This window comes from Acinetobacter courvalinii, assembly GCF_014635545.1.
In the GTDB taxonomy this organism is placed as follows: domain Bacteria; phylum Pseudomonadota; class Gammaproteobacteria; order Pseudomonadales; family Moraxellaceae; genus Acinetobacter; species Acinetobacter courvalinii.
This window is the reverse complement of the sequence record NZ_BMDA01000001.1, coordinates 779,454-837,124: the sequence shown is the minus strand read 5'-3', so window position 1 is coordinate 837,124 and position 57,671 is coordinate 779,454. Positions and strand designations below refer to the sequence as shown.

The 57,671-nt window shown below is 43.0% G+C and carries 51 protein-coding genes (2 of these 51 cut by a window edge); 14 read left to right on the top strand and 37 right to left on the bottom strand.

The features are described 5' to 3' along the window. The 8 genes from IEV39_RS03640 to IEV39_RS03605 all read right to left on the bottom strand — a co-directional run. On the bottom strand, nt 1-798 hold the beginning of the coding sequence (locus IEV39_RS03640; protein ID WP_005286592.1) for a type VI secretion system Vgr family protein. 1,968 nt of this gene lie to the left of the window's left edge; only the first 798 of its 2,766 coding nucleotides appear in the window; its start codon is at nt 796-798; the stop codon falls past the left edge of the window. An 87-nt stretch (nt 799-885) separates the two neighbouring features. Next, entirely contained in the window at nt 886-1,659 is a 774-nt protein-coding gene (locus IEV39_RS03635; protein WP_005286595.1) for a Rossmann-like and DUF2520 domain-containing protein, read from the bottom strand. An 81-nt stretch (nt 1,660-1,740) separates the two neighbouring features. Then, the gene (locus tag IEV39_RS03630) at nt 1,741-2,790 is read right to left on the bottom strand and encodes a hypothetical protein (RefSeq protein WP_005286598.1); all 1,050 of its coding nucleotides are present in this window, start codon (nt 2,788-2,790) and stop codon (nt 1,741-1,743) included. Between the two features lie 184 nt (nt 2,791-2,974). Further along, a complete protein-coding gene (locus IEV39_RS03625; RefSeq protein WP_005286601.1) occupies nt 2,975-4,390 on the bottom strand; it encodes an OmpA family protein in 1,416 nt (471 codons plus the stop codon). Nucleotides 4,391-4,694: 304 nt separating this feature from the next. Then, complete coding sequence (locus tag IEV39_RS03620) at nt 4,695-5,264, bottom strand: hypothetical protein (RefSeq protein ID WP_005286604.1); 570 nt, start codon at nt 5,262-5,264, stop codon at nt 4,695-4,697. A 204-nt stretch (nt 5,265-5,468) separates the two neighbouring features. Further along, the gene (locus tag IEV39_RS03615) at nt 5,469-6,701 is read right to left on the bottom strand and encodes a dihydroorotase (RefSeq protein ID WP_005286607.1); all 1,233 of its coding nucleotides are present in this window, start codon (nt 6,699-6,701) and stop codon (nt 5,469-5,471) included. Between the two features lie 12 nt (nt 6,702-6,713). Then, complete coding sequence (locus tag IEV39_RS03610; protein ID WP_005286615.1) at nt 6,714-7,730, bottom strand: aspartate carbamoyltransferase catalytic subunit; 1,017 nt, start codon at nt 7,728-7,730, stop codon at nt 6,714-6,716. A gap of 141 nt (nt 7,731-7,871) precedes the next feature. After that, nucleotides 7,872-8,240, bottom strand: a complete 369-nt coding sequence (locus IEV39_RS03605) for a hypothetical protein (protein WP_005286620.1) — start codon at nt 8,238-8,240, stop codon at nt 7,872-7,874. A 287-nt stretch (nt 8,241-8,527) separates the two neighbouring features. On the opposite strand from IEV39_RS03605, the gene rlmKL reads away from it, so the two are divergent. Then, nucleotides 8,528-10,732 carry a bifunctional 23S rRNA (guanine(2069)-N(7))-methyltransferase RlmK/23S rRNA (guanine(2445)-N(2))-methyltransferase RlmL gene (gene rlmKL, locus IEV39_RS03600; protein WP_005286623.1) on the top strand — a complete coding sequence of 735 codons (2,205 nt, stop codon included), beginning with the start codon at nt 8,528-8,530 and terminating at the stop codon, nt 10,730-10,732. A 13-nt stretch (nt 10,733-10,745) separates the two neighbouring features. On the opposite strand, the gene IEV39_RS03595 is transcribed toward rlmKL, so the two are convergent. Together IEV39_RS03595 and clpB are read right to left on the bottom strand one after the other, a co-directional pair. Then, nucleotides 10,746-11,165 (bottom strand): hypothetical protein, encoded by a 420-nt coding sequence (locus IEV39_RS03595; protein WP_005286631.1) that lies wholly within the window; start codon nt 11,163-11,165, stop codon nt 10,746-10,748. A 165-nt stretch (nt 11,166-11,330) separates the two neighbouring features. After that, on the bottom strand, nt 11,331-13,910 hold the full coding sequence (gene clpB, locus IEV39_RS03590) for an ATP-dependent chaperone ClpB (protein ID WP_005286635.1): 2,580 nt from the start codon (nt 13,908-13,910) through the stop codon (nt 11,331-11,333). Between the two features lie 263 nt (nt 13,911-14,173). Between clpB and IEV39_RS03585 the strand changes: the two genes are divergently transcribed. Beyond that, nucleotides 14,174-14,974: a M23 family metallopeptidase gene (locus IEV39_RS03585; protein WP_005286637.1), complete on the top strand. Its 801-nt coding sequence runs from the start codon at nt 14,174-14,176 to the stop codon at nt 14,972-14,974. 70 nt (nt 14,975-15,044) lie between these two features. Here the strand turns inward: IEV39_RS03585 and IEV39_RS03580 are convergent, their stop codons facing one another. Continuing rightward, complete coding sequence (locus IEV39_RS03580) at nt 15,045-15,467, bottom strand: OsmC family protein (protein WP_005231034.1); 423 nt, start codon at nt 15,465-15,467, stop codon at nt 15,045-15,047. Nucleotides 15,468-15,615: 148 nt separating this feature from the next. On the opposite strand from IEV39_RS03580, the gene crp reads away from it, so the two are divergent. Then, the gene (gene crp, locus IEV39_RS03575) at nt 15,616-16,323 is read left to right on the top strand and encodes a cAMP-activated global transcriptional regulator CRP (protein WP_004772727.1); all 708 of its coding nucleotides are present in this window, start codon (nt 15,616-15,618) and stop codon (nt 16,321-16,323) included. Between the two features lie 204 nt (nt 16,324-16,527). After that, nucleotides 16,528-17,304: a M48 family metallopeptidase gene (locus tag IEV39_RS03570; RefSeq protein ID WP_005231035.1), complete on the top strand. Its 777-nt coding sequence runs from the start codon at nt 16,528-16,530 to the stop codon at nt 17,302-17,304. Nucleotides 17,305-17,376: 72 nt separating this feature from the next. Here IEV39_RS03570 and IEV39_RS03565 read toward each other — a convergent pair whose 3' ends face one another. From IEV39_RS03565 to IEV39_RS03545, 5 genes are all read right to left on the bottom strand, one after another. Beyond that, nucleotides 17,377-18,255, bottom strand: a complete 879-nt coding sequence (locus IEV39_RS03565; RefSeq protein WP_005286641.1) for a class I SAM-dependent methyltransferase — start codon at nt 18,253-18,255, stop codon at nt 17,377-17,379. Between the two features lie 95 nt (nt 18,256-18,350). Next, nucleotides 18,351-19,871 carry a flavin-containing monooxygenase gene (locus IEV39_RS03560; RefSeq protein WP_005286643.1) on the bottom strand — a complete coding sequence of 507 codons (1,521 nt, stop codon included), beginning with the start codon at nt 19,869-19,871 and terminating at the stop codon, nt 18,351-18,353. Nucleotides 19,872-19,962: 91 nt separating this feature from the next. Beyond that, the gene (locus tag IEV39_RS03555; protein ID WP_032867146.1) at nt 19,963-20,787 is read right to left on the bottom strand and encodes an SDR family NAD(P)-dependent oxidoreductase; all 825 of its coding nucleotides are present in this window, start codon (nt 20,785-20,787) and stop codon (nt 19,963-19,965) included. Nucleotides 20,788-20,826: 39 nt separating this feature from the next. After that, a complete protein-coding gene (locus IEV39_RS03550; RefSeq protein WP_005286646.1) occupies nt 20,827-21,801 on the bottom strand; it encodes a metal-dependent hydrolase in 975 nt (324 codons plus the stop codon). A 204-nt stretch (nt 21,802-22,005) separates the two neighbouring features. Then, entirely contained in the window at nt 22,006-22,965 is a 960-nt protein-coding gene (locus tag IEV39_RS03545; protein WP_005286651.1) for a metal-dependent hydrolase, read from the bottom strand. Between the two features lie 488 nt (nt 22,966-23,453). On the opposite strand from IEV39_RS03545, the gene IEV39_RS03540 reads away from it, so the two are divergent. Further along, nucleotides 23,454-24,071 (top strand): TetR/AcrR family transcriptional regulator, encoded by a 618-nt coding sequence (locus IEV39_RS03540; protein WP_005286654.1) that lies wholly within the window; start codon nt 23,454-23,456, stop codon nt 24,069-24,071. Nucleotides 24,072-24,100: 29 nt separating this feature from the next. On the opposite strand, the gene IEV39_RS03535 is transcribed toward IEV39_RS03540, so the two are convergent. The 16 genes from IEV39_RS03535 to adeS all read right to left on the bottom strand — a co-directional run bounded on the left by IEV39_RS03535 (nt 24,101) and on the right by adeS (nt 41,467). After that, complete coding sequence (locus tag IEV39_RS03535) at nt 24,101-25,033, bottom strand: TauD/TfdA dioxygenase family protein (protein WP_005286657.1); 933 nt, start codon at nt 25,031-25,033, stop codon at nt 24,101-24,103. 175 nt (nt 25,034-25,208) lie between these two features. Then, nucleotides 25,209-26,033, bottom strand: a complete 825-nt coding sequence (locus IEV39_RS03530) for an ABC transporter ATP-binding protein (RefSeq protein WP_005286659.1) — start codon at nt 26,031-26,033, stop codon at nt 25,209-25,211. A gap of 69 nt (nt 26,034-26,102) precedes the next feature. Then, nucleotides 26,103-26,318 carry a TOBE domain-containing protein gene (locus IEV39_RS03525; RefSeq protein ID WP_004654121.1) on the bottom strand — a complete coding sequence of 72 codons (216 nt, stop codon included), beginning with the start codon at nt 26,316-26,318 and terminating at the stop codon, nt 26,103-26,105. A gap of 197 nt (nt 26,319-26,515) precedes the next feature. After that, complete coding sequence (locus tag IEV39_RS03520) at nt 26,516-27,643, bottom strand: sigma-54 interaction domain-containing protein (protein ID WP_005187522.1); 1,128 nt, start codon at nt 27,641-27,643, stop codon at nt 26,516-26,518. 138 nt (nt 27,644-27,781) lie between these two features. Next, nucleotides 27,782-28,804 carry an ABC transporter substrate-binding protein gene (locus IEV39_RS03515; RefSeq protein ID WP_005286664.1) on the bottom strand — a complete coding sequence of 341 codons (1,023 nt, stop codon included), beginning with the start codon at nt 28,802-28,804 and terminating at the stop codon, nt 27,782-27,784. Nucleotides 28,805-28,820: 16 nt separating this feature from the next. Further along, entirely contained in the window at nt 28,821-29,678 is an 858-nt protein-coding gene (locus tag IEV39_RS03510) for an ABC transporter permease (protein ID WP_005286667.1), read from the bottom strand. Between the two features lie 41 nt (nt 29,679-29,719). Next, nucleotides 29,720-30,550, bottom strand: a complete 831-nt coding sequence (locus IEV39_RS03505; protein ID WP_005286670.1) for an ABC transporter ATP-binding protein — start codon at nt 30,548-30,550, stop codon at nt 29,720-29,722. Next, nucleotides 30,547-31,632 carry an ABC transporter substrate-binding protein gene (locus IEV39_RS03500; protein WP_005286673.1) on the bottom strand — a complete coding sequence of 362 codons (1,086 nt, stop codon included), beginning with the start codon at nt 31,630-31,632 and terminating at the stop codon, nt 30,547-30,549. The genes IEV39_RS03505 and IEV39_RS03500 overlap by 4 nt, the downstream gene beginning before the upstream one ends. Nucleotides 31,633-31,644: 12 nt before the next feature. Beyond that, nucleotides 31,645-32,433: an ABC transporter permease gene (locus IEV39_RS03495; protein ID WP_005286676.1), complete on the bottom strand. Its 789-nt coding sequence runs from the start codon at nt 32,431-32,433 to the stop codon at nt 31,645-31,647. A 13-nt stretch (nt 32,434-32,446) separates the two neighbouring features. Continuing rightward, the gene (locus IEV39_RS03490) at nt 32,447-33,286 is read right to left on the bottom strand and encodes an ABC transporter permease (protein ID WP_005286678.1); all 840 of its coding nucleotides are present in this window, start codon (nt 33,284-33,286) and stop codon (nt 32,447-32,449) included. 1 nt (nt 33,287) lies between these two features. Next, nucleotides 33,288-34,541, bottom strand: coding sequence for an MFS transporter (locus tag IEV39_RS03485; protein ID WP_005286681.1), 1,254 nt, complete (start codon nt 34,539-34,541; stop codon nt 33,288-33,290). A gap of 77 nt (nt 34,542-34,618) precedes the next feature. Further along, entirely contained in the window at nt 34,619-35,686 is a 1,068-nt protein-coding gene (locus IEV39_RS03480) for an ABC transporter substrate-binding protein (protein WP_005286685.1), read from the bottom strand. A 24-nt stretch (nt 35,687-35,710) separates the two neighbouring features. Continuing rightward, a complete protein-coding gene (locus tag IEV39_RS03475; protein WP_005286688.1) occupies nt 35,711-37,234 on the bottom strand; it encodes a putative porin in 1,524 nt (507 codons plus the stop codon). A 431-nt stretch (nt 37,235-37,665) separates the two neighbouring features. Beyond that, entirely contained in the window at nt 37,666-38,715 is a 1,050-nt protein-coding gene (locus IEV39_RS03470) for an NADP(H)-dependent aldo-keto reductase (RefSeq protein WP_005286698.1), read from the bottom strand. Nucleotides 38,716-38,804: 89 nt separating this feature from the next. Continuing rightward, entirely contained in the window at nt 38,805-40,160 is a 1,356-nt protein-coding gene (locus IEV39_RS03465; RefSeq protein WP_005286701.1) for an LLM class flavin-dependent oxidoreductase, read from the bottom strand. Nucleotides 40,161-40,396: 236 nt separating this feature from the next. Beyond that, the gene (gene adeS / locus IEV39_RS03460; protein ID WP_005286704.1) at nt 40,397-41,467 is read right to left on the bottom strand and encodes a two-component sensor histidine kinase AdeS; all 1,071 of its coding nucleotides are present in this window, start codon (nt 41,465-41,467) and stop codon (nt 40,397-40,399) included. A 147-nt stretch (nt 41,468-41,614) separates the two neighbouring features. Here adeS and IEV39_RS03455 point away from each other — a divergent pair, with 147 nt between their 5' ends. Further along, nucleotides 41,615-41,887, top strand: a complete 273-nt coding sequence (locus tag IEV39_RS03455) for a transporter suffix domain-containing protein (RefSeq protein WP_005286707.1) — start codon at nt 41,615-41,617, stop codon at nt 41,885-41,887. A gap of 26 nt (nt 41,888-41,913) precedes the next feature. Here the strand turns inward: IEV39_RS03455 and adeR are convergent, their stop codons facing one another. Further along, nucleotides 41,914-42,642 (bottom strand): efflux system response regulator transcription factor AdeR, encoded by a 729-nt coding sequence (gene adeR / locus IEV39_RS03450; protein WP_005231047.1) that lies wholly within the window; start codon nt 42,640-42,642, stop codon nt 41,914-41,916. Nucleotides 42,643-42,788: 146 nt separating this feature from the next. Here adeR and IEV39_RS03445 point away from each other — a divergent pair, with 146 nt between their 5' ends. The 3 genes from IEV39_RS03445 to adeC all read left to right on the top strand — a co-directional run bounded on the left by IEV39_RS03445 (nt 42,789) and on the right by adeC (nt 48,527). Beyond that, nucleotides 42,789-43,934, top strand: a complete 1,146-nt coding sequence (locus IEV39_RS03445; protein WP_005286715.1) for an efflux RND transporter periplasmic adaptor subunit — start codon at nt 42,789-42,791, stop codon at nt 43,932-43,934. Then, nucleotides 43,934-47,044, top strand: a complete 3,111-nt coding sequence (locus IEV39_RS03440) for an AdeB/AdeJ family multidrug efflux RND transporter permease subunit (protein ID WP_005286718.1) — start codon at nt 43,934-43,936, stop codon at nt 47,042-47,044. Before IEV39_RS03445 ends, IEV39_RS03440 begins: the two co-directional genes overlap by 1 nt. Before the next feature lie 79 nt (nt 47,045-47,123). Further along, the gene (gene adeC, locus IEV39_RS03435; protein WP_005286721.1) at nt 47,124-48,527 is read left to right on the top strand and encodes an AdeC/AdeK/OprM family multidrug efflux complex outer membrane factor; all 1,404 of its coding nucleotides are present in this window, start codon (nt 47,124-47,126) and stop codon (nt 48,525-48,527) included. A 73-nt stretch (nt 48,528-48,600) separates the two neighbouring features. Here adeC and IEV39_RS03430 read toward each other — a convergent pair whose 3' ends face one another. Beyond that, nucleotides 48,601-49,623 carry an AraC family transcriptional regulator gene (locus tag IEV39_RS03430; RefSeq protein WP_005286724.1) on the bottom strand — a complete coding sequence of 341 codons (1,023 nt, stop codon included), beginning with the start codon at nt 49,621-49,623 and terminating at the stop codon, nt 48,601-48,603. Between the two features lie 165 nt (nt 49,624-49,788). On the opposite strand from IEV39_RS03430, the gene IEV39_RS03425 reads away from it, so the two are divergent. From IEV39_RS03425 to IEV39_RS03405, 5 genes are all read left to right on the top strand, one after another. After that, nucleotides 49,789-50,829 carry an NAD-dependent epimerase/dehydratase family protein gene (locus IEV39_RS03425; RefSeq protein ID WP_005286732.1) on the top strand — a complete coding sequence of 347 codons (1,041 nt, stop codon included), beginning with the start codon at nt 49,789-49,791 and terminating at the stop codon, nt 50,827-50,829. Between the two features lie 23 nt (nt 50,830-50,852). Beyond that, nucleotides 50,853-51,800, top strand: coding sequence for a metal-dependent hydrolase (locus tag IEV39_RS03420; RefSeq protein WP_005286735.1), 948 nt, complete (start codon nt 50,853-50,855; stop codon nt 51,798-51,800). A gap of 7 nt (nt 51,801-51,807) precedes the next feature. Next, on the top strand, nt 51,808-52,704 hold the full coding sequence (locus IEV39_RS03415; RefSeq protein ID WP_005286738.1) for an alpha/beta fold hydrolase: 897 nt from the start codon (nt 51,808-51,810) through the stop codon (nt 52,702-52,704). Between the two features lie 57 nt (nt 52,705-52,761). Then, nucleotides 52,762-54,267 (top strand): flavin-containing monooxygenase, encoded by a 1,506-nt coding sequence (locus IEV39_RS03410; RefSeq protein ID WP_005286741.1) that lies wholly within the window; start codon nt 52,762-52,764, stop codon nt 54,265-54,267. Nucleotides 54,268-54,345: 78 nt separating this feature from the next. Then, complete coding sequence (locus IEV39_RS03405; protein WP_005286749.1) at nt 54,346-54,741, top strand: acyl-CoA thioesterase; 396 nt, start codon at nt 54,346-54,348, stop codon at nt 54,739-54,741. Between the two features lie 44 nt (nt 54,742-54,785). On the opposite strand, the gene IEV39_RS03400 is transcribed toward IEV39_RS03405, so the two are convergent. The 3 genes in view from IEV39_RS03400 to IEV39_RS03390 are tightly spaced (at most 53 nt apart) and all read right to left on the bottom strand, a layout consistent with a single transcriptional unit that may run on beyond the window. After that, nucleotides 54,786-55,727 (bottom strand): Dyp-type peroxidase, encoded by a 942-nt coding sequence (locus IEV39_RS03400; protein ID WP_005286751.1) that lies wholly within the window; start codon nt 55,725-55,727, stop codon nt 54,786-54,788. Between the two features lie 53 nt (nt 55,728-55,780). Then, complete coding sequence (gene fdhD, locus IEV39_RS03395) at nt 55,781-56,569, bottom strand: formate dehydrogenase accessory sulfurtransferase FdhD (RefSeq protein WP_005286753.1); 789 nt, start codon at nt 56,567-56,569, stop codon at nt 55,781-55,783. Nucleotides 56,570-56,594: 25 nt separating this feature from the next. After that, nucleotides 56,595-57,671, bottom strand: partial view of an FdhF/YdeP family oxidoreductase gene (locus tag IEV39_RS03390; protein ID WP_005286756.1) — the final stretch only. The gene runs 1,332 nt beyond the window's last position; only the last 1,077 of its 2,409 coding nucleotides appear in the window; the start codon falls outside the window, past its right edge; it ends in the stop codon at nt 56,595-56,597.

Genomic DNA, 57,671 nt, shown 5'->3' with positions numbered 1-57,671 from the left:
TGCATCAGCCTGCCAGCGTTGCACATGTACGCTGCTCGGTTGTAGAGAACGCTGTCCGACCAGACTGGTCATGCTGTCGTATTGTTCGGTAGCACTGCTGCGGTGATAACGGATCTGGCGACGTTCTAAGGCCTGATACTGGCTATTGTCATCAATCAGACGCAGTTTTTGCGGCTGAATCGCAGCACTACTTTGTGGAACGGTTATTTCTGCTTCATCCACCAGCCAGTTGATGCCTTCGCTACGTAGCAAACGGGTGAGAAAGTCATAGTCACTTTCATTGGACTGCATTATGAATGGGCGGACATCGTAATCCTGACTGAGTCCACTGAGGTCCAACGTTAGGCTGGAGGCAAATAAGGGGCTTTTTTGCTGCCATTCTTTAAAGACAACTTCCACCACATCACGTACGCTTTTATTCATAAACACGCGGCTGTTACGGCGTTGTTTCCACAGAGCCGTTGGATCTTCGAGCGTGAGTTTATAGAGGGTTAAACTACCGTCCGACTGGCCTTGCAAGGCTTGCGTAATAATGCCCGTGACACGGCTGAGTTGTCCCTGATCGGTGACGGTATCAATGGCGGCCTGGCTGCCGATGAACTGTTTCAGGGGAATGCTGGCATTGGTCGACAGGCAGATCAGCTCAGCCTTAAAACCGGCATTCAGCGCATGCTGACCATCTATGCGTTGCAGGAAAACTTGGGTATTTAAATTTTGATTCGAAAACTGAATATGAATGGCACGTTTTTGTGCTGTAAGGCCCAGACTCTCTAAAGCTTGAAATATATTAGCCAACATCTTTTTATAAAATATAAAATAAAATTTTATTAATATTATACAAAACAGACTGATTTGTCTATTTTGTATACTTATTGTTAAAAGATGCTATTGATGCCGTTTTAATATAGCTTCACTCATTAAAGCATAGATATTCTGCAAGTCAAAACGACTAGAATTTCCCAATAACTGCTGATGCATATTTAATATATTATGATCTCCTCGCATTGCGGGGCCAGTCTGCATATCCTTGGGATGATTGGCTGTGGCTTTATTTGCGGTCTCTAAAATCAGTGGATGGAGTAAGCTAAAATCTACCTGCTCGGCATCGACAATCTGCTTTGCCATGTCATAACAGTAATTACTGAAATTGCAAGCAAATACTGCTGCCAAGTGTAAAGTTTGACGTTGCGTAGAGCTATATTGATAGACACGATGGCTTAAACTGTTTGCTAATTCCGTTAAAAAAGTTAAATCCTGTGGCTCAACAGCTTCAACAAACACCGGCGTTACTGCCCAGTTTACTTCCCTGTCAAAACTAAAGGTTTGCAAGGGATAAAACACACCTGCCCGATGATGAGTATTTTGCAGAACCGACACACTGGTACTTCCCGAGGTATGCACAATCAGGTTGTCTGGTAAATAAGGTGCAATCGACTCAATTACACTGGAAATTGCCTGATCACTGACCGCAATAATCACCAAATCTGTTTGCGGATTAAGCTGCCTCACATCATCAATTGCCTGAGCACTAACAAGATTGGCCAGGGTCTGGGCACGCTGTAAGTCTCGACTAAAGATCTGAACAATCTGGTGCTGTAACTGTAAGACTTTAGCTAAATGTGTGGCAACACGCCCTGCACCGATCAATGTAATTTTCATAAACTTTATCTAAACACGTGATTTGCTTAAGCATGCCAATAAAAAAAGGACGAATCAATTCGTCCTTTTTTGCTTGTTCACTTAATTGACATTATTTAAGTAAACAACGCGTTCAATCGTGCGCTGAATAAAGCATTTGGTATATTGCATGTCCTGATCTTGCTTATGCATCGCGTCGTTCCAGTAACCCGCCTGCTTCTGATAGGTTTCACGGTCTTTCTCAGGCGTATCATAGACACTTTTCTGTGAGAGTACTTTACAATCCACATCGCGTTTCTCAAACCAGTCTGACTGGTCCTGCTGCAATTGTGCCTTCTGCTCGGCACTGAACTTGTCCCAGGTCTGGTTCAAACGTTCAACCTGCTTGCTCTTTTCCGCATCCAGCTCTTTTTTACGGATATCCATTGCTTTTTGCGCCAGATCCATCTGAGCAGATGAATTTGCATCATACTCCTGCTGAGCCTTTTCGCTATTCTGTTCAATCAGGCGGTTTTCTTTAAGGTAGGCCATGTAATGCACTGCTTTGGTTGCCATAAACACCACCCCGTCAATCACGGCATTTTGATCCGGAATATTCAATACCACACCATCTTTATCCGTTTTGGTCAGGTTATAGGTAAAGTCACCACGCAACTGGTCATCTTCAAGCTTTAATGGATAGTCGCTATCTGAGAAATAATCACCCAAGGTATAGGTTGACTGCCCTTCATCCTCACCATCTCTTTGATATTTCTGCTCTTCGAGATAAGCATTTTCAGCACGTTTCTGTAAGCCTTTAGGGAATGAAATCACCAGCTGACTATCACAATCTAATAATGTTTTTGAAGCTTGCTCAGTGTCCGTATTATCTAAAGTACGCACATTTTTGATTTCAAATTTCAGACCTTTGTTAATCTTGTCCAGCACATCATAATCTGCCTGATATTCACTTTCACGCAAGCTACGATCAATCTGCTTTAAATATGCCTTTTTTAATGCAGCCTGAATATTATTCAGGTTATCCTGATTGGTACAGCTCCATTCGGACACTGCGGCTTCAACATTTTCAACTTTATCTTTAGGTTTGAATTTATCGCATCCTGTCAATAAAACTGCTGCGGTTAAAGAGGTGAATATAAAAAACTTATTCATATTAATTACCCTGTTATCTTGTTTTTTTCGGGCGTATTCTACTCAATTTAACTCGACTTATTCGAGTCTTTTCTTATATTTGATTTAAATAAATTTAGTGATCGGATTTTTAATCCATTTATTAGATAAAATTAAAGGAGCTATCAACTGAATAGCTCCTTTATATTATGTTTTAACGCTGATTTTATGGCGTAACTGAGAACTCAATACGACGGTTTTTAAAACGCCCTTCTTCAGTGGTATTATCTGCTACCGGATTATCTGCGCCATGACCTACCGCTGTAAGCTGATCAGCAGCGACACCCTGACTGACCAAATAATCCACCACGGCTTGAGCACGTTTTTGCGATAGGGTTTTATTGCTATTGGCATTACCGGTTGAGTCTGTATAGCCCGCTACCGTTAATTTTGCATCTTTGGTATTTTTCATTAAAGCTGCAGCTTTATCTAGAATGGCTTTATTTTCATCTGGAATCTGGTTTGATGCAGTTGCAAAATTGATAATCTGTAAATTTAAAGCCTTGATCACATCATTTATATCAACCTGACTGGCATCAATATTTGCCAAAGCATCCTGTGCGGCATTTAAACTATGGCTCACAGAGTCTGCCGCAGTCATAGGTGCTTCAACCACCACTTCGGTATTAGGTACGAGCCCTTTAATTTTCCCAAGTAGATCGTTCAGTTGATTCGCATCTCCACCTTTCAGGGTGATCTTGTCACCAATCCAGTCCAGAGAAACATTCGGTACCCCTTTAAGCAGACCTAAAACACCGGCAAGGCCCGCCTGATCCATAAATGTTCCAGCATGCTTGGTTGTTGTATCAACGCTACATTGCTGATTTGCAGAAAATACTTCTTTCACTTTGGCCTGTATGGTTGCCAAAAACCCTTGATCCCCCACGCCCACCTGACATTGCGCCAAGTTACCTGAAGCATCTGTGGTTAAGGATAAGCTTGCTGGCGCCGCATCTGTCGCCACTTGTGAAGCTGAATTCGCCTCATCATTTACCGGAGCAGTGGTTTGTTTATGCTGGCATGACTTCCACAACCAGGCCACCAGTAAACCGAGAATGATAATGGCTACAATCGGCAACCAGGCACGTGATTTGGTCGCTGGTGCTGCAGAGCCTTGGGCAAAATTTGATGTTGATGCAGAGGCGCTGGAGACCAGACCCAAAGGTGCTAACAGACCGACCGCCCATGCGGGTAACAGAGCGCGAATCGAATCCATATGCTGTTTTAAATAATTTACAATACTTTGTGTATCATTTCCCGCTTCATTGGTTAAAGCGGCCAGACTTTTTGGAATCGCCTGATTCAACGTCTGTTCTGTTTCAGCACTGGAAAGCTGCCCGTTACTTAAATTGGTCAGAAGCGCGTTCTTGACTTGTTCATTATGGCCTAATAAATCTGATAATGACGGTGAAATCGAATCTTTTAATTTCTGAATAAGTTCAGGCCTTGCCGCCAAGATAGAAAGTAAAATGGGATAAAACCTGGATAAAAGAGCACTTTTTTCGTTTGCCAGACCGTCTTGATCATTTACGATCAACGAAGTCACTTTCTGCTTTAACAGTTCCATTGGGTTTATTGACATTGTTATTCACTCCAACACATTAAATTTATAATATTCAGAACACTCAAGAAATGCTAAAAAATTAAGCTCAAGTGAACTGCTGCTTTTTCATTCTAATCTTTTGTATTTTTTTTATTCGTTTTGATATCATTTAAATACAATACTTACATCACAATTTACAAATAAAAATATGAAATCTGCATGTTTATTTAACAGTTCAGGCCCTCGCGTTAGTATCACCAAGCATATCCAAAAGTACTTAATTTCTTTATTTTTACCTTAAAAATCAAAATAATATAAAAACTGATATTAATCGCATCCGACCTCATTTACTGAGCTGGTATAAAAAGATCAGGGAAAAACCAAAAAGCAGCGTAAGAAATGGAAAAATCTTGTTGTTTTTTTTCGCATCGGGAACACTCGGAATCGCAGGAATGACATCGAGCACTTGCTCTTGTAAAGCACTTTCATTTAATTGTGACAAGACTTCAGTGGTCCAGCACGGTAATAAAGAATAAATAGAGGCCTTATGATCTCTTAAATAATAAATGATCCTGATCGCATCATTACCCACTTCATTGGAAAGAACCGCCAAACTTTTAGGGATAGCACGATTTAACGTAATTTCCACTTCAGCCACAGACACTTTTCCAGCGGCCAGTCTTAACAGTAATGCATTTTTGACCCGTTCATTGTCTTCCAGCAGGTCTGAAATTGAAGGAGTTAATTTCTCTCTTAATTTATCAACCAGTTCCGGCTTTTCCAGAAAACGATATAATAAGACAGGGTAAAATCTTGATAAAACATCATTTTTTTCGTTCACAAGACTGGTTTGATCATTCACAATCACAGATGAAACTTTTTGTTTAAGCAACTCCATCGGATGTATAGACATTGTTTAAGCTCCAATTATTAGAATGGATTATTTCTCTTTTTTATAATTTTATGTAAGACATCTCTCATTTATATCATCACTTTAAGCTGTTTTTCTTGTTTTTCATCAAATCTATAAAATTTAAATACAATATCTACATCACAGTTTACAAAGCGGAACAAGACTTAGCTCCTGTTCCGCTTGATATAAAAAAGACTTAATCTGTTATGCGAAGGTCTTCATAACCTTGCCGGTCAATTGCTGACCGATAAGCGGAGTATTCTTACCTTGTGAAAGGATGGTCTCTTTAGATACCGTCCATTGCAGTTCCGGATCAATCAGCACCCAGCCTGCTTCCTGCATCCAGCGTTCTGTCATATTGGCAACTTGTGCTGGCGTCGAGGTTACTTTTGCGACCCATTCCAACGGCTCGAACAGTCCTTCCTGAATCAGTTGTATGCCTAAAGCGACATAGGTATCGAATGCCGTAATCCCCGGTTGGGTTTCTGCAAACGGTGCCATTTTCGCCGAGCTGCTCAAAGGTTCATGATGGGTACAGATGGCATCAATGACACCTTCTTTTACACCTTGACGTAATAATTGCTTATCCTGTTCCGAACGTAATGGTGGACGTACATGAGCAAGCGCGTTAAAGCCGTCAGTCAATTGCTCGGTAAGATGCAACTGATGCATAGCTACATCTGCGGTTACCGGTAAGCCTTTGGCCTTTGCTGCACGGATTAAATCAACCGATGCACCGCAAGACAATAAACCAAAGTGTGCTCTTACCCCAGTTGCTTCAATCATCAGAAGGTATTTGGCAATCGCAACGGTTTCTGCAATCGCAGGAATCATCGGTAAACCTTGGCGAGAGGCAATAAAACCTTCATGCGCACAACCGTCTTTGGCAATTTGTGGTTCTTCGGCATAGAACACTACGGTTAAACCCAAGCCAGCGGCATATTCAAGGGTACGGATCACCACATCATCATTTTCAAATGCCGCATTGGCATTTGAAACCGCGGTACAACCACCCTTCTTTAAACTGGCCATATTGGCAGGTTGCTTGCCATTTAAACCTTGGGTTTGTGCGCCAATGATATGCAAGTAGATGCCGCCGTCCAGTTGCGCTTTTTCAATCAGTCCATGGATCAGGGCACCATTGTCCTGCACAATTGGTTTTGAGTCTGGCGGTGTGATGACATGCAAAATACCGTTGGCACGTGCAGCCTTTCCTTCCGATTTCAAGGTGCCATGCTGTTGCTGGCCTGGTTCACGTAAACGTGCACACAAATCCACCATGGTCGGCATTAACCATTTGCCTTGACCATTGAGTGTTTCATCAACCTGGTCAACGGCATCAATGCGCTTACCATTTTCAATATAAACCGTTTGCACCTGATCAGTCTGTTGAATCGGATCGAGCACACGGACATTTTCAATTTTTACAATACTCATGTGATCTATCCCTTACAGTGCAATCGCTTCAATTAAACCTTGTTCTTGTAACTGCCCTTGCATCGCAAGTGCCAGTACTGCCATACGAACGGCAATACCGTTGGTGACCTGTTTTAAAATCACCGACTGATCACCATCTGCCACGCTCGAGTCAATTTCCACACCACGGTTCATTGGTCCAGGATGCATCACGATACAATCCGGCTTCGCCAGTGCCAGACGCTCTTTGTTTAAGCCGTACATTTTGTAGAATTCAGCCTGTGATGATAAGGCTGGTGAGTCGATCCGTTCATTTTGAATACGTAAGGCAATAATCACATCACAATCTTTCACACCTTCATCCATTTTATTAAACAGGCGAACATGCTCACCATATTCATTAAAGCCGACGGGCAATAAGGTATTTGGTGCAATCACACGGATATCTTTACAACCCAATGTTTGCAATGCAGCGACATTCGAACGTGCCACACGTGAATGCTTGATGTCCCCAATAATGGCAACCGTCAGTTCTTCAAAGGGTTTCTTGGTTTCACGGCGAATGGTCAGCATATCCAGCATGGCTTGGGTTGGATGCGCGTGACGACCATCTCCTGCATTGATAATCGCGACCTTTGGACAGACATCTTTGGCAATAAAATGTGCTGCCCCTGATGAGGAGTGACGTACCACGAAAATATCTGCCGCCATGGCTTCCAGATTCCACAAGGTATCACGTAGCGTTTCACCTTTTGAGGTACTTGAACGCGCAATATCGATATTCAAGACGTTGGCAGACAGACGTTTTGCTGCCGCTTCAAAGGTGGTACGGGTACGGGTGGAGTTTTCAAAGAACAGATTCATGACCGTCAGTCCTTCAAGTAACGGACGGTTGATCAAATTATTATTTTCATCTAAAAAGCTTTGCGCTGTATCTAAAATCTTGGTCAAGGTTTCTTTAGAAAGACCCTCAATTGTTAAAAAGTGTTTTAGATTTCCTTGTTGGTTGAGCTGGATCTGACTCAAAGTATGCAATGCCGCCAAGTGCATAAGAGATTCCTAACACGTTAAGTTAAGGCATTATACAGACTTTAGTTTTGCTGCGTCGTTGAAGTTTTCAGCACTTAAGTAAAAAAGGATGTACTTCCCCTTACATCCTTTTTATTTTCTCTATTTTAAATGACTTATAACTTAGCGTAATGCACCAATATAGTGATGATGCACCTGAGCCTGATAAATTTCTTCCTCGGTCACTTCCATTGAATAAGAATCTGAAACCACATCTTTTTCAACATTCAATTTATGCTCCAGTACATGTGAAGAACAAGCTTCAGGATATAACGCAATCAATGGACTCAGGCGTGCCACAAAGCGCTGCAACTCTGGATCTTGCGTATCGAGAGCAATGTCCAGTACATGTTTGGCATACTCCTGATTATTGACCAGATACATCACATCGATGACACGTCCACAAACACGTCTTAAGCGCACATACATTTGAGTTGCAATCGTAAAAGCTTCGGCATTGACCAGTACTTCATTGTTCATGCTTTCTTTCATAACATCCCCCACAACCTAAAATTAAAATTCTTAATTTTCATCAGCTTTAAGTAAAATTGCTCACTGATGTAGTACTGATTTAGAAAGCAAAACATGTACCAACTTTTTAACAAGTCAATTCTCAGCACGACATCAACTAACATTAAAAAAGTTGAGGCCGACAACATTTCGTCAAAAAAGTAGGATGAATTGCTGATAAAGCTAACAATCACACAAATATGCACCGACAGAACAAACAAAAATCAGTTAAAATAGCCGATTGCTGAACTGCTTTTTTGGAAATGTGCATGAATTCTACACAACGTCTGACAAACTATTGGGTGACCTGTGCGGATGGACTTGAAACCTTATTACAACAAGAACTCGAACAGTTAGGGATTCAGAACATTCAACGCTTCGCTGGACGTTTGGTTTTTAAAGGCACACTCGAAAATGCATATCGCATTTGTATGTGGTCGCGTCTTGCCTCTCGCGTACTGTTACCGATTCATACCCATGAACTTGAACATACCCATGACGCACGTGATGTTGCTGAAGAACTCTATGAAGGTGCGATCAGCTTTGACTGGTCTTTGATTTTTGCACCGCAAAGTACTTTTGCCATTCGTTTGCATGTTGAACGTGAAATTAAGGTCAATACCCAGTTTGCGACACTTCGTGTTAAAGATGGTGTAGTCGACTCCTTTATGGAAGCTGTGGGCAAACGTCCAAGTATTGATATCAAGCAACCGGAAATTACACTCTATGTATTGGCGGGTAAGACCGAACATACCTATTGCCTGGACTTATCTGGTGATTCTTTACATAAACGTGGCTATCGCCGTTTTATGACCGATGCCCCAATTAAAGAAAATCTGGCTGCGGCGATTTTACAGAAAGCACAACTGGCCCAATATCAACCCGATATTATCCTCGATCCAATGTGTGGTTCGGGCACCTTTATTATTGAATCACTCTTGATTCTGACGGACCGCGCACCTGGTCTGGTTCGCCGTTTTGGTTTTAATGGCTGGCATGGGCATGACCATGAATTATGGATGTCGCTCAAAGCCGAAGCTGCCGAGCGTCATGAAAACGCCTTACGGCAACCTTTACCTCAATTTTATGCCTATGATGCCGACTGGGAAGCAGTAAAAGCGACGCGTCAGAACATCATCGCTGCTGGTTTTGAAAAATTACTGGATCAAATCCAGATTGAAGAACGTACTTTGGCCGACTGGGATGATTTCCATGCTGAAGGTAAAAAAGCCTTTATTGTCACCAACCCACCGTATGGCGAACGTTTAGGTGATAAAGCATCGAATCGTTCTTTATATCTCGGTTTATCTGTTTTACTGCAAAAGAATTTCCCAAATCAGCGCGCAGCCATCATCGCCGCTCAAATTGAGCAGGCAGACGTACTGGCATTTAACGACCCACAAACCTTGCGTTTGATGAACGGTAAATTACCGATCTATACCCGTTTTGGTACAGTCAAACCTGCGACCGTAACCCAGCCCTTCCTGGCCAATTGGCAACCACAACAATTTGAACCGATTGAAGGTGCCGAAGACTTTACCAACCGTTTGCAAAAGAATATGCAAACTTTAAAAAAGTGGGCAGTGAAAGAAAATATCTATTGCTTACGTTTATATGATGCTGATTTACCAGACTTTAATATTGCAGTTGATTTGTATGGTGACAAATTGCATGTACAAGAATATGCACCACCAAAGAAAATTGACCCAGAGAAAGCCAAAAAACGTTTTAACCTTGGTCTGGCAGCGATCCGAGCGGTCACAGGACTCAATCGTGATGCCATCTTTATTAAAACCCGTGCTCGCCAAGCTGGAACAAATCAGTACACCAAACAGAGTACGGCTTCTAAACGTTTTATCGTTCAGGAAGGCAATGCGCGTATTCTGGTGAATCTGACCGATTATCTGGATACGGGTCTGTTCCTGGATCACCGCCAGATGCGTTTGCGTATTGCCAAAGAAGCACGCGGCAAGCATTTCCTGAATCTGTATAGCTACACGTCTACGGCCAGCTTACATGCTGCTTTAGGTGGCGCAGCCAGTACCACCAGTGTCGATTTATCTAATACTTATTTAAGCTGGTCGAAAGAGAACTTTGTTCTGAATGGTTTAACCGTAGATCATGCTGATGAACAACATATGTTCTTCGCCAGCGACTGCTTTGAGTGGCTTAAAGAAGGTCATGAGCAATATGATCTGATCTTCATTGATCCACCAACCTTCTCTAACTCGAAGAAATTCTATGGTACCTTTGACGTACAGCGTGACCATGTTTCATTGCTTAAACGTGCCATGAACCGCCTAACCAGTGACGGTACGCTCTACTTCTCAAATAACTATCGTGGTTTTGAGCTAGATGAAGAGATTGAGGCCATGTATCAGGTCGAAGAAATCACTTCTGAAACCATTGGTCTGGATTTTAAACGCAATCAGAAAATCCATCGTGCCTGGAAAATTCAGCACCCAAGTATTTAAGTGTTTAGAATACTCATCGAAAAGTAATTTTACTTTTCTTGATATTCGGTGAGTCAAACTCATAAATCATAAAGCGATCAGGAGCCTCTGCATGAGGCTTTATGGTCGCTTTTCTTTTCTCACGAACATCCATCACCGTGGTTTTTTTCTGCTCTTCGTAAGCTGAAAAACCTCCTTCAGCAAGCATGCTGACACGAATTTCACGCAAATTCCTGTCACTTAGTACACGCTGTGAACGCCAGCGTTCTTCCGCAGGCTTTAATGCATCCTGTTGAGCTTTGATAATGATATTTGGCAAGGCATTATTTAGCGCCCCTGTTTGCAAAGATAAGGTTCCCTCCGGCAATGGCTGTGCAGCATGTCCGATAGAAGATAAAGCACTGAACAACAAAATTACACACGTGCCTGTGTAATGATGTCTATTTTTTTGCATTTTAATTCATCCTGAATCTTGTTCTTATTTATTTTGAAGCTATCAAGTTTTTATAGCAGTGGCAATGTCATTGGTAATATTCCTGTAAAAATCTGACCAGATGCACCAATACAAAAAAAGATGGTGATTTTCATCACCATCTTTGGGTCATACTCTCAGCTAGGATTAGCTCAGTTTTAACTTATCAAACACCAGATGACCACTGTCGCCTTTGATCAGGATATTATCGCCAGGCTGGAACTCACCAGACAGGATTTTCTGAGCCAGACTGTTTTCCACCTGTTGCTGAATCGCCCGTTTCAATGGACGCGCACCATAGACAGGATCAAAACCAGCATCAATCAATAAATCAAAAGCAGTATCATCCACCGTTAAGCCCATATCACGTTCACTCAAACGTGTACGTAAACGATCTAACTGAATATCTGCAATACCACGAATCTGTGCTTTTTGCAGCGAATGGAAGATGACCAGCTCATCAATACGGTTGATAAACTCTGGGCGGAAATGTTGCGTAACCGCACTCATCACCACGGCCCGTACTTCATCATCGGTTGCACCTTCTCCAAGTTCACGTACATCTTGCGAACCCAGGTTAGAGGTCATTACGATCACCGTATTCTTAAAGTCAACCACACGACCTTGAGAATCGGTTAGGCGTCCATCATCCAGGACTTGCAACAAGATATTGAAGACATCTGGATGCGCTTTTTCCACTTCATCGAATAACACCACACTATATGGCTTACGACGCACAGCTTCAGTTAAGACACCGCCTTCTTCATAACCGACATAGCCCGGAGGTGCACCGACCAAACGGCTCACGGAATGTTTTTCCATAAATTCGGACATATCAATACGAATCATGGCATCATCGCTATCAAACAGGAAGTTAGCCAATGCTTTGGTTAACTCGGTTTTACCTACCCCAGTCGGACCAAGGAACAGGAATGAGCCACTTGGACGATTCGGATCGGATAAGCCTGCACGTGAACGACGTACTGCATTGGAAACCGCAACCACAGCTTCATCCTGCCCAACCACACGGTTATGCAAAAACTCTTCCATATTGAGAAGTTTTTCACGTTCACCTTGAAGCATTTTCGCCACAGGAATTCCTGTTGCCGCACTCACGACTTCAGCAATTTCGTTTTCAGTGACTTTGGTACGAATCAGCTTCGGCTCTTCATTTTCCTCAGCAACTTCAGCTTGCTCCAGACGTTTTTGCAACTCTGGAATGACACCATATTGCAAGCGTGCAGCTTCAGCCAGATCACCTTCACGTTTGGCTTTTTCCAAAGCGCTACGTGCCTGATCAAGTTCAACCTGTGCCTTTTTATCACCTTCAACCAAGGTTTTTTCAGCTTTCCAGATCTCTTCCAGATCGTTGTACTCTTTTTGCTTTTCAGCGATCTGCTGCTCAAGATGATTCACTTCGGCTTTACTACCCGCGTCTTCATCTTTTTTCACCGCTTCCAATTGCATTTTCAACTGGATTAAGCGGCGATCAAGTTTGTCCAGCGCTTCTGGCTTGGAATCGATTTCCATTTTGATGCGCGACGCAGCCTCATCAATCAGGTCAATCGCCTTATCGGGTAACTGGCGATCCGTGATATAACGATGCGACATCTTCGCCGCAGCGATAATGGCTGAATCCAGAATCTGCACACCGTGATGGGTTGCATATTTCTCTTTAAGACCACGCAAAATCGCAATGGTATCTTCGACACTCGGCTCATCCACCAACACTTTCTGGAAACGACGCTCAAGCGCAGCATCTTTCTCGATATATTGACGGTACTCATCTAAAGTGGTCGCACCCACACAACGCAATTCACCACGTGCCAAAGCAGGTTTTAACATATTACCTGCATCCATCGCGCCATCACCTTTACCTGCGCCAACCAGCGTATGCAACTCGTCGATAAACAGGATGATTTCACCTTCGTGCTTGGCAAGGTCTTTGAGGACTGCTTTTAAACGCTCCTCAAACTCACCACGATATTTTGCACCCGCAAGCAATGAACCCAAATCGAGAGAAAGTACACGTTTGTTTTTGAGGCTTTCAGGCACTTCGCCATTAACAATCCGTTGTGCCAAACCTTCTACAATCGCAGTTTTACCTACCCCCGGCTCCCCAATCAGCACCGGGTTATTTTTGGTACGGCGTGATAATACCTGAATGGTACGGCGAATCTCGTCATCACGACCAATTACGGGATCCAGCTTACCCGCTAAGGCACGTTCAGTTAAATCAATGGTATATTTATTCAGTGAGTCACGTTGATCTTCATGATTATTGCTCATGACTTTGTCATTTCCTCGAATATTTTCAATTACTTTACGTAAACTTTCAGGTGTAACCCCGACACTATTTAAAATGGTTTTGGTTTCACCGGTTTCTGCCAGACCAAGTAATACCCAATCGGTTGATAAAAACTCATCGCCTGCTTTCTGTGCATAACGGTCAGCTAAATTCAGCGCCTTTACCGCTTCAGGATTGAGATTGATATCACCGGTAGGATTTGCCAATGTTGGCGCATTTTGCACGGCTTGTTCCAGCTTCTGCTTTAACTCTGGTAAACGCGCGCCCGCTTGTTGCAACAAACTCAAATTGGCAGGTTCTTCCAATAAAGTAGCAAGAATATGAATACCTGCAATCGAGGTATGGTCTTTACCCATTGCCAATGATTGTGCATCTGAGAGTGCTTGCTGTAAGCGGTTTGTAAATTTTTCAAAACGCATTCTTGTTATTCCTCACAACAAATTTCTAACTTATCACTTAGATGGGAACACTTTTTTAAATTTCAAATAAAAATTTATATATTTTTCAATATTTTATAAAACAAAAAATGAATAAAACTCAGTAATAATATGGGTATATAAACATTCTATTTCAAGTATATTTTGTATAATTTTTCTGTCTGTTCCGTTCTAAACACAATTATGATTGTGATTTTTCACCGAACGATTTAGCCTAACCCCTTACTTGATTCAAAATGACACTCATGTACTTAAAAAAATTTTTATTGGGGGCAGCTTGCCTACTGCCTCTTCATTCGGTATTTGCCCAACTTCCCCAAGATTCACGTCGCGCTGGTGGGATTGCTGTCATTCCCTTAAACACAAATACCACTCAGGTCTTTTATGAGCAAAAGCCCGTACTCATTACTCAGGAAGGCACACAGCGATATGCCGTGTTTGGTATTCCACTTTCTGCGCCATTAGGCAGTTTGAGCTTAACTACCAATACCACGCCGATTCAGATCGAAGTAACGCCATACCAATATGCTGAGCAGCGTTTAAACGTCAAAAATCAGGACTATGTCAATCCGAATCAGGACCAGCTTGATCGCTATGCACGTGAAGCAAAAGAGCAAAATGATATTTATAATTCATTTACGCCAAGCAGCTGGCACAGCTTTCCTGCTTTCATTCGCCCTACCGCTGGTAAATTTAGCAACTCTTTTGGCAGAAAACGCTTTTTCAATGGTGAAGAACGCGCTCCGCATTCTGGCCTCGATATTCCCGCGCCAGTGGGACAAAAAGTCGTTGCGCCTGCAGAGGGTGTGGTTGTCGGGACAGGCAACTATTTCTTTAATGGCAATACGGTACTGATTGATCATGGGCAAGGACTGATCAGTATGTTCTGCCATCTCAGCAAAATTAATGTAGAAAAAGGTCAACACATCCAGCAAGGCGAAGTGCTCGGACTGGTCGGTAAGACAGGACGCGTCACAGGGCCACATTTACATTGGGGAATGAGCCTGAATAATGCCCGGGTAGATCCACAGTTATTTTTAAAATAAACAGTGCAACAAATAAAAAGTGATCGGCGCAAAACCGATCACTTTTTAGCAAAACTTAATAGTTTAAGCCTTAAGCCGCTTCAATAATTTCGAAGTCGTGGGTAATTTCTACGCCACCATCAGACAGCATTTTGCTGGCTGAACAATATTTCTCGGCAGACAATTCGACTGCCTTTTCCACCTGTTTTGATTTTACCGCCTTACCGGTGACGATGAAGTGCAAATGAATTTTGGTAAACACCGCTGGAATGCTATCCGCTCTTTCCGCTTTAAGCTGACATACGACATCGGTCACATCTTGACGAGATTTCTTTAAAATGGTCACAATATCAAACGAAGCACACCCACCAAGTCCCATTAAAATCAATTCCATAGGACGTGGACCACGGTTTTCACCGCCATATTCGGCAGAACCATCCATCACCACACTGTGGCCACTTTCTGATTTTGCTTCAAAAGCAACATTCTCTAACCAATGTACACTTGTTTGCATTGCAACTACCCGAAAAACGTTATAAATTTACTCTGTTCTTGTACACTAACATAAAATGAGTTGATAAGGAATTTCATCTCTTCTGTGTAGAAAAGGCTCTTCCAAGGGTCTGTGCGATCGGTTTTATCCAAATTCGGAAATTTTAAGCATGACTTCAAATTTTTCACAACTTAGCACTGATGCTTTATCACCAGGTCAACTCCCTGAATCAGTTAAAGCGCTGCTAAAACGTGCTCATATTAATAGATATCCTAAACGCACCACGATTGTTGACGCTGGAACGGAATCAAAATCACTGTATTTAATATTAAAAGGTTCAGTGTCAATTATCTTACGTGAAGATGACGAACGAGAAATCGTAGTTGCCTATCTAAACCCGGGCGACTTCTTTGGCGAAATGGGGCTTTTTGAAAAGAACCCTCAGCGTACCGCAGAAGTACGTACACGCGATGTCTGCGAAATCGCAGAAATCACTTACGACAATTTCCACGAGTTAAGCAAGCAATATCCAGATTTAAGCTATGCTGTGTTTGCTCAACTGGTTCGCCGTCTTAAAAATACCACGCGTAAAGTAACCGATCTGGCATTTATTGATGTGTCTGGTCGTATTGCGCGTTGTTTAATTGACTTATCTGCTCAACCAGAGGCAATGATTTTACCGAATGGCCGTCAGATTCGTATTACCCGTCAAGAGATTGGCCGTATTGTCGGTTGTTCTCGTGAAATGGTTGGCCGTGTCCTCAAGACACTTGAAGATCAGGGCATGATTCAAACTGATGGTAAGGCCATCTTAATCTTTGATGCTTCTTTAGAAGAAAATGCCTTCCCTGAAGATGAATATGATGACGAAGATTAATTTAATGCTCAATTAAATTGATCTATTTTAAAGCCAGTGCAATGCCACTGGCTTTTATTTGCTTAAATATAAATTATAAGCAATGCCGATTACATAATTACAATGATTATAGAGCTATTCAGAATGTTAACTGCTGTAAACATTTTTTATAATCCACCGTGATCATGACTATATTCATAAGATACTGATTTGGAGAGAATAAGTATGAAGAAATTAGCTTTAAGCCTATGTGCTGTAACTGTGATGACCATTTCTGGCTGTGCTTCGTTCGCAGATATGGCGGGTGCGGACAGCGCGACATTAAATGCGCAATCAGCACAAAGTTTCTCAAAAATGACGCAGGAAGCACGTGCTAAAAACCAGCTGGATAGCAGCTCAAGTACTTATCAACGTATTAATACCGTGTTTAACCGCTTAAAGCCTTATGCGGATCAAATGAACCAGACTGGTCAACGTTTTGACTGGCAGCTTGCGGTCTTAAAATCTGACACGGTCAACGCTTATGTCGCGCCTGGCGGTAAAGTGGTGTTCTATACCGGTATTGTCAACAAACTCAACCTGACCAATGATGAAATTGCGGCGGTAATGGGCCATGAAATGACGCATGCCCTAGAAGAGCACGCAAAAAGTAAAATCGGTGCACAGGCTTTAACTAACCTTGCAATTGGTATTGGTAAATCGTATGCAGGTAGCAGCATTGGCGATCTAGGTAGCGCTGCAATCGATCTAGGCAGCCAGGTTGGTATCGGTCTGCCTTATTCACGTAATCTGGAAAGTCGTGCCGATTACGGCGGTTTAATGTTAATGGCAAAAGCAGGTTATAACCCGAATGCAGCCATCAGCCTATGGGAAAAAATGAACCGTCTTGATGGCGCTGGTGGTGGATCATTCCTGTCTACTCACCCGTCAAACACTCAACGTATTGGTGACATGCGTAAGAACTTACCGGCAGCAATGGCGGTTTATAATAAACGCCGCTAATTCATAGCATCTGTATCGGCCCTTAAATATCTCTAGGTCTTTAAGGGCTTTTTTATTCATGCTGCTGAATACTCATCCCTGAGCTAAGCGTAAATGCAGCATATGCGTTGCAATAGTATGCCGGATATGATCTGGTCGAGCATGAAAATAACGCTCACTTAAACCATCCCCTGATAAATCCTCAATGACCTTATACCCCATATGCTCAACTGCCTGATGCAGCATCTTAGGTCTAAATTGCCCCTTTAACGGTTCTTTTAGAAATCGGGTAAATTGGGAGACAAATAAGCTTCCGAAACGCTCTATCCCGTCCAGCTCCCGATAATCAATCGAATAGTCCAGAACCACTTCACTTCCCTGTGCAGCAATCTGTGCAATGCTAACTAAAGTCTTTAAGGTTGTTTCTGGCTCCAGATAATGGGTTGTGCCCAACCACGAGAAAAAAGCGGCCTGATCCTGCTGAAAGGAACTACGCGCCAAAGCATCTGCAATAGATTCTTTTTCAAAATCGATTGCAACAAACTCTACATTCGCTGGAAGCTCTCCCCATTGGCGTAATTTTTTTTGTTTAATCGCCTGGGTATCGGGATGATCCACCTCATAAATCTTAAGCTGTGGGAATTGCTGCGCCTGTCTCAAGGTAAATGAATCCAGACCTGCGCCCACCAGTACATATTGCGCTACACCCCGTTCAATGGCGGCGTAGAGCTGATCTTCCGCATAACGTGAGCGTCCCACCACCTGCCCGGTTAATAAACCCAAGGTGCGGTTAAATACCGAAGAATTCATCAGCTTGACGGTTAATGGCGTACTCAGCAACGTCTTCCAGCCTTGACTGGTCAGTTCGAATGCAAAGGGATCAGCAAACACCGGTTCTGCGGCATTGTTAAAATGATTGGCGCGCAATGCGGCAGCGGCTTCCGCTGTTCGGCTTGATTGTCCTTCTTTCATTATTTTTCCCCATCTTTATTTCTATCTTGCAAAAAATAAGCAGCAAATTCCATCCTTAGATAAAATTTACTGCTCTTTTTATGACTACTCTAAACTCAGTTAGTTTTTTCAGTCTGATAGGTCACTTGATAATCATTGAGATCCATATGTTTTAAACGTTGCTTCAACTTTTTCAACGACCACGGCCACGCAGCAAAGTTACGACCATTGGCATCTAAATAGTAACTCTTGCATCCACCGGCATTAAACACGGTGGTTTTAAGATGTTTCTGTACCAGTTCATTATGCTGTTTAATCACTTCCGGCTTAATGTTCAGTTTGGCAATACCTTGGTCTCTGATTTTGAGTAGACCGTCGACGATATAATCCAGCTGAGCTTCAGCCAGACCAATAAATGAATCATAAACCAGTACGTTAGGCCCCAATACCAAGAATGCATTCGGCACATTTTCAATGCTGGTACCTAAATAAGCTTCTGGCGAACTGCTTTTCCAGAGATCATTGAGTATCTGGCCTTTTTCATTGGTCACACGTTTGCCAATCGGTGGATGTGAGACTTCAAAGCCTGTGCCCCAAATGATTACATCCACTTCATGACGTTCACCATTTGCTGAAACAACGGTATTGCCCTCGACCTTCACCAATCCATGTGGAATCAGTTTGGTATTCGGTTGCTGTAAAGCAGGATAATAGTTGTTAGCGAACAATAAACGTTTACAGCCAATGGTAAAGTTCGGCGTCACATTTTTACGGAGTTCAGGATCTTCAATCTGGAAGCGTAAAATCAGTTTGGCCAATTCGCCTACCGGTTTTAACACCGCTGGATTACGTAAACCAAAGTTAATGGCATTCAGAGACTGGGCAACCGTTTTACGCCAGGTTTTTTGGATCAGAGGAAACTTTTCAATCAGGGCTTTGCTGACATCACCCAAGTCAGTATCAGGTTTTGGTACCACCCAAGGCGCAGTACGCTGGTACACATACAGCTCTTTCGCCAAAGGTTGAATCTGCGGTACAAACTGAATCGCGGAGGCACCCGTGCCAATTACTGCAATACGTTTACCAGTCAAATCATAATCATGGTTCCATTTGGCTGAATGGAACATTTCACCTTTGAAGGTTTCCAGTCCTTCGAGTTTTGGAATTTGTGCTTCGGTAATCGGGCCTGTGGCAAAAACCACAGTTTTAGACAGGTACTGGCCTTTATTGGTGTCCATCACCCATAAATTACGTTCCTTGTCCCATGCAGCATTCACTAGTTCCGTACCAAACTCGATTTTTGAACTAACGCCAAAATCCTGACTAACTTCTTCTAAATAGCTCAAAATTTCAGGTTGGCGAGCAAATAAATGACTCCATTTGGCACTGGGCGCAAATGAATAGGAATATAGAGCCGATGGCACATCACAGCCGCAACCCGGATAGGTATTCTCACGCCAGGTTCCGCCGACACGTGTCGCTTTTTCAATGATCTTATAGTTGCTATAACCCACCTGATCCAGACGAATGGCAGTCGCAATCCCTGAAATACCTGCACCGACAATAAAGGTGTCATAAATATATTGTGGGAGTGCTTTTCCTTCAGCTGAGTTTAATTTTTTTGCTTGAGCTGTCATTTAAAATGTCCTTTGTATCATGTAGCTGAAATAAGTGATTACACAGGTTCTCGCTTCATTTCACTCATTCAGTTCTTTTGCCTAATCGGGGTTATTTCATAAACCGGTATGATGTACCTAAAAATTTTGCATATAAATTCGGTGCAGTACGTTTCATCAGCCAGAATAACTTGGCATCGATTTGTGGAATGGTATAAAGCTCGTTTTTATCCAGACGGTCCAGCGTCAGCTTTGCAACCTTGTCACTGGTGGTAAACGCCAGATTGGTCAATGCATAGTCCAGAATGCCTTTGTGTGGCACTTTGCCATTCTTGATAATGTTGGTTGGTACTAGCGTTGGACAAAGTACATTTACCTTGATGTTATGTTTACGAAGCTCGGCAGAAAGCGTTTCCGATAAGGCACGTACTCCCGCTTTGGTCACGTTATAGGCTGTCATTTCTGGTGCTGCGGTATACGATGCAGCAGAAGCCACATTGATAATCGCGCCGCGTCCTAGCTGTTTAAACTTCGGCACAAAATAATGGCAGCCATGAATTACGCCCCACAAGTTAATATCAGAAACCCACTTCCAGTCTTCCAATGAGGTTTCATCAAACTTGCCGCCTAAACCCACGCCAGCATTATTGATGACCAGTGTAGTGGGATGTTGCATCAACTGCTCGGCCTGCTCTGCCAGCTTTTCTACTTGCTTGGCATTGCCAACATCACATTTTACCGCAAACGCTTTCGCGCCTAAGGCTTCAATCAGCGCGACCGTTTCTTTGGCCGCATCTAAATTGATATCTGAACACACCACAGTACCGCCACGTTTCGCCAGTTCGAGCGCAAAACTACGACCAATCCCGCTTCCTGCGCCAGTCACCACAGCAAATGCCTGTTGGCTTGGCTTGGCTTTCTTTGCAAATAATTTCATCATTGTTTTTCCAGCAATCTCGTATGAACTTGAACCAGGTTATGCAGAAGTTGCACGCACAGGCGGCACAAACTCTTTAAGAAAATAAGGACTTAATAAACCTGTTTCAGGATTCAAGAGACGCTCTTTGTAGTATTCCATATACGCGGTCGTATCATGATCATTAGGATGGAAGCTTGGACGCAGATATTCCAGAATATGCATAAAGCTACTTCCGAATACCCCACGTTCGCTACCAAATAACAGTGCAGTACTTTCGACAATATCTTTCATATAACGTGGATTAACCAAATTGCTCGGTTTACGTATAAATGGCATCAGATAACCACCCAGTGAAACACCGCCTAAAATCGTCAAGCTGGCCAACAGGAAACCTGTGATCCGGAGCCAGTAATCACCTGACAATTCCAGGAACACATCATAGGCAATATCTTTATGCTCTGACTCTTCCAGCATGTGCCACATCCACATGGCCCGTTGTCTTTCATCTTGTGACCCAAGCAAATACTCTTCATGCTGCATCATAAATTCAGCAAGCACTGCCGTGTAATGCTCAATGCCTGCCATCAACGATAACTGTAAAGACTGTGGTAGTTTATAGATCCCATAATCAAAAACCTTGCCAGCAATGGCACGTAGCAATTCGACCGGGTAGCCATTTTCTTTCAGCACTTCATCATTAAATTGATTATGGATTTTTGAATGAATCGCCTCTTGCCCAATCAGTGAGGTAAGTCTTTGTTTCAAGACTGGATCTTCAACAAAATCACGGTGATGACGAGCTGTTTCAATCACCACATCTTCACCAAAGGTCAAGAAAATAGACAAGGCATGAAAGTAAGATGTTGCAAGTTCTTTATTTAAGAAAAACCGCTCATCAAGTTCAGAAGGGTTAAACTTAAAATCAAAATGACGAATCGGAATCGGTGATTTACTCGCCAGATTTTGAATAATCCCTTGATATTTGGTACTGAATTTATCTGAAAAAACATGACGAAGAACTTGAGCGACCATATCTCGATCCCCTAAAACTGCATTACAACTTAAAAGGCTTAGCCAATTTGTATATCTCTACATACAGCGACTGGATAAGATGGTTTGTTTGCATAGTGCATGACGGCAATGTAGGCAACAAGAACCAAACTGCTCATCACACGCTGAGCTTTTTTGCCAACTCAGCAGGCAATGACTTACCTGCTGTGCCTGCTTTATTGCGCATTAAGCGGCCTGAACTTTAGGCGTAAACTCTTTTACAAAGAACGGATATAAGGCACCACCCTCTGAAAGAAGTTTCTTTTCGTAATATTCGAAATACGCAGATGCATCGTGATCGTTGGGATGGAAATCAGTACGTAAATAATCGAAGATTCGGCCTTGCGTACTTCCAAAAACACCATCTTTAGGACTAAAGATCAGCTTCACGCCACGGCGTGCATCTTTCCAGAATTTTGCTGTCAGCATTTCTTGTGGCCTACGTAACACCGGCACCAACGTAGCTGAAAATGGAATCAGACCAAGAATGGTAAAGTACGCGAGGAAGAAACCTGAAATACGCAATGCATAGTTGCCATTCAAGGTTTGATACACATCGTAGGCGACATCTTTATGCTCAGATTCTTCCAGCATATGCCACATCCACAAAGCACGGGTTTTGGCATCATCGGAGAAATAAAAATTCTGCTCATGCGCCATCATGTATTCTGCTAACACCGCGGTAAAATGCTCGATTCCGGCCATCAGCGAAAGTTTTAGCGGTTGTGGAAATTTCAGGAAGATATATTCAAAGAATTGCTCGCCCAGAAAACGGTACAGTTTTACCGGATAATCAAGCTCAACAATTGCATCATTAAATTCATTATGTAATTTTGAATGAATCGCCTCTTGACCAATCAAGGAAGTGACGCGTTGCTTTAAGATCGGATCTTTGAGTAAGTCACGATGATGGCGTGCTGTTTCAATCACCAGATCTTCGCCATAAGTTAAAAAGACTGACAGGGTGGCGAAAAAAATTGTGGCAAACTGATTATTCATATAGAAGGATAAATCAACTTTCTTCCCTTCAAATCCGATTGCCAAATGACGAATTGGAATCGTTTTTTTACTCGCAAAATCAATTTGCTCAGTGATGGGATTGGATTTAAACAAGCTTAAACCTTTCCTTAATGTGTTGCTAATCATGGCTACACCTATCTGGTTACTTGAGCGTCATTTGCCCTTTTACATTCTTTTCGTCTGGTTCATCTCTTTTCAACGTTCCCAACTGCTCGGGAAGTGTGAAAAAATATTCGGGAGATTTTTTTAAACCTGATCCTGGTACAAAACAACTGTAAACCGATCTTATGTTCGGATTCAATTCGGGTATTTTTAATCATTATTTATCGAAAATTCGCGCAGCATTATCAAAGAAAATTCGCGCTGATAAGATTATTGGTTTTTTACAATATTGTTATTTTAAATATAAATATTAATAACTTAAATAAAATATATAAATTAATTTTTTCTAAAAAATGTATACCCATTTTTTAAAAATACTAATTCATTACATCATGACCAATAAATATTAAAAAGTCGTAATTTTATTTGTTCGGATTATGGAGCTGGCTCTTTCATGCTCTTCCAGCTCATGTTAATCTGACGTTATGTTCGGATTTTAATAATAATACTTTATGGCTACACGTAAACCCCGTCAGTCTCGTTCCAAAGTGACTGTCGATACGATTATTGAAGCAGGTTTTATTGCAGTTGCCACTAACGGTACCAGCGGCACCACTACACGACACATTGCCGACATTGCAGGTGTCAGCGTCGGTTCACTGTATGAATATTTCAAGAATAAGGAAGAAATCTATGACGCCATGGCCAAAACCTTTGTCAAAGAGGTTCTGGATATGGTCAAAGAGCTGACGCCGATCATGATTGAACAAGAGCTGGAACCTTTATTCGAGATGATTTTTTATACTTTCCGGGACCTGCTCACCCGTGATGATGACCGTTATCTGATTTGCCTGCGCTATGCGACAGAGCTCAAATACGAAAAATATATCGGCCAGATCGAGATGGCGTTAATGGAAGTGCTGATGAAATACATGATTCGCCATCCGCGCTATTTAAAAGTGAACAATCTTAGTGTGACAGCGTATATCAGCATTAATAGCAGTATCTTTAATGTGGCACGCCACCTGATCTTGCCCAATCCTCAAATCAGCTTTGATGAGATGGTCAAAGGTTTAAGTACCATGATTATTAGCTATATTGAAGCAGAACTGGCAAAAGCAGGAAATTAAAAGCCAGCTTTCGCTGGCTTAGTTAAACTTTAGAATGGTCGTGCACCCGCCAAACTAACACGTTTCAATAAACGACGTTGCTCGGCAGGAAAGGCTGTACGCGAATGTAAGGTCAGTTGGTTATCCCAATAGACAATATCCCCAATTTCCCACTGATGTTCATAACGATATTGAGGTTGCACAATATGGGCTCTTAAGCGTTCGATCAATGCAGCACCCTTTTGATCGTCGTAGCCCACAACCTCAACTTCTGTCTGTGCATCCAGATAAATACCACGACGGCCACTTTCAGAATGCGTACGCACCAATGGATGCGGGAATGCTGCGCCTAATACAGGTTGATCAGAGAAGCGATATTTGGGAATCGGGCTTTTATCCTTTAAGCGTAAAAATGGATTATACGTAATCAGCTGCAGCCCCTCGATTTCATCTTTGGTTTCCTGATCAAGGTCTTCATAGGCCTGTACCGTATTATACCAACTGGTTGCGCCGCCATCTTTTGGCAGTTCAATTGCGTAAAGCAAGGATCCACTAGAAGGCTGTGGCGTCCAGTGATGGTCACTATGCGGGGTGAGTTCGCCATGACCGGTATAATCACCTTCTCCAACCGCATTGGATACGGGCACGATATCAGGTGGTGCATTGGTATCATTCCGCGTTGCCAATACAGGTACATCTGTTGGTGGACGGAAAATCCCGCCGAAGTAACTGGCAAAAGCAAGTAAGTCATTGTCTTGCAAGTCTTGCGCCTTGAAAACCAGAATTAAATGTTCATGCAATGCTTTTTTCAGCTTAAGAATCACTTCTCCACTTTGTGGCTTGCTGGCATCTAATCCAGTCACAATCGCTCCCAATGCACCTTCGATTGGTGTGATTTGCACGGTATCTAAACTATGTTTCTTGTATTCATGCCAACGCGGTGCATTTTCGATCGCGGCTGAAAGCTGTGTGAGTACGGTCATTTTGTTTCCTATAGATCATTCATTATATTTTTCAAAGCATCAAGCTTTATTCATGATTCCCCAATCACAAAAATTAGTGATTCAGTTAAATATATGCAAACCGTGAAATATAAGAACCAATATTTTTATATTAATTTATTTATTTTTATGATTATAAGATTCAGCTTACCTGGGATTACCAAGTAAACTGAAACTGATTAAAATCGTTAACAACAGGAATAACTAAATGATCTTCGACTGCATGACTAAAATCAGTCAAAATATCATTTCTAATCGCAGCAAGTCGGACATCTTCACGAACACGTGGGTGTGGCAAATGAACAGGAACAATCCGTTTGATTCGACCTGGATTCGGTTGCATCACCACAACACGATCACCGAGGAAAACCGCCTCTTCCACATCATGCGTCACGATAATCATGGTAATTTTTTCGGTTTGCCAGATCCGTTGTAATTCCTTTTGTAGATTGGCGCGTGTCAGTGCATCCAATGCGCCAAAAGGTTCATCTAGCAACAAAATTTTAGGTCGATTAATCAGACTTCTCGCAATCGCAACACGTTGACTCATTCCCCCTGAAAGCTGAGCTGGGTAAGCGTCTTTAAACTTAGTCAAACCGACCAATTCAATATGCTCATCAATCAACTTATTTTGTTCAGCGACCGTTAATTTACGATTTAACAATGCAACCCGAATGTTATCTTGTACATTCAACCAAGGAAATAATCGATGATCTTGAAAGACAATGCCTCGCTCTAGACTGGTACCTTGAATCGGTTGTCCATCGACCAAAATCTTACCTTCAAATTGGTCATCCAAGCCAACAAGTAAACGTAATAAAGTTGATTTTCCACAGCCACTACTGCCAACGATACTGACAAATTCCCCCGATTTAATCTCCAAAGAAATATCATCCAATACGGTTAAGGCATGCTCTTGATACTGTCCATACGATTTATTGAGATGATTAATTTTTACTGAACCAACATTTAATGATGTCATTTTAGCCCCCTAAAATAGAAATCAAAAATATAATAAGATCAATCTTTAATATATTTTCGATATGACTCTCTATAGTTTTGCCAAAGCAACTTCTGTAGACTTAATTAAAACAATGACTTCACTACCTAATTCTAAATTTAGATTTTTAACTGATCGTGTAGTAATCACTGAAGTAAAAACTCCCGCAGGTGTTTCTACATCCACCTCAGAAACCACACTTCCTTCAATAATCTCTTTAACCACACCACGAAATTGATTACGCACATTAATTTGAGGAATACTCATCTTTCACCACTTTGCATTTGTTTATTAAATTGTGTACCACCATATTAGAAAAATTATGAATATTTAAAACTATTATTTTTGAATATTTTTTGATTAAAAAAATATATTTATTTTCAATCATTGATTATTATTTTTTTAGCAAAGTGATTTCCGATCAATAAAAAGGTGAACTTATGTCACCTGATTATTTAATACAATTAACCCAATAATTCTTCCAACATAATATTGACTACTTTATCGTTTCCCACTAAGCCGTATTTGACCAATCGTGCTCGCACAATGTTACGACTAATTCCTAAAAGCTTTGCTGTTTGCACCTGATTTCGATGGCAATATTCATAAGCGATACGAATCGTGGCTTCCTCAATCAAGCGATCAAGATTTTCATTTTTCAAGGCATGGGAGGACTCAAATAAATTAAGAAGCGCATGCTGCAACATTTGTTTAGGCAATAAATCTGTTCTTGGAATGGTTTGCGTACTTTTTTCCAAGTCAGAAATTTGCCGTAAATTCAGGCTACTAGACAAGGAGGCAAAGCAAAAATCAGTAGGTTGAATTTGATGATTCTTGCAGACCAATAAAGCATGATGAATGGCATTTTCCAATTCTCGAATATTACCAGGATAGCCATAGGTCAATAATTTCTGAACTGCGCTTGGGCTCAGTGTCGCAATGGGATAACCCAAACGCTTGCAGTATTGGGCAATAAAAAAATTAGCCAACGGCAAAATATCGCCCGGACGTTCGGCCAATGGTGAAACCTTAAGCAGTGCCACATTCAGTCTATAAAATAAATCTTCGCGAAACTTGCCTGCTTGAACTGCCTCATCCAGATGGACATTGGTTGCAGCAATGACACGGACGTTCAGCTTAATTGGCTTGAGTGAACCGACGCGAACAATCTCACGCTCTTGCAAAACCCGTAATAATTTCACCTGCATCGCAGGAGATAAATCACCGACTTCATCCAAGAATAAAGTACCGTGATTGGCTGCTTCAAACCAACCCGCCTTGCTATTGATTGCACCAGTAAATGCACCTTTTTCATGTCCGAAAAGTTCACTTTCCGCCAATGATTCTGTAAACGCACCACAATTTACTGCCACAAAAGGACCTCGACTACGCTGGCTCATCATATGTACCTGACGGGCAACCAGTTCTTTCCCCGTCCCAGTATTGCCAATAATCAGGACGCTGGCCTCACTAGGTGCAATCTGTTCGATACGATCCAGCAAATCTCTTGATTTTTGATCTTCAAAAACCATTGCTGTGGCACGCTCAGTTCGCGTTAAAGTCTGATTTTGTGGATAAGTAATGAATGACATGCATTTACTTCCCTATTGTTCTAAAAGAGAAGTTATCTTGCATGACTATTTGCTTAAATAGAAATCAGTAATTCACCTTTGTTATTTCTATTTATTAAAATAGAAATAAACGCCAGTTAATCAAACCACAAAGATGATTTAATTTTGACTATATTCATTATATTGATTGCTATATATCTTTTTATAATCAATCTGATTTTGTTTTAACTGATCCTCTTCAATTAAATTATCTACCCATATTTTAAAATCATCATTTTTAAATTTTCCAGCAGTGCTTGGAATTCCCCACTGTGTCCAATATTTTAACATGGCATTATTTTCAGGACGTTTACGCTTTGCTAAAATCTGCTCGAAGCGTGCAATCACCTGATCTCTCGGTTGTTGTCTAGACCATTCAATCGCTTTGGCAATGCCTGTGACCACTTTACGTGTGGTATTCGGATGTTCAGCTATATAGCGATTTGCCATGACATAAGTTCCAGTTGTCAGATCGCCAACGAGATCATAATCACGATAAAGACGACGTACACCACCCCGTTCGATTGATGGGCCTGTCAATGGTGCTAAATCCACATGACCATTTCTTAGTGCTTGCTCTGAAGAACCTGGTGGCAAGACCACAAGCGTGACCTGATTGATTTCCTCAGGGGTGAGTCCTGCTTTTTTTAAGTACGTCTTGAGCATATATTCCACTTGTGCGCCCAGAATATTAGTGCCGACCTTTTTACCAATTAAGTCTCTGGCTGACTGAATAGGACTATTTTCAAGGACATAATAGCCAGCAAAAGGATCATCGAAAGTACCATAGGCAGCAATCACCACAGTGCCGGGCACGCCACTGGCGACCATTTTCACGGCGGAGCCTGCAAAACTTGGACTACTAATATCACTATCACCAGACAAAGCAGATTGAATGCCCTGCGGCCCGCCTGTAGAAACCCCCTGATAGCTCAATTTAATTGGCGCAAGATAACCCAAATCTTCGGCCAGTTCTAAGGGAGTAACGATGCCTGGCGAACCGAGGTATTTAAATTCTAAAGATTCCAGTCCATCCACTGTAGTCAGTTTCGATGCTGGTTTTGTACATCCTAACAAGATGAGTGACATTGTCACCATACAACTCAGATCAAATAAATGCTTTCCCCAGCCTTGCTTAAACATGTCAATGTACTCCTGACTAGCGTTCGATTTTCCAAGCGGTCAACCGTTTTTCGACCGCGAGCAGACTGTAGTTAAACAGCAAGCCAATGGTGGTAATACTAATGATGCCAAAGAACATTTCAGGGATCTGGAAGTTATATTGTGCATAGTTAATCAAATAACCCAGACCTGCTTTTGCTCCAACCATTTCAGCAGCAATCAGCATCAATACTGAAAAAGAGCCTGCCAAACGCACCCCCACAAAAATCGTTGGAATCGCTGCGGGTAAAATCACTTTACGGAATAACTGAATTGAGCTCAGTCCCATAGTTCGTGCGGACTTGATCAACAATGGATCGACATTACGAACACCACTAATCGTGTTCAGCAAAATTGGCCATGTGCAGGCATAGGTCACCAATGCAATTTTCGAGCTTTCACCAATCCCAAGAAAAAGAATAAACACGGGTAATAAAGCGAGTGCCGCCGTATTGCGGAACACTTCCAATAAAGGACTCAGGAATTCGGAAAAGCGTGTGTACCAACCAATTGCCAGCCCCAAAGGAATCGCGACAATGATCGCAAAAATAAAACCACTGAGAGAACGGATTAAACTGGCTTGCAAATGCGTCAACAGTTGTCCATTTTGAATCAAGCCCCAACCACTGAGCAACACGGTAGAAAATGCTGGCAAGAAAGCGGAATCGACCAAACCAATCCGCGGTACGATTTCCCAGATGGCTAAAAAGAGTAAAATCGCAGCTGATCGTTTAAAACCTGTAGAAAGCCAGCTTAGGTTGAGATCGGACTTAAAGGAACTCATCTTTGGCGAGGAAGAAATTGAACTGGACTGAATTGTTTTTGGAAACGTTAATGTCTCTTTTGTACTCGACATAATCACCTCTACTTCTTGTTAATCTTTAAAATACGTTGTGCTTAAGCGACCAATTGCTTCTGTTTTTCCTGCTCTTGGGCTTTTAATACTTCTTCACGTAACAAGCTCCAGATCTGATGACGCAGTTGGCTGAATTCTGGGCTGGAACGTACATCCTCCTGATCGCTTCTTAGCTCAGCAGGAACTTCAATCACCTGTTTGATTCGCCCTGGACGTGAGGTCATGATGGCAATGCGCTGCCCCAAATAAATGGCTTCATCAATACTATGCGTGATAAAAATGATGGTTTTCTGGGTCTGTTGCCAGATTTTGACCAATTCCGCCTGTAAGGTTTCACGAGTCTGTGCATCGAGTGCAGCAAAAGGTTCATCCATCAATAGGATGTCGGGGTCATAGGCCAGACTCCGTGCAATTGCGACCCGCTGCTTCATGCCACCGGAAAGTTCATTTGGATAATGATGTTCAAACTCCGCAAGCCCCACTAAATTTAAGAAGTACTTTGCCGTTTGATAACGCTGTTGTTTCTCAACACCTTTTGCATCCAAGCCAAACTCAATATTTTCTAGGGCCGTTAACCACGGAAATAAAGCGTACTGCTGGAAGACGATACCGCGATCCAACCCCGGTTTTTTAATCGCTTGCCCATCAATAGTGATTTGGCCTGAGCTTGGTGTGGTTAAACCAGCCAGAAGATCCAGCAAGGTTGATTTGCCGCATCCACTCGGACCAACAATGGCGACAAACTCACCTGTCTTCACGTCTAAAGACAGATTTTCAACCGCTACAAAATCTTCTGCTTGGACTTTTGCTCCTTTGACTTTTTTGGCAGCAAAAGACTTATAAACATTTTCAATTTTTAATTTTGTACTCATTGGCTATGCTCCTTACTGCGCTGATCGTCAGCTAGGTTTTTATTTTCACTTGCGTAGGGATTAAATTGGTTGGTGAATAAAGTATCTGCCTTGACCTGATTGGGTTTGAAGTCACCACGTTTTTCAAAGAGGTCAATCCAGCGTTGATATTGTGCTGCGTTTAACAACCCACCTTGGCTTACCACACCATAGCTGCGCCAGTACTGCATCAATACATCGCTTTCATTGCGTTTTCTTTTTTCAATAATGCTTTTAAAGCGGGCCAAGACTTGCTCACGAGGTGTGTGCTTGGTCCATTCCACGGCTTTGGCAACACCTGTGACAAATTGCTTGACCACTTCTGGATGCTGCTGAATAAATTTCTCGGTAAAGACATAACTGCCTGCGGTAAAGCTGCCATACAGATCCGTATCTGAGACCAGTTTTCTTAGACCACCGCGTTCCAAGGCCTTGTCTTGGAAAATAGAAACCAACGCTGCAGCATCCACCTGTCCTGCACGTAAGGCTTGTTCGGTATTGGTAGGCGGCAATACCACGAATTCAACCTGATTGATTTCATCATTACTTAAACCTTGGCGAGCTAAATAGTCTTTTAAGACAAATTCGTAATGTGCACCCAAAGTGTTTACTGCCACTTTTTTGCCAATCAAATCACGCGCTGAATGAATCTGACTATTATTCGGGACGTAATAGCCGACCCAGCTTTTATCGTCACTACCATAAGAGGCAACCACTGCTTTGATCTTAATCCCTGCCGCAGCAAGCTTAATGATTGCACCGTCAAAAGCAGTTGCCACATCTACATCGCCTGTGGTGAGTGCTTGTAAGTCCTGCGGCCCACCTTGCACACTGCCCACATATTTCAACTTTAAATCACCTAAATAACCCAAGTCTTCAGCCAGCTCAGGCAATGACACCACACTGGTTAAGGATTGATAGCGAAGTTCATGGACCTGATTGGCTGGAGTGTCAGATTGTTTACTACATGCGATAAGACTGAGCGTCATTAGACTTAAAACACTGAGCTGCCCAAGCGCTTTAAAACGACGTTTAAAAAACTGCCGAAAATTCTGTTGTTTCATTTTATTATTCTCCTAACGACGCCAAACCAAAATACGACGCTCAGCTAAATTGGCTAAGCTATTCCACGCCACACCGATAAAACCAATCACGATTAAGCCAAATACAATCAGACCAACATCTAACGCAGCACGTCCTCGAATCACGATATTGCCCAGTCCAACACCATAATTTGCCAACAGAAACTCTGCCCCGATGGTCGCCACCCAAGCGAAAATCAAACCGAGTTGTAAGCCCAAAAAGATTTGGCTGGCTGCCGCAGGTAAAATCAGTTTGCTCAAGGTCTGCCAAGCATTGAATTGATAGACTTTGGCAACTTCGTATTGATGCAATGGAATTTGTCTTACCCCATCGATGGTATGTAAGGCCACGGGATAAAAGACGGAAAGCACGATAAATAAGATTTTTGCACTATTGCCATAATCCAAAAAAGTGGTGATTAACGGTAACCAAGCAAACAAAGAAATTTGCCGCAACACATTAAAACTAGGTAAAAATAAATAATTGGCCCAGCGTGAGACGCCCACGACAATGCCAAAAGTAATGGCTAGAATGCTGCCCAAGACAAACCCCGTCAGATCACGGAACAAGCTTGCACCGAGACCTGTCCAAAACTCTTGCTGCTGAAATTGATGAATTGCAATCTGCACCACTTCAAATGGTGCTGGAATGAGTTTAGGATTGACCCAATTCAACTTGGATCCAATCGCCCACAATACAATGAAAGCAATCGGGAGCACCAAGCCGTAAACGTTTAAATAATTAAAATTAAATCTTGGTTTTGATGTAGACCTAATAGACATATTCAATCCCCCTTTAAAATGCACTGCGTTGCCAATGGCTAAACCAGCGTTCAACCCAGCCCAAAATATGATCTAAAACAAAACCAACAATCCCGATCACAATGACAGCCATAAAAATAATGTCAGGTTGGATCAGTTGCCGTCCCCACACGATGAGGTAACCAATTCCTTCACTACTGGCTAACAGTTCGACAAAAACCAGTGACAGCCACGCTTGCATAATCCCTTGGCGTAAACCACTGACAATATTTGGCAAAGCAGAAGGCAAAATGACACGGCGAAATCGCTGCCACGCACTAAAGCGATACACCTGCGAGACTTCTAATAAATGCGGAGGCACAGTCAAAACACTGCGATAGGTCGCAACGAGCACAGGAACAAATACCGCCAGTGAAATTGCTGCAATTTTTAGGCTTTCATCAATACCCAAAAAAATCATCAGTAATGGAATCCAGCCAATCACTGGAAATTGCGCAATCAGATTAAAAGTTGGATAAATAAACTTGTGTGCGATACGTGATAATCCGATGAGGAAACCCAAGAACAACCCGACGCTGCCCCCGACCAAAACACTCCAAGCAACTCGTTTTAGGCTAATCCATAAATTATCCTGTAACTCATGCGTATCAATCAGCTCCAACGTGGTTTGCCAAACTAAGGCTGGGCTAGGTAAAATTTGTTCAGGTAACCATTGCCTCTGAAAGGCATAATGCCAAACCGCCAATGCAATCGCAGGTAAAACCAAAGCTAATACAATACGAACTGCCCATAGGCCAATTTGCTTGAAATAAGGGGCTAAATTGATTCGCTGCCAAGTGTGTTCATTTTCTAATTGAGTTTCGATACTACTCATTTTATTGACCCTCTATTTCTGAATACATTTCAATCTCTAGCGGCGGTGCTATAAAAACTTGTGTAAGTTGTTGAGAAAAACCGATCAGCCCGCCAAATAAAACCGCTGAAATAAGAAACATCGACTGTAAGCCCCAGTAATGACCCAACCAGCCTCCCACAATACTTCCCAATAACGCACCCGCTGGTCCTGCCATCGCGGTTAATCCTGAAACCTTTGCCATTCCCAAGCGTTCACCCACATTGGCAAACATGGTGAAATTGACGATATGCAGCATCGCGAGACCCAAGCCCAGAATCACAGCACCCACCCAAAGCAGCATGGAAATTTTAGGTATACCCAACATCACAGATGCCACCGCAACAAAAGCAAAACCCGTTTGATAAAAGCGTTTTATTCCCCATCGTGTCAGCAAAGCTCCCGTCGTAAATAAGGCTACGACAAACACAGCTCCCTGTAGCGTCACCAAACTGGCAGCAATCGTTTCACTCAAACCAAAATCCTTGATTGCAATAACAATAATAAAAAAGCCGTAGTACGCCATCACCGCATTGCTCGCCATTTCAATCAAACTGGTGCGACGTAAAGCCTGATCTTGCTTTAATAAAACCAATTGCTTGGCAATTACAGCAAGGCTAAATGCCTCGTCCCGCTCTGCCTGATTAATTTCAGTTGGGCCTGCACCAAAGGCCAAGGGTGCAAACAATATCGGTAAAACAAAAAGTCCAGCAATCCACCAAAACGCGCCTGAAAATCCCACCGCACTTACCAAGCTCACTGCCAGTAAAGGGCCAACCAGAAAGAATCCCATCATATGCGTGCCTCTAAACCATCCCGCCCGAGCCGCACCTATACTTTTTAAATGCTGCATATAGACTGTATTGAGTGAAACAAACCGCATCGGCATGCATAACCCAACCAAGAAAGTAGCTAAAATCAGAGACCAAACCGCTGGATAAAATGGCACGGTGACATACACCACCGCTGCGAGAAAACTCCCTACTACAAACATTGTCTTAGGTCCATAGCGTTGTACTAACAAGCCAATTGGCAATCCGATCAGCAAAATACCTAAACTCTGTACTGCGGCGATCAGTCCCATTTCAAATTCATTTGCGGCTAACTGCACTGCATATAAAGAAGTGACGATTTTCGCAATCCCAATGCCCAGGCCTGCACACAATGCCAAGCCAATAAAGCCCAATACAAAGTGCCCTTGACCCAATTCAACCTGAGCAACCGATTCCTGACGCATAGGTCATTCCTAAAATAGTGAACAAATAAACTGGCTTGCCAAAGGCATACACGCCCTTGGCCTAACCCAAATCACAATTACTTTTTACGGTTGCCGTTTACATCAAATTTTGGCCAGAAGTTTTCTAGTTTGAGTTCTTGAATCGCGGTATTGAGATACTTCGGTTCAATCCAAGAATCCACATCCACTGGACGGCGAATCAGTCTGTAATCAATTGATTGCTGAACCGATTTCTTTAAAGAATTCACCGCATAATCATCAAAATATGGTGAGTTACGATCTTTCAGCGAGTAATCATCCCAGTCTTTTTTATAGTCTAGATAAGGCACGCCACTTTGAGCCCATAACTTGTACTGGGTATCACGATTCTTTTCATCGGAGCTCCACACGTTATCTTTAATAAACGTGGTCACCACACGCTGCACAATTTGGGGGTATTTCTTCTCAAAATCCTCACTCACCCATGCCACCAATGGGCCATTCAGATTTGGATCTTTACGTACTTCTAAAATACGCTTTGCCACACCACGTGCTTCTAATGTCCATGGACTGGTAATCAAACCATCAATATCACCTGTCGACAGTGAGGTTTGAGCTGAATAAAAGTCCTGACTAATCACACGGAAATCTTTTTCAGTAAAACCATATTTCCGTAATAAGCGACCGAGGATCAATTGTTGGTTAGTCCCTTTAAACACAGAAATGGTTTTGCCTTTTAAATCCGCCAGGCTTTTCGCGCCTGAATCTGATGGCACTGCAAAATACACCGGTCCAAAACGCCCTGTCACAAATAACAGTTTGGATTTCAAACCTGTTGAACGTCCGACAATTGAAGGTAAATCACCATGCCCAATACCAAAATCGACCTTTTTATTGGCTAAAGCTTCATTTAGCGCGGGTCCCGCACCTGGAAAGAATGACCATTTCACCTTGATGCCGTCTTTGGCAAATTCTTTTTCCAAAATGCCGCGTAGATTGGCACTGGCATAAGCACTCCCCCCAACTTTGGGTTTTCCGCCTACGCCTGCACCGGGAACCCCCAGTCGAATTTCTGTGGGATTGGTTTCAGCAAAAACTGAGAAACTGGTAGCAACCAGCAAACCTGCCGCTGCCCCGATAAATAACTGTTTGGTTAAAAATTTCATTGTGTCATTACTCATATTGGAACATTAAAAGGTGTATTGGAATTGCGCTTGTACTTCCGAAAAGTCTTTTTGCGCAGCTGTCTCGTGGTCATAGCTCCAGCGATTCAGCCCTAATTGGAATTTTGTGGTTTGGGCGAAGAAGAAATTTAGACCTAAGGTATGAATATCGACTTTGCCTAGACCATGACCTGCAATACCAACGACATCTCCACCTTTGTTCGGGTTGTAACTGTCATAGCGATAGAAGCTCTGAATGGATTTCGGCCAGAAGTCATCAAACTTCGCGACGGATTTCACACTGTTATAAAATTGATCGCCAAAGGTATAAAATAGCGTTGCGGTATGCCCTTCAGACTTTACTTCTGAGGTTGAACCTGTCGCAGTTGCATAATCACTGAGTCCTTTGACATATTCATAAGTCACGCCAAACGGTGCATGGTTATAGTAGATATCGAAGCCCAGACGATCATTGCGACCGTTACCATCGAGAACATTACTGCCTGCGATGACGTTTTTACTGCCTTTGAGATAGGAAGCACCAAATTTCAACTCACGGAACCAACTGGCATAATCAACAGGTAAAGTGAAAGCCACCCGTCCGATATAATCTTTCTTGTCATTGTCATCGACTTTATTGGTGCCATTGCCATTGACCACACCCAAAGCATACTCAAATAACGGTGCTCGATAGTTTGATGAATAATCAACAAAGGGTTTTACATCACCACGAACTATCAGACCGGTCTGGCGATTGAATAGACCCAATTGCGCCAGTCCTGTTGCAACATTAATGGTTGGTCGTAAATCCTCTGGAGATTGTGGGTCTAAGCCAAAGGGAATCAATTGTTGCCCCAGCGTCACGTTTAAACGTGGGACTTCAGGGCCACCATTGGTTGAAGTAAAGTTATAGCGTAAAAAAGCATCAGCCAAGTTCAAATCACTGGCACTGCCTGCTGTACCCGTACGCTTGCCGTAGCTAAAAGACAATTGGTAATCTAAGTTTTTACCTTCCTTATAATCTCGATATAAATTTCCTCTTACCCCAAATAAAGCCGTAGGGATATCAAACGTATTACGACGTGGTGTAACAGGTGCAGGATTCCCAGCAGAGGTATCTCGACTTTGTGCTTGTGCGCGAACTTGTACCGTGCCATACAAGGTTGTATCTCGGGTTGATTTCACCGAAGTACGCTCATATTGGCGTGATTGATCATATTTATAGTTTTCTAAATCACTTCGGAAACCCGCCAGCTCACTTTGAGTGGCAAAACTATGCTCCGTACTTTCTTCCTGAGACTCTGCCGATGCATCGTCTTGGGCTGCAAGTTGCGTTGTCTCACTCAGCTCCGTTGAAGCTTGCTTCTTTTGCTTTAATGCATTGACCTGCTGCTGTAGAGCAGTCAATTGCGCCTGTAATTGCGCTAATGTTGTATCAATATCTTCTGCTGCTTGAGCTGTGCCGCTTCCCAAAAATGTTGCAATGCTCAAAGCAATCGATAAAGAGAGATCATGTTTTTTCACCAATAAAACCCCTAAAACTAAAACCATAAAATTTGAGTAAAAAAATCCTGTGTGTGACTGAATAAGCAATCACACTGAAAAAGATTCGAACTAAATGAATTAAAAAATGAGAGAGAAATTAACTTTCCATACAACAACGCAACATCTTCATCCTGTGCTCCTCAGCCTGCATAAAATCAATCTTTGATTTATATACTTTGATCTTTGCAAGCAGCATGCCAACTATTAAATAATTGTTTTTATTAATATTTGCAAAAATACACCTATTTCTCTCTGTTGAAGCACTGTTGATTTTCCAACACCCTGCTTATACCAAAACAGCATATTTCAAGGTTTTTATTTCTTATTTTTTGATATACCGACTCAGTGGCTTTGTTCTAAAAATAAAAAAGGACAGTTGGATTGACTCAACTGTCCTGAACAAAACGAAAATTGAATTGTAGGAGATAATCTATGCCTTAAGGTGCAGGATTAGGATGGGCTTGATGGATTTGCTCAATTCCCTGAATGACCTCATCAGCTAACTGTAGGTCAATACTCTCAATATTGGTTTTGAGCTGATTTAAATTGGTCGCCCCAATAATATTACTGGTGACAAAACGGCGACTATTTACATAAGCCAAAGCCAACTGAGCAGGATCTAAATCATATTGTTTAGCCAATGCGACATAACGACGAATTGCATCTTCAGATGCTTGACCTTTATAACGCGCAAAGCGTTCCCATAAGCTTAAACGTGCGCCTGCTGGTTGTGCGCCATCTAAGTATTTACCTGTCAAAGCACCAAAAGCCAAAGGTGAATAAGCCAGTAAACCTACCTGCTCTCGGATTGCAATTTCAGCATTGCCAATCTCAAAACTACGGTTCAATAAATTATAGGGATTTTGGATAGAAACGACCCGCGCTAAGCCCAATGATTCGGAATACTTTAAAAACTGACTCACGCCCCATGGTGTTTCATTGGATAAACCAATATGTCGAATCTTGCCTGCTTGAACGAGTTCAGACAAAACGGTCAAGGTTTCTAAAATTGGCACCGTGTCTTCATTTTCGACATGGGTATAGCCCAATTCACCAAAATGATTGGTACTGCGATCAGACCAATGAAGCTGATATAGATCAACATAGTCCGTCTGTAAACGTTTCAGACTATCATGTAACGCAGTTTCAATATTGGCTCGGTCTAACTTGGTTTGACCTGAACGAAAATGCGAGGCTTGGCTTAATTTCCCTGAACGACCTACCACTTTGGTTGCAATCAATACTTGGTCTCGTTTCTGTGACTGCTTTAACCATGTGCCAATATATTGTTCAGTTAAGCCTTGGGTCTCTGGTTTCGGTGGTACGGGGTACATTTCAGCCGTATCAATTAGATTTACGCCATGCTCCACAGCATAATCCAACTGCTCATGCGCTTCGGATTCAGAATTCTGCTCACCCCAAGTCATGGTACCTAGGGCGATAACACTAACATCAATATCAGTTTGACCTAATTTTCTATATTGCATTTTTCACTCAATTCAATTGTGATGACACAAGAGTGACGCTTAAAAGTCACTCTTGTTACTTTGATTCATGATTTAGTTTTAACATGATTTTAACTGGCTTTGTTTTTTTCAGTTTGTCGAGCAATGACATATTGATTTTCTGGGCGTGCCAAGCCTAGGTTTTCACGTAAAGTCGTGCCTTCATATTCGGTACGGAATAGGCCACGGCGTTGTAGCTCTGGCACAATCAATTCAACAAAATCGTTTAACCCAGTAGGTGTACTCGGTGGCAGAATATTGAAACCATCCGCGGCTTCATTTTCAAACCATTGTTGTAATTGATCAACAATCTGCTCAGGGGTACCAATCAGTTGCCAATGTCCACGTGCACCCGCCACCCATTCATACAGCTGACGGATACTGAAATTGTTTTTCTTGGCAATGTCTGCAATTAAAGCAGGACGACTCACCATGCCTTGACCTTCACCCAATTCAGGGAATGGGCCATCTAGATCATAGCCTGAAAAATCAAAGCCGCCACTTAAACCACTCAGTAAGGCAAGCCCTGCTTCTGGATGAATCAAATCCGTAAGCTGTTGGTATTTGGCATGCGCTTCTTCTTCAGTACGACCCACAAAGGCAGAAACGCCCGGCAAGATTAAAAGTTCATCGGCTGAACGCCCATATTTGGCCAAACGACTTTTTACATCACGGTAAAACTCTTGTGCATCTTCCAGCTTTTGATTGGCGGTAAAAATAACTTCGGCATAACGGGCTGCTAGATCACGTCCTGGCCCTGACTGCCCCGCTTGTACAATCACAGGATAACCTTGTGGTGTACGAGGCACATTCAAGGCACCTTTTACAGCGTAGTATTTACCTTTATGATTCGGGTTATGCACTTTCTCAGGATCATAAAACACACCTGATGCCTTATCATGAATAAAGGCATCATCTTCCCAGCTGTCCCACAGTTTTTTAATCAAATCGACATATTCCTGCGCACGCTCATAACGCTCAGCATGTGGAATCTGTTGCTCATAACCAAAATTGGCCGCAGCGGCTTCCGAAGCAGAGGTCACCACATTCCATCCTGCTCGACCATGGCTGAGATGGTCCAAAGAAGCAAATTTACGCGCCAATAAATACGGTTCTTCATAGGTGGTTGATGCAGTTGCAATAAAACCAATATGTTTGGTCACCGTTGATAAAGCTGCGAACAAGGTGACAGGTTCAAAGCCCGCTACTTTATCGCTATAGCCTGTTTTCTCAGCTTGTCCGAAATTAACGGCGAGACCATCTGCCAAGAAATAGGCATCAAATAAGCCTTTTTCAGCAAGTTGTACCTGCTCTTTAATAAAATCAAAATCCACTGCTTTGGTCGGTTGCGATTCAGGATGTCGCCATGCAGCGACATGTTGTCCAGTAGCTGGAATAAATGCACCTAATCGAATTTTTCTACTCATGTTTTGCTCCAAATTTGTTGTTAAACACAATTTATCTTTCACTGTGGTTAATACAAATTGAATGCCATGTTTTTTATTTATAAATATCAATCAATTAAAAATTATTAATTTTATCAATGTTTCAGCAACAGCACGATTCTGTTGAGCAGGTGGTGCTAAATCAACACCTCTTCTTTTATTCATAGCAGATATTTATGAGCATAGTCGAACACTAACAATCGGCTAAATCACTTAGATTAAACGTGAACAGGCAGATAAATCGTAAACACACTATTATGAGCAGGATTGCTATATTCAATGCGACCATCATGCGCAATTACAATCGCATGGACAACCGCCAGCCCCAGTCCTGTTCCTCCAAACTCTTTATTTCTGGACTGTTCCAGTCTAAAGAACGGATTGAATAAATGTTGCTGATATTGTGCTGCGATACCCGGACCTGCATCGGCCACCTGCAAAATCCAGTTTTGAGCATCTTTTGTCAAAGAAATGTTGAGTTTTCCGGCATTGGCATAACGGATTGCATTATCAATCAGGGCCATTAATACCTGCTCGATACGACGACGGTCACAATGCACCTGTATAGCAGGAATCTCAAGTACGGGTTCGATCTGTGCCTGTTGTAAACGCTGTTCAAACAGTTTTAATACTTTTTCAGTCAGTGCTTTAAAATCAACCATTTCATAATTTAATCTGAGTTGCTGGTTTTCAATCAGACTCAAGGTTCGCAGGTCTTCGACCAGATGAGATAAGCCTTCCACCTGACTGAGCAGGCTTTTGAATAAGGCTTCATCCGGTTTAAACACACCATCCAGAATACCTTGTAAACGGCCCTGCAAAATGGTGATCGGTGTTCGCAGCTCATGCGCGATGGCAGCATTCCAGACCAGTGCATTTTCAACCGAACTTTCCAGCTTCTGCGCCATGTTATTAAAATTATGCATCAGTTCTGCAATTTCAGTGGAATGAATGTGACGGTCATCTGCTCGCGCAGAAAGATTTCCCTGACTGATCTGCTTGGCCGCTTCGGCAAGAAAATTAATGGGTTTAATAAAGCGCTGAGCCAGATGCATGCCGATAATGATGGAAATGACCCCACCACAAAAAATCACTGTAGATAGCCAAATCCAGTCGACAAAATGAAATTCGGTCCAATCTTCCTGCAAGGAACTTAAAGTGATCCAACCCACATCAATCGCATAGTTATAAATAAAATAGCCAAGCAAAATAGAAAACAGCGTCACGCTTAAGTTCACGATACTTAATGCGATAAACAACTGTTTACTAATACCTGACTTATTCTTCATTGGATTTTTCCAATCAATTAACCTAACTTTTTCATATGATACGCTGATTTTTTTAGTGATTTACACACTTTTTCCACACTTTAAAGATCATTGCTCCTCAAACCTTTCCAAAAATAGCAGCATCAAAATTTTATTGATGTGACCGAAATGCATAAATCAAAACTCAACCTACGCAAGAAAATAGGCTTCTTTCTTTTGGCCATTGTCATCGCTTACTGGATTGCCTTTCCAATCGTTCCATTCTTAGACATCCCACATAAAGCATTGATCATGACAGCAATGGCAATTGGTGGTGAAATCCTGTTATTGATCGTTATTGCACTATTAGGCAAAGAATATTGGGACAGAATCAAGACTGGATTTAAACGACTGTTTTCATCGTTTAAATCGCATAAGAAGAAATCTGATGATTTGAATTAAAAAAACCGTACACAGTCAAAATATGCTCACTGCGCAGGATGGTCCAGCCGATAGCCGACTCCGCGCACATTGATCAGCATATTTTGCAAACCGTGTTCTTCCAGTTTCTTCCTTAATTTACTGACATGACTGTCTACCGTCCGTTCCAGCGCATCACTGTCAGGCAAGCAATGATTCATCAGCTCCCCGCGGGTAAAAACTTTATAAGGCTGATCGATCATCAGCAGCAGGATCTTATACTCGGTCAAGGTGAGATTGAGCATGATTTTTTTGTCCTGCTGACGGATATAGACGCTGTGTAAATCCGAGTGAATCTCAATATTCTTATAAAGCAGATTTCTATTTTGTGCCTGCTGATTTTGTTGAGCCCTTCTCAGCACGGCTTGCACACGTGCCACCACCTCATTCGGATTGAACGGTTTGACCACAAAATCATCTGCACCAATGCGCAGGGCCATGACTTTATCAATATCCTGATCCAATGCGGTCAGCATAATGACGGGCGTTTGGGCTTTCTGGCGGATTTTGCTCAGCACTTCCCAGCCATTGAGCTCAGGTAATTTAATATCCAGCAAGATCAGGTCAATCGGCTGCGATGCATGGATTTCAATGGCTTGCTTGCCATTCATGGCGCGGAGTACCTGCATACCTTCACGTTTTAAGTAATGCTCAATAATATCGCCAATATCATACTCATCTTCTACGACGAGAATCTGCTTATCACGGCAATCAAAAGAAAATGAGGCTTCAAACATGAATCAGTCACCGGATAATTTCAATCTCTTTGCATGATACGCCGATTTATCTCCGGATCTCCACACTTTTTCCACACTTCACCGATGGTCGTTACACACAGCGCGAAAATAATAGCAGCATCAAGAACTCCCAAGGTTTGGACAGCATGCAAAAGCAGCTCTTACTTCCATTATTTTTATCCATCGGATTTATACTGCAAGGTTGTGGTTCCGAGCAGGCAAAACCCGCTGAAACACCGCCGGCCAAAGTCAGCATTTTAAATATCCAACCGCAATCGGTGGGCTTTAGCGAGAACCTGCCGGCACGTGTCCAGGCGTTCCGGACGGCAGAAATCCGTCCTCAGGTGGGCGGCATTATTGAAAAAGTCTTGTTCCGACAAGGCAGTGAAGTCAAAGCAGGACAAGCACTTTATAAAATTAATGCCGAAACCTTTCAGGCCGATGTAAACAGCAACAAAGCCTCGCTGAACAAGGCCGAAGCTGAGGTAACACGTTTAAAAGTGCAGCTGGAACGCTATGAACAACTATTGCCAAGTAACGCAATCAGTAAGCAGGAGGTCAGTAATGCCCAAGCTGAATACCGTCAGGCCTTGGCTGATGTCGCCCAGATGAAAGCGCTCCTCACCCGTCAGAATCTGAACCTGCAATATGCCACAGTGCGTGCCCCGATTTCGGGACGTATTGGACAGTCATTTGTGACCGAAGGTGCTTTGGTCAGCCAAGGTGATGCCAATACCATGGCAACCGTACAGCAAATTGATAAAGTCTATGTCGATGTAAAACAGTCGATTGGTGAATACGAACGTTTACAGGCCGCGCTACAAAGTGGCGAGTTGTCTGCCAATAATGAAAAAACTGTACGTATCTCCAATAGTCACGGACAAGCGTATAACGTCACGGCAAAAATGCTATTTGAAGACATTAATGTGGATCCTGAAACCGGAGATGTGACCATCCGGATCGAAGTTCAGAATCCTGAAAGAAAATTGCTACCCGGCATGTATGTCCGTGTCAATATTGACCGTGCTTCTATCCCGCAAGCATTATTAATCCCGGCACAAGCGGTACAACGCAATATCAATGGTGAACCGCAAGTTTATGTACTCAATAACAAAGGTGCAGCAGAGATACGTCCAATTGAACTGGGACAGCCCTATGACCAGTTTTATATCGCCAATAAAGGTTTAAAAGCAGGCGAGAAAGTGATTGTAGAAGGTATTGACCGTATCCAGCCGAATCAAAAACTTGAGATTAGCAACTGGAAAGTCCCAGCAGCACAGGGAGCTCAATGATGATGTCACAATTCTTCATTCGCCGCCCTGTATTTGCATGGGTGATTGCGATTTTCATTATATTGTTTGGGCTACTGAGTATTCCGAAACTCCCGATTGCCCGCTTTCCAAGCGTGGCGCCGCCTCAAGTCAATATTAGTGCCACTTATCCCGGCGCGACACCCAAGACCATCAATGACAGTGTGGTCACCCTGATTGAGCGGGAATTATCCGGCGTAAAAAACCTGCTGTATTACAGCTCAACCACAGATACCTCGGGTACCGCAGAGATTTCGGCGACCTTTAAACCCGGTACAGATGTTGAAATGGCACAGGTAGATGTTCAGAACAAGATCAAAGCCGTTGAAGCGCGTCTTCCCCAAGTGGTTCGCCAACAGGGTTTACAGGTCGAAGCCTCTTCATCAGGCTTCCTGATGCTGGTCGGAATCAACTCGCCCAAAGGACAATATTCAGAAGTTGACCTGAGTGACTATCTGGTCCGTAATGTGGTGGAAGAACTGAAACGTGTTGAAGGCGTGGGTAAGGTTCAATCCTTCGGTGCTGAAAAAGCCATGCGTATTTGGGTTGACCCAAACAAACTGGTGTCTTATGGCCTATCCATCAGTGATGTCAACAATGCGATTCGCGAGAACAATGTCGAGATTGCCCCTGGCCGACTCGGTGATCTCCCTGCGTTAAAAGGCCAATTGATTACCGTGCCCTTGTCTGCTGAAGGCCAGCTCGGTGATGTTGAACAATTTAAGAATATCAGTCTTAAAAGTAAAACAAGCGGCAGTGTCATCAGACTGTCGGATGTTGCCAAGGTTGAGATGGGGTCGCAAGCCTATAACTTTGCAATTTTAGAAAATGGTCAACCCGCAACAGCGGCTGCAATCCAGCTCAGTCCGGGTGCCAATGCAGTGAAAACAGCCGAAGGGGTCAGAGCCAAGATTGAAGAATTAAAACTCAACCTGCCTGAAGGTATGCAGTTCAGTATTCCTTATGACACGGCACCCTTTGTTAAAATTTCAATCGAAAAAGTGATTCATACTTTACTGGAAGCCATGGTACTGGTTTTCATCGTGATGTATCTGTTCTTGCACAATGTGCGTTATACCCTGATTCCGGCAATTGTTGCCCCCATTGCCCTGCTGGGTACCTTTGCAGTCATGCTCATGGCTGGCTTCTCGATTAACGTACTGACCATGTTTGGTATGGTGTTGGCCATTGGTATTATTGTCGATGATGCAATTGTGGTAGTGGAAAACGTCGAACGGATTATGGCAACTGAAGGGCTTCCACCCAAAGAAGCCACATCCAAGGCCATGAAGGAAATCACCAGTCCAATTATCGGGATTACCCTGGTCTTGGCTGCAGTATTCTTACCCATGGCCTTTGCCAGTGGTTCGGTCGGCATCATCTATCAACAGTTTACCCTAACCATGTCCGTATCGATTCTGTTCTCGGCATTATTGGCATTGATCCTGACCCCTGCGCTCTGTGCCACCATCCTGAAACCGATTGATGGGCATCATCAAAAGAAAGGTTTCTTTGCCTGGTTTGACCGTAGCTTCGATAAAGTCACCAAAAAGTATGAATTGATCCTGCTGAAAGTGATCAAGCATAGTCTTCCAATGATGGCGATCTTTGTGGTGATTACCGGTCTCACCTTTGCAGGCATGAAGTACTGGCCAACTGCCTTTATGCCAGAAGAAGATCAGGGCTGGTTTCTGACCACCTTCCAGTTACCTTCTGATGCCACAGCTGAAAGAACCCGAGCTGTAATCAACGAATTTGAAAACAGTTTAAAAGACAATCCGAACGTGGAAAGCAATACCACCATTATGGGCTGGGGCTTTAGTGGCGCAGGCCAAAACGTGGGAATGGCGTTTACCACACTCAAAGATTTTAAAGAGCGGACTTCAAGTGCCAGCGAAATGACCAATGCGGTCAATGCAACCATGGCACATAGTAAAGAAGGTGCAACCATGGCGGTGCTTCCACCGGCCATTGATGAGCTGGGGACTTTTGCCGGTTTCAGCTTACGCTTACAAGACCGTGGCAATTTAGGCATGCCAGCACTCCTGGCTGCACAAGACCAGCTCATGGAAATGGCCGCCAAGAACAAAAAGTTCTATATGGTCTGGAATGAGGGCTTACCACAGGGCGACAATATTTCTTTAAAAATTGACCGTGCAAAATTGAATGTTCTCGGTGTGAAGTTCTCCGATGTTTCCGACATCATTTCAACCTCAATGGGATCAATGTACATCAATGACTTCCCTAATCAGGGACGTATGCAACAAGTGATTGTACAGGTTGAAGCCAAATCACGGATGCAATTAAAAGATATTTTAAACCTGAAAGTGATGGGCTCAAATGGACAGTTGGTATCTCTCTCCGAAGTGGTCACACCACAATGGAATAAAGCACCACAGCAATATAACCGCTATAACGGTCGCCCATCGTTGAGTATTGCCGGTATTCCGAACTTTGATACCTCATCGGGCGATGCCATGCGTGAAATGGAAAACCTGATTGCCAAATTACCAAAAGGCATTGGTTATGAATGGACCGGTATATCCTTACAGGAAAAGCAATCTGAATCTCAGATGGCATTCTTGCTGGCCCTCTCCATGCTGGTGGTGTTTCTGGTACTTGCGGCACTTTATGAAAGTTGGGCCATTCCGCTTTCAGTGATGCTAGTGGTGCCTTTGGGGATCTTTGGTGCCGTGATTGCAATTATGTCACGCGGACTGATGAACGATGTGTTCTTTAAAATTGGCCTGATTACCCTTATTGGTTTATCCGCCAAGAACGCCATTTTGATCGTCGAATTTGCCAAGATGCTGAAAGAAGAAGGCATGAGTTTAATTGAGGCCACAGTTGCCGCAGCCAAACTGCGTTTACGTCCGATTTTGATGACATCACTGGCCTTTACCTGTGGGGTGATTCCCTTGGTGATCGCTTCTGGTGCCAGTTCAGAAACACAGCATGCCTTAGGGACAGGTGTGTTTGGCGGCATGATTTCCGCGACGATTCTGGCAATCTTCTTTGTACCCGTGTTCTTCATTTTTATTCTGGGCGCAGTTGAAAAGCTATTTTCTCCGAAACAGAAAAATCCCTCTTAAATGACATTGAGCAGAGGAAATCGATTGATTTCCTCTGACTCCTCCTCTGTATTTATCCTCATCTTATTTGGAGAAGACCATGTCTAAAGCGACTGTCTTATCTCGTGGCTTACTAGTGTCTACGCTTTCAATTGCCCTAACGGCATGTATGAATCTGCAGGCACCTCAACCGGTAATTCAATCCAATATTCCACAAAATTTTTCTCAAACCACAACTGGAAATTCAATTGCCAATCAGGGTTATCAACAATTTTTTTCTGATTCACGTTTGTTACAAGTGATTGAAATCAGTTTAAATCATAACCGTGATTTACGTACTGCAACACTTAATATTCAGCGTGCGCAACAGCAATATCAGATCAGTAAAAATGAGCAGCTGTCTACCATTGGAGCAAATGGTAGTGCGGTACGACAGGTGAATCCATCTGTAAATCCAAACAATCCCTATTCAACTTTTCAAGTCGGACTAGGGATGACGGCTTATGAGCTGGATTTTTGGGGCCGTGTACAAAGTTTAAAAGATGCAGCACTGAATCATTACCTTGCCACCCAGAGTGCCAGAGATGCGACTCAGATTAGTCTGGTGAGTCAAGTCAGCCAGGCTTGGTTGAATTATGCCTTTGCCCAGGCCAATTTAAACTTAGCTGAACAAACCTTAAAAGCCCAGCTTGATTCCTTTAACCTCAACAAGAAACGTTTTGATGTCGGAATTGATAGTGAAGTCCCGTTACGACAGGCACAGATATCGGTTGAAACAGCTCAAAATGATGTTGCTGCCTATAAAACTCAAGTGTCACAAGCACAAAACCTACTGGATCTGTTGGCTGGTCAAGCGCTTCCTCAAAATCTTCTGCCCCATCAAGCCGTAAAAACCATTAGTGCTGAAAGTCGCTTTGCAACGGGCTTAAGCAGTGATTTACTGAATAACCGTCCAGACCTAAAAGCTGCTGAATATCAACTCCGTGCTGCTGGAGCCAATATTGGTGTAGCAAAAGCACGTATGTTCCCCACCATTAGTCTGACAGGATCAGCTGGCTATGCATCGGCAGATCTAAAAGATTTATTTAAATCAGGAGGCTTCTCCTGGTCAGTTGGACCAAGTATTGATCTTCCAATCTTTGACTGGGGAACGCGTAAAGCTAATATTAAAATTTCTGAAACTGAGCAAAAAATTGCTGTTTCCGACTATGAAAAAGCCATTCAATCCGCTTTTCGTGAAGTGAATGATGCTCTTGCCGCCCGTGCTCATATTGATGAGCGTTTGAGTGCACAACGCCGTTTGGTTGCTGCAACCGATACCACCTATAAATTATCCACGGCTCGCTTTAGAGCAGGCATTGACAGTTACCTGACCGTACTGGATGCGCAACGTTCTGCTTATGCCGCCCAACAAGGCTTGCTCATGCTGGAACAAACCAAGTTGAATAACCAGATCGAGCTTTATAAAGCCTTAGGCGGCGGATTGTCTCAACCAGCAGCTTAGAATTGTATCTTTTACACCCGATTTCTGGTTAAGACATCTTGCAGCTTTCTTGTATGGAATTAAATATGTTGTTTTAACTAGAGATCGTTTCTCGTAAATTGCGATATTGCTTTGGGGTCTGATTTGCCCAGCGTTTGAATGCACGAGTAAAATGGGTAACATCGGAGTAACCCAATTTTTCTGAAATAGAGGAAATACTATATTCATGATGATTCAGTAATTTTTTGGCATATCGCTCTCGAACTTGATCCATGAGCATCTGAAAAGTGGTTCCCTCTTTTGCCAATTGACGCTGTAACGTTCGCTCAGTCAGATGCAGCTTATCTGCAACCTCTTTCATTTTGAAAAAACCTTCCACCTCATCAAAAAGCAATTCACGCACCAAAGCCGTGAGTGGATGTTTCTCACCACGTTTAGCCACCAACTTATTCAAATCATGTTTACATTGTTCTCGCGCCAAACGTGCAGCTAAGGGGTCTGCCATAATCAGCGGCAGTGCCAAGTAACTTTCAGGGAAAATCAGTCGGTTATGGTCTTGATTAAAACTGATCTCACAAGGCAATAACTCTTGAACTTGCTGTAAAAATGCAGGTTCAACATAATTCAGCTCGGCCTTAATCTTTAATTTAGTTCCAGTAATGGCATTGGACATCTGCGCAAAGCCCACCATCAGAAAGGTCATGCCGACAATCCCCATCTTAAAATTTGTCATCGGCTGGTCTAAATAAAGTGAAGCCAGTCCATTTTCAACTTCAAGACGCGGTTTTAATGCAGGACAACGCAGACCAATAAACTGCTCCATGACATTCAGTGCTTCACCAAGATTTTGTGAAACCATGGCGGCCAGACCAACTGAGCCATGGCATGACACGGTCATTTGTAATCCGAGATAGACGCCCAACGCAGGTTCATGGGTGAGTTCAACCGCTCGATTCAATAAATTATTGAAGATATCAAAATCTAAATACCAAAACGGTTCTGAAAGTTGCTCGACGCCAACGCCACTTCCTTCCAGTAATTGCTCGGGAGAAATATTTAATTTTTGTACCACATCGGCCATCAGACTGACGTAGGTTCCGGGTAAAGATGGATTCACAAGCGTTATCTCATCAATGTTTCATACAGAATGTCGTAAAATGGTCAAAACTGTCATTTCAAGAACTATGACACATATCGGTGATTCGGCATAGTACCAACAACAAAATTGTCGCATTTTTATCCAGCTCGATTCTGGATACTAATTGAAGGAAGTTGGTGAGATATGAAAGCTCTGGTTACCGGTGGTGCTGGTTTTATTGGTTCGCATATTGTACGAACACTGCTCAATGAAAATTATGAAGTTCGAGTATTACATCTGCCTCAGGAAAAACTAAGTAATCTTGAAGGTCTGGATGTTGAACTGATTGCAGGTGATATTACCGACCCAATCAAAATGGATAAAGCTGTTGAAGGCTGTGATTTAGTCTTTCATACCGCTGCGATCTACGCCTTATGGCTGCCAAAACCAGAGTTGATGCGCAAGGTCAATGTAGAAGGCACGCGTATTGTGCTCAATGCCGCGAAAAAAGCCGGGATTAAACGGGTGGTTTATACCAGCACAGGTGCATGTTTTGCAGGCCAACCCAAAGGCATTCAGGCCACAGAACAAAGCCCTTTTGCTTTAGGTGCAACAGGTGATGCTTATGTATTGACCAAATTTGAAGCACACCAAATCGCCTTACAGTTTGCAGCAGGCGGTCTAGATGTGGTGATCGTTTGTCCAACAGGCCCAATTGGTCCCCAAGATATCGCGCCAACGCCAACAGGAAAATTACTGTTAACAATTGCCCAGATGCCAGCGCTCGCTGTGCCAGCTGCGATCAACAATATGATTGATGTCAGAGATGTTGCCAAAGGCCATGTGCTTGCTGCAGAAAAAGGCATAGCAGGTGAAACCTATATTCTGGGAAATAGAGATCTGGATGGTGTTGCCATGGCGAAAACTGTTCATCATTTATTGGGCATTTGGCGACCGGTGATAACCATTCCCAACCTGATTGAAGGTGTTTCCTCCCAACTAGCAGGACATGCCGCGTTATGGGTGACCCAGCATATTACCCACAAAGCACCTTTGGTCACACCATCAGCAGCAAAAATCGGGCAATTAGGCACCTCTTTTAATTGCGCCAAAGCGGTACAGCAATTGGGTTTACCACAAACGCCCGTCGAGATTGCTGTCCGAGATTCACTGCAATGGTTTGCGGCCAATGGTTATATCCAGTCCCGCAGCTTAATCAAAAAAATTGAAGCGATTTCAATCTGAGCCAAACAGACAGGAGTCGAACGATGAATAAGTTTATTGATCATCAGATTATTGCCCGTAAAGTACATTTTGATTTTTCCCAAACACCTCGCCATTGGGTTCCCAATGATGTATTGGCGACTCATGTACTCAACAGCATGCATGTGTTATTGCCTGCTGTTGAGCACTGGTTCTGTCGTCTTGCCAATAAAACCTTGCCTTATGTCAACGACAAAAATCTGAAAGCCGATATCCGTGGATTTATTGCTCAGGAAGCAGCCCATGCCAATGCACACAAGGGCGCTGAAATTTATTTCCAGACCCATGGTATCGACCCGACACCTTTTAAACATTTTTTAGAGTGGATGTTTAAAGATGGTTTTATGGGCGATACCCCGTTTGGAATTTATGGACCTTTTAAACGCTATTCGAAACAGTGGCTTGCCTTTCGTATGGGCATCATTGCCGGTTTGGAACATTATTTTTGCTTCTTCGGCACTTGGGTGCTAGATGCCGAAGGTCTCGAACATGCCGACCCTGCGATGCTGGATATTGTACGTTGGCATGGTGCCGAAGAAGTTGAACATCGTACTGTTGGTTATGATGCTTATCGTGCACTGGCTGGTGATCATCTCAAAGGCTATTTAGGTCGCCAACTCAGTATGAGCTTCGCCTTTATTGCAATGGTCGGGTTCTGGTTAGGTGCATCTGTGTATCTGTGTAAGTTGGACAATACCCCTGAAGCAAAACGAATTTCCCGCAAGAATCCATTGGCGTTGATTTGGGCGTTTCAGCAAACCGCAAAGCAGAAAAAAAGCCTCCCCGATCTAGTGATGATTCTGACCGCACTGAAAGGCTGGAGTAAATTTAACTATCATCCGGAACATGATGGTGATGTGAAAAAGGCGCTGGCTTATATCGCGAATTCCCCTGCTGCCCAACAAGTTGCCGAAGCCTATGCTCAAGCACTCGCAGCCAAAATGAATCGCTGAGGCCGTTATGAAAAGTGATCAACTCATTCTGCAACGTGACCGATTAAGCTTGCAGGCCAATCTGTATGGTCATCCTGCTCATCCTCTAGTGGTGTTGCTACATGGCTTTCCAGATACACCGCATTGCTGGGACAAGCTTTACCCGATTCTGGTCGATGCAGGCTATCAGGTTCTCGTCCCTTGGTTACGGGGTTATACACTCGATTCGGTAAGCAGCAATGCTCACTATGGCTTGGCCTCTGCAACTGCTGACTTAAAAGCTTGGTTAGAAATGCTCGGTGTTCAAAAATTTCATCTGGTGGGACATGACTGGGGAGCAGCCATCGCCATGTGCTATGCCAGTCAATATACGGCCTCGCTGTATAGTGTGAGCTTGCTGGCCGTTCCTCCGATTCCTGCCATGCAGAATATTTTGACCAATTTAAAATATTTTCCAAAGCAACTCTATTTATCTTCTTATATGTTGCTGATGCAATCGCATTTTGCCAAAACCTTGCTCTCGCAAAATCAGGCTGAATTTGTTGCGAAAATCTGGAAAAAATGGTCACCCACATGGCAATTTACACAAGCAGATTTTGCAGCCACGCGTGAGGCTTTTAGCCAGCCGCAAATCGCATGGGCAGCCACGCGCTACTACCGTAGCTTATTTGCAGTTCATCATTCTATCAACTTAAAGGCCAACCGAGATTTACTCCGCCCAATCCAGCTTCCCACATTGGCTTTGGCTGGATTGGATGATGGCTGCATGAGTATTCCATTACATCGAGCTTTGGCCCAATCCAGACATTTTCCTCAAGGCTTACGCAGTATTTATTTACCCAATTGTGGGCATTTCTTACAGGCAGAGCAACCGCAGCGTGTTGCTGAGTTACTGCTTGAGCATTTTCAACAGACCGCCGTCTAAATACTAATTTGAACCTTTTTGTTTAGGTATATATCTATTTCATACCAGGATTTTCCAATGAATAAAGCAGTTAAACCATCCAAACCCACCCAACTGGTTGATGTATTGATTATTGGTGCAGGACCCTCTGGACTGAGTACCTGTATAAAGTTAAAGGAGCAAGGCATTCACAATGTCGTGATTGTGGATATGGCCAACCGTATTGGCGGTACATGGGCACTGAATGATTACCCAGGCCTGTTTTGTGATGTTCCAAGTGAAATGTATTCGCTGGGCTTTGCACCTAATCCTAATTGGTCACGTACATACGCCCCGCAGGCTGAAATTCGCCAATATTTAGAAGATGTGGCACATCAGTTTAATATTGTTCCCCAGATTCGGCTTGGTACTGAAGTAATCGAGGCTCAATGGGATAGCGTACTGAATCGCTGGATAATCAGCACAGCGGATGGTAAAAGCTACAGTGCGAAATTTTTTGTTCCTGCTACAGGCTTCATTGGCGAAGCCAAAATGCCCAGCTTTCCTGGACAAGAGCAATTCAAAGGCACCATGTTCCATTCCGGCAAATGGAACCATGAGTACGATTTAACCGGTAAACGTGTTGCCGTGATCGGTAGCGGTGCATCAGCAATTCAATTCTTACCTGCAATTCAGCCAAAAGTTGGGCATTTATACAGTTTTCAACGTACCCCATCTTGGGTACTACCTAAACCTGATTTTGCTGTACCAAATATTGTGAAAACGGTTTTCAAAAAAGCACCATTGTTAGAGAAAATCATTCGTGAAGGCGCCTTGTGGAGTTTAGAGCCCTCACTTCCTGTATTTATGAACATCAAGATCATGGAAAAGCTGCAAGCTCTGGGTAAACTCAATATCAATCTGAGTATCAAAGACCCTGAAATGCGCCAGGCAGTTACTCCTACACATACCTTGGGATGCAAACGCCCGATGTTTTCCAATAACTGGTATGCCGCGCTGGTGAAACCCAATGTATCTGTGCTGTTCCAAGGCCTTTCACATATCACTGAGCGTGGTGTTGTCGGTGAAGATGGCAAAGAAATTCAGGTAGATGCGATTATTTTTGGTACAGGTTATGCGGTCGCTGAGCCTGCGATTTATAAAATAATTAAAGGGGTTGAAGGTCGCAGCCTGAGTGATACATGGCAACGTCAACCACGCGCCTATATGGGGATGTCGATTTATGGTTTTCCGAATATGTTTATGATGCTCGGTCCTAATTCGCAAAATACAGTCGGCTCAGTGATGTGGACGGCAGAACAACAATCCATCTATATTTCCAAAGCCATTAAACTCATGCAACAACGACGTATCGACTACATTGAAGTGAAAGAAGCCGTGCAAAAACAATTTAATGCCCGCATCGATAAACGTCTGGCGAAAATGCCAGTCAGAGCTGATATCTGTAAGAGCTATTATTTAGATGACGCCGGTCGTAATCATATCATCTGGCCTGAATTTGGTTTTGTGATTAAACACAAACTGCACCATGTGAATCTGAAGGACTACCGTATCGAAAGTAAAGTGATTAAAGTAGTCGCCTAAGTCTGTTATCAGGGCTGACGTATGCAAGCATCAGCCTTTATAGTAGATGGGTTTAAATGAGAAAATAATTACTTCACTATGTTCACACTTTCGATTACCCCAAGATTCTATGAAACCGATGCTTTCGGGCATATCAACAATACCGTGATCACAGGCTGGTTTGAAACCGCACGCGAACCCGTTTTCCGTCTGTTTAATCCGGGTATGGAAATCAAAAATCTGCCTTTGATTCTGGCGCGTGTTGAAGTCGATTTTGTTGCCCAGATCTATTACGGTGCTGACATCGAAATCAAAACATGGATTGAACATATCGGTAATTCTTCATTCGTAGTCGCCCATGAAGCTTGGCAAAATGATCATTGCGTTGCCCGTGGCAAGGCTGTTCAGGTGTATTTTGATTTCAGCACACAAAAATCAGGGCGTATTCCCGATCAATTCCGTGAACAGTTACAACAATATCTGATCAGCCAATAAAAATTTCCCGCTGAAATAAGCTGATTTATTTCAGCGGATTCAACTTATTCGCCTAAATCTTCGAGAAAATCAAAGGTCGGCACAAAAAATAAGCTGCCTGAAACAGGTGTACTGAAATCTAGTAAGCGGTCGACATGTCCGGTTTCTTTACCCAAGAACATATTCTCAAGCATGGTTTTGGTGATATTAAAAGAACGGGAATAGCCAATAAAGAAGGTGCCATATTCCCCTTCAGTTGGATTGGAAAATGGCATATTGGCTCTTAAGATTTTAAGTTCATTGCCGTCAGCATCATGTGCCTTACTCGCCACATTATGTGCACTTTGCGGTTTCACATCATCACCCAGCTCGACATCATCATATTTCTTGCGTCCAATGACTTTTTCCTGTTCTTCAGTGCTTAGTCCCTTCCACATCTCCATGTTATGCAGGTATTTTTGGATAAATACATAACTGCCACCCAGGAACTCGGCATCTTCTTGGCCGACATAGGCAATCTCTTTGGCAATTTCATGTTCAGGATTTTCTGTCCCATCGACAAAACCAAGAATGGCACGACCATCAAAATATCTAAACCCTTTGGTTTCACTAATTGGATAGGTATCTTGTTTTAATTGCTCATGCAAAATTGAGGCAAGTTCATAGCAAATCGCCATCTGGTTGGCACGGATATGAAAGAATAAATCGCCTGTTGTCGCTACCGCGGTATGTCTTGGCCCTTTGATCTCTTGAAATGGTGCCAGCTCTTTCGGTTTATTTAAATCAGGGAACAGCAAATCCCAGGCATTTGAGCCAACTCCCACCGAAGCACTGAAATTACTATTCGGAAAACGATTGGTCAGACTACGTACCAATGCAGAAAAATTAGCGAGAAAATCGATAATCCCTGAATGATCAGGATTAGTATTGATGCCAAGTACGATAAATAAAGCATTTTCACCTGAAAGATTATTGATCACAGGCTGAGGTCTTAAAGGTATATTCATAATATTTGGGAATAAAAAAACTTAATGCTCATATCCTACACATTTTTTTAGATTTATTCTGTATATAACACAAAGCTCTCACCCCGACAAAAACTGGCCAAACTAAGGTTTAATTGCTTGGCCATTTCAATCGCCATACTGGTTGGCGCAGAAATGGTCGCCAATAAGGCAATATTGTATTGTGCACATTTGCGAATCAGTTCATAACTGGCACGACTGGTCATCACCACAAAGCCCTCGGCAACATTCAGCTTTTGCTCTGCCAAATGACCAAGTAGTTTATCCAAGGCATTATGCCTGCCGACATCTTCAAAGAGCGCCACGATTTTCCCCTGAACCACCCACGCGGCAGCATGCGCGCCACCAGTGAGTTCAGTAATTTTTTGTCGGGCTTTCAATTGAGCAATGGCATTTGGAATTTGCTTGAGCCACAAGGGCGAAACCTTGCTGCTCACCAATGGCAGGTCAACATAAAATTGCTTTAAGCTCTCTATCCCGCATAAACCACAGCCAGTCCGACCCACCATCATTCGGCGATGTTCCTTAAACGCCATAAATGCACGAGAAGAAATCGTCATATCAATCTCAACCCCTAATGCCGTATGACGAAGCTCAAGAGAATACAACTCGTTTAGACTGTGCAATATCCCTTCCGAGAGACTAAACCCCTTGGCAAATACCTCTAGGTCTGATGGCGTTGCCATCATCACGGCATGAGAGATGCCATTATAAATCAGTGCTACAGGATACTCCTGAACAATATAATCCATTTCATTTTCAGAATGATCCTGATGGAAACGATGCACTGGCACCGTTTCATAGCCGCGTGTTTTTGTATCCACAATTGACCTCTTAACTTCAGTGCAACTAAACGCCACCGACGCGCTCATTGGCGTGTTCAGGATCAACTGCAACCGCTAAGTTAAAATGCTCAGGCGCCTGACCTGCATGCAGGATTACAGGGATACTTTTTGATGCTGGAATTTTGGCATATTTATCATGACTGCCCAAAGCCACCAGCGGATTGGTCTCTGGATAATAGGCGGCCAGACTACCTTGCGGAATGTTATAAGGTACGATGCGGAAACTATGGACAATCCGTTTAACCCCATCCGAGAAGACGCTTTCGATATCAACCCATTGATCAGCTACAAAGCCTGCTGCATCAATATCCGCCTGATTCATAAACAGCACACGGCGTTGCCCGAATACGCCCCGATAACGGTCATCCAGACCATATAAAGTGGTATTGTACTGGTCATGCGAACGTGTGGTCATCAAGGTATACACCTGTTGCTCACTATAGGCGGCGGCATACTGATTTTCTTTATCTTCATACACCTCGGACAATGGTGTAATCAAGAACTGTGCTTTGCCACTTGGCGTGTTCCAGACATGCTGATTGGCTGGATGCTCTAAATGGAAACCACTCGGTTGATAAACCCGCTGGTTAAAATCATGGAATTCGTCAAATACCTCGGCAATCGAATCACGAATACGGTCATAACTTTCAATATACCAGCGCCATTTCACCTTACTGTCGGGTAACGCGGCTTCCGCCATACGCGCCACGATATCGGGTTCAGACAAGATATTTTCAGAGATCGGTGGATTACGCCCTGCCGAAAGATGTACGTTCGACATTGAATCTTCTACCGAAATCGCTTGAGCTCCATGCACCTGCATATCCACTTCGGTACGCCCCAGACATGGCAACATCAGGGCGTCCTGACCACACACCAGATGGCTACGATTCAGCTTGGTGGTAATGTTGACGGTTAAATTACAACGGCATAAAGCTTCTTGGGTATAAGGTGTATCTGGTGTTGCGACCGCAAAGTTACCCCCCAAACCAATAAAGACTTTGACATCACCTTCATACATTGCCTTGATGGTATCGACCACGCCAAAACCATGTTTACGCGGTGACTTGATACCAAATAC

Coding starts and splice junctions, on each gene's coding strand:
- IEV39_RS03605 (WP_005286620.1), bottom strand. CDS start 8,240: ATGAAAGAAAGCATGAACAATGAAGTACTGGTCAATGCCGAAGCTTTT.
- IEV39_RS03625 (WP_005286601.1), bottom strand. CDS start 4,390: ATGTCAATAAACCCAATGGAACTGTTAAAGCAGAAAGTGACTTCGTTG.
- IEV39_RS03515 (WP_005286664.1), bottom strand. CDS start 28,804: ATGTTTAAGCAAGGCTGGGGAAAGCATTTATTTGATCTGAGTTGTATG.
- IEV39_RS03505 (WP_005286670.1), bottom strand. CDS start 30,550: ATGAGTACAAAATTAAAAATTGAAAATGTTTATAAGTCTTTTGCTGCC.
- IEV39_RS03595 (WP_005286631.1), bottom strand. CDS start 11,165: ATGCAAAAAAATAGACATCATTACACAGGCACGTGTGTAATTTTGTTG.
- IEV39_RS03560 (WP_005286643.1), bottom strand. CDS start 19,871: ATGACAGCTCAAGCAAAAAAATTAAACTCAGCTGAAGGAAAAGCACTC.
- IEV39_RS03495 (WP_005286676.1), bottom strand. CDS start 32,433: ATGTCTATTAGGTCTACATCAAAACCAAGATTTAATTTTAATTATTTA.
- IEV39_RS03630 (WP_005286598.1), bottom strand. CDS start 2,790: ATGAATAAGTTTTTTATATTCACCTCTTTAACCGCAGCAGTTTTATTG.
- IEV39_RS03415 (WP_005286738.1), top strand. CDS start 51,808: ATGAAAAGTGATCAACTCATTCTGCAACGTGACCGATTAAGCTTGCAG.
- IEV39_RS03510 (WP_005286667.1), bottom strand. CDS start 29,678: ATGTCGAGTACAAAAGAGACATTAACGTTTCCAAAAACAATTCAGTCC.
- IEV39_RS03520 (WP_005187522.1), bottom strand. CDS start 27,643: ATGTCATTCATTACTTATCCACAAAATCAGACTTTAACGCGAACTGAG.
- IEV39_RS03620 (WP_005286604.1), bottom strand. CDS start 5,264: ATGTCTATACATCCGATGGAGTTGCTTAAACAAAAAGTTTCATCTGTG.
- IEV39_RS03545 (WP_005286651.1), bottom strand. CDS start 22,965: ATGATTAGCAACACATTAAGGAAAGGTTTAAGCTTGTTTAAATCCAAT.
- rlmKL (WP_005286623.1), top strand. CDS start 8,528: ATGAATTCTACACAACGTCTGACAAACTATTGGGTGACCTGTGCGGAT.
- IEV39_RS03525 (WP_004654121.1), bottom strand. CDS start 26,318: ATGAGTATTCCTCAAATTAATGTGCGTAATCAATTTCGTGGTGTGGTT.
- IEV39_RS03530 (WP_005286659.1), bottom strand. CDS start 26,033: ATGACATCATTAAATGTTGGTTCAGTAAAAATTAATCATCTCAATAAA.
- IEV39_RS03540 (WP_005286654.1), top strand. CDS start 23,454: ATGGCTACACGTAAACCCCGTCAGTCTCGTTCCAAAGTGACTGTCGAT.
- IEV39_RS03400 (WP_005286751.1), bottom strand. CDS start 55,727: ATGAATATACCTTTAAGACCTCAGCCTGTGATCAATAATCTTTCAGGT.
- IEV39_RS03555 (WP_032867146.1), bottom strand. CDS start 20,787: ATGAAATTATTTGCAAAGAAAGCCAAGCCAAGCCAACAGGCATTTGCT.
- IEV39_RS03550 (WP_005286646.1), bottom strand. CDS start 21,801: ATGGTCGCTCAAGTTCTTCGTCATGTTTTTTCAGATAAATTCAGTACC.
- IEV39_RS03615 (WP_005286607.1), bottom strand. CDS start 6,701: ATGAGTATTGTAAAAATTGAAAATGTCCGTGTGCTCGATCCGATTCAA.
- IEV39_RS03465 (WP_005286701.1), bottom strand. CDS start 40,160: ATGAGTAGAAAAATTCGATTAGGTGCATTTATTCCAGCTACTGGACAA.
- IEV39_RS03535 (WP_005286657.1), bottom strand. CDS start 25,033: ATGACCGTACTCACACAGCTTTCAGCCGCGATCGAAAATGCACCGCGT.
- IEV39_RS03610 (WP_005286615.1), bottom strand. CDS start 7,730: ATGCACTTGGCGGCATTGCATACTTTGAGTCAGATCCAGCTCAACCAA.
- IEV39_RS03570 (WP_005231035.1), top strand. CDS start 16,528: ATGAAGAAATTAGCTTTAAGCCTATGTGCTGTAACTGTGATGACCATT.
- adeS (WP_005286704.1), bottom strand. CDS start 41,467: ATGAAGAATAAGTCAGGTATTAGTAAACAGTTGTTTATCGCATTAAGT.
- IEV39_RS03405 (WP_005286749.1), top strand. CDS start 54,346: ATGTTCACACTTTCGATTACCCCAAGATTCTATGAAACCGATGCTTTC.
- IEV39_RS03480 (WP_005286685.1), bottom strand. CDS start 35,686: ATGAAATTTTTAACCAAACAGTTATTTATCGGGGCAGCGGCAGGTTTG.
- clpB (WP_005286635.1), bottom strand. CDS start 13,910: ATGCGTTTTGAAAAATTTACAAACCGCTTACAGCAAGCACTCTCAGAT.
- IEV39_RS03410 (WP_005286741.1), top strand. CDS start 52,762: ATGAATAAAGCAGTTAAACCATCCAAACCCACCCAACTGGTTGATGTA.
- IEV39_RS03565 (WP_005286641.1), bottom strand. CDS start 18,255: ATGAAAGAAGGACAATCAAGCCGAACAGCGGAAGCCGCTGCCGCATTG.
- crp (WP_004772727.1), top strand. CDS start 15,616: ATGACTTCAAATTTTTCACAACTTAGCACTGATGCTTTATCACCAGGT.
- IEV39_RS03490 (WP_005286678.1), bottom strand. CDS start 33,286: ATGAGTAGTATCGAAACTCAATTAGAAAATGAACACACTTGGCAGCGA.
- IEV39_RS03475 (WP_005286688.1), bottom strand. CDS start 37,234: ATGGTTTTAGTTTTAGGGGTTTTATTGGTGAAAAAACATGATCTCTCT.
- IEV39_RS03580 (WP_005231034.1), bottom strand. CDS start 15,467: ATGCAAACAAGTGTACATTGGTTAGAGAATGTTGCTTTTGAAGCAAAA.
- IEV39_RS03500 (WP_005286673.1), bottom strand. CDS start 31,632: ATGAAACAACAGAATTTTCGGCAGTTTTTTAAACGTCGTTTTAAAGCG.
- adeC (WP_005286721.1), top strand. CDS start 47,124: ATGTCTAAAGCGACTGTCTTATCTCGTGGCTTACTAGTGTCTACGCTT.
- adeR (WP_005231047.1), bottom strand. CDS start 42,642: ATGTTTGAAGCCTCATTTTCTTTTGATTGCCGTGATAAGCAGATTCTC.
- IEV39_RS03445 (WP_005286715.1), top strand. CDS start 42,789: ATGCAAAAGCAGCTCTTACTTCCATTATTTTTATCCATCGGATTTATA.
- IEV39_RS03425 (WP_005286732.1), top strand. CDS start 49,789: ATGAAAGCTCTGGTTACCGGTGGTGCTGGTTTTATTGGTTCGCATATT.
- IEV39_RS03485 (WP_005286681.1), bottom strand. CDS start 34,541: ATGCGTCAGGAATCGGTTGCTCAGGTTGAATTGGGTCAAGGGCACTTT.
- IEV39_RS03470 (WP_005286698.1), bottom strand. CDS start 38,715: ATGCAATATAGAAAATTAGGTCAAACTGATATTGATGTTAGTGTTATC.
- IEV39_RS03455 (WP_005286707.1), top strand. CDS start 41,615: ATGCATAAATCAAAACTCAACCTACGCAAGAAAATAGGCTTCTTTCTT.
- IEV39_RS03635 (WP_005286595.1), bottom strand. CDS start 1,659: ATGAAAATTACATTGATCGGTGCAGGGCGTGTTGCCACACATTTAGCT.
- IEV39_RS03440 (WP_005286718.1), top strand. CDS start 43,934: ATGATGTCACAATTCTTCATTCGCCGCCCTGTATTTGCATGGGTGATT.
- IEV39_RS03420 (WP_005286735.1), top strand. CDS start 50,853: ATGAATAAGTTTATTGATCATCAGATTATTGCCCGTAAAGTACATTTT.
- IEV39_RS03585 (WP_005286637.1), top strand. CDS start 14,174: ATGTACTTAAAAAAATTTTTATTGGGGGCAGCTTGCCTACTGCCTCTT.